Origin of the sequence: Dechloromonas hortensis (genome assembly GCF_009469765.1) — a bacterium.
Classification (GTDB): Bacteria; Pseudomonadota; Gammaproteobacteria; order Burkholderiales; family Rhodocyclaceae; genus Azonexus; species Azonexus hortensis.
Map to the genome: position 1 here is coordinate 1 of NZ_SSSQ01000011.1, position 55,897 is coordinate 55,897.

The window sequence follows — 55,897 nt, forward strand, 5'->3', positions numbered from 1 at the left end:
GTGTTCGGCGATGACGAGAATGGTCATGATCAGATCACCTTGGCTTCGTTCTTGAGTTTGTTGACGAGTTCGGCGACGTCGGCGACCTTGATGCCGGCCGAGCGCTTGGCCGGTTCGGCGACCTTGAGGGTGGTCAGGCGCGGGGTCACGTCAACGCCGAGGTCGGCCGGCTTGACGGTGTCGAGCGGCTTTTTCTTGGCTTTCATGATGTTGGGCAGCGTCGCGTAGCGCGGTTCGTTTAGGCGCAGGTCGGTGGACACCACGGCCGGCAGGCTGAGGGCCAGGGTTTCGAGGCCGCCGTCGATTTCGCGGGTGACCGTGGCCTTGCCGTCGGCGATGACGACTTTCGAGGCGAAGGTGGCTTGTGGCCAGTTCTGCAGGGCGGCGAGCATCTGGCCGGTCTGGTTGGCGTCGTCGTCAATGGCTTGTTTGCCGCAGATGACGAGTTGCGGTTGTTCCTTGTCGCACAGGGCCTTCAACAGCTTGGCGACGGCCAGCGGCTGCAGCTCGACGTCGGTCTCAACCAGGATGCCGCGGTCGGCACCGATGGCCATGGCGGTGCGCAGGGTTTCCTGACAGGCGGCGACGCCGCAGGAGACGGCGATGACTTCCGTGGCGATGCCGGCTTCTTTCAGACGCACGGCTTCTTCGACGGCGATTTCGTCAAACGGGTTCATGCTCATCTTGACGTTGGCCAGGTCGACGCCCGATCCGTCCGCCTTGACGCGAACCTTGACGTTGTAATCAACTACCCGTTTTACGGGGACGAGAATTTTCACTAGTCTCTCCTTAACCTTCAGTTAGTTATCCTGCCATTATCCACCTGTTTGACAGATGGCAAAGCAATCCGCACAATGACCATACTGTGTCGTATGGAAAAGCGTACGGTAGCGTATGGAAAATATAACTGTCAAGCCCCAACCTCGAGCCGCGCGCCGCAAGCCCGTCTCATCACGCACGCAACTCGACCGCAATGACTGGGTCGAGGCGGCTATTGACGTGCTCGCCACGGAAGGCGTTACCGGCCTGCGCGTCGAAGTGCTGGCCAAGCGCTGCGGCGTCACCAAGGGAAGTTTCTACTGGCACTTCAAGGATCGTCAAGACCTGCTGGCTGCCGTCCTCGAACGCTGGAAAGAAGGACGCATTCGCGACATCGAAAAAATAACGACGGTAGCTCCCGGTCAGGAGCGCGATCAGCTGCACTACGCCATCGAGGTTTATGGCGCCAGCCGCAATCGCAAGGGGATGTCGATCGAGCTGGCCGTCCGTGATTGGGCCAGACATGACAGCCTGGCGGGCAAGATCGTCGAAGCGGTTGACCTGTATCGACTGGAATGCACGCGCAAGCTGTTTGTGGCGGCCGGAATGTCCGACGCCGAAGCCAAAAGTCGCAGCCTGCTGCTTTACGCCTGCGTATTCGGACTATCCCTGATGCATTACAGTCCGTTTGACGACAATCTCAGCGACCTCAAGCAACGTATCGCTGAACGGATTGTCTCCGGTTAAAGCTGGCAGCTACGTAGTTGGCCGGCAGCGGCCGACTCTTTTTCCCAATCATTGATTGCTGCGGTCAACTGCCCGACCAGGGCCGTTAACGCCCTGACGCCACCCTGAGCATCGGCACTGGCAGCTACCCGCTCAAAGTGAATGGGCTGTTCGGCCAGCCGAGTTCGTGACTTGTCCAGCCACTGGACGCGTCCATGAATCTGCGCCCGGCTCACTGAAGGCGTCTCGAAAACCTGGCTGAATTCATCAATTTCCAGACGCACAACGCAATTGCTTCGCCCTTGCCCGGCCGATACCAGCCCCAGATCGCGCATCAGGCCCAACTGGATCATCTGGGCGGGTGGTCCAGCCCAGCGCGCCCGCGCATATTCGCGCAATCTGGCGGGATCGCTGTAGGCCAGGCGATAGTTGATCCCCAGCGTATCGAACCAGAGTGGCGCCCTGACCTCAACGGCCATCGGCGACAGGCGTTGCGATCGATCGATCTTGCGCTCAAGACCGGGGCCCAGATCGTAAATAGCCACGGGCGCATCGCCGCCCCGCTTGCCAGCGGTAAAACAGGCGCTCAAGGACAAACTCAGCATGATGATGGCGAAGCGACGCATATTATTTCGCCCCTTCCACCGAAAAACCAGCCTCACCCGGCCCCGGCGGCATGGCCGGGGCGCCGAAGACCAAGCCTTGCGGCGAATCTTCAAGAATGCGCAGGACCCGGCTCAACTGGCGCGAGGTTAGCGAAAAATCACTGGCCAACTCGTTCAGGCGGGGCATCAGGGCGGATGCCCCGCCGGCCGAAGCATCGCCAATCGCCACATCGAGCTTGTCGGTCGCCTGCTGCATCTTGCCGATCAGTTGCCGGGTATCCGACAACAACGGACCCACCTCACCGGCGGCCTGACTCAAACTTTTGACATTCTTGTCATCGAGCAGTTTCTTGACCTGCACCAGGGTGCCGTTCAGGTTATCCAGCGCCGGCTTCATGCTCGCCGAAGCGGCCTCCAGGTTGACCAGGGTTGCCGTCAGATGCTGGCGATTTTCCTCGCTGAGCATGGCATTCGCGCTGGCCATCAGTTGCCGGGCCTGACGCAGCGTGGCGGTGCCGGTCTCGCCCAGCTCGTCGAAAAGGGATGGAATCATCGTAATCCGCGGCGGCTTCTCGTCGTTCGGCTCGAGCGGTTCCAGATCCTTGCCGGTTTCCAGCAACAGAATGTGAGCCAGGCCGGTCACCCCCTGGTAGTTCAGTTTGGCGATGGTGCCGCGGGTCAGTGGCACATCCTCGCTGACCGAAATGGTGACCAGGATATTGCTGTAATCGTCCGGATCGAGCCGGATATCGGTGACCTTGCCGACCCGGATACCGCGATAGCGCACTTGCGCCTGCGGATTGAGGCCGCCAATATTTTGTTTGGTGACGACGATGTAATCGTGCGTATCTTCCTTGCTACCGCCCAGCCAGTAGATGGCCAGAAAAGCAGCCACCCCGAGCAGGATGACGAAGAGACCGGCGGCAAAGGCGTGGGATTTGTTTTCCATGAAGGCTTATTAAAGCAGTTTCCGGCGGTCGGCGCCAAAAAAGCCGGTGACGAAGGGATGATCGACGGTCATCACCTCGTCTTTCGGGCCAAAGGCGATGATGTGCTGATCGGCCAACACGGCGACATGCGTTGCCAACCCGGCCAGGGTATTGAGATCGTGGGTGACCATGACGACGGTCAGCCCGAGCTCCTTTTGCAGCGAGCCAACCAGGTCGACGAAGTTCTGGCTGCGATCGGGGTCAAGACCCGACGTCGGCTCATCGAGCAGCAGCAGTTCCGGCTCCAGCGCCAGCGCCCGAGCCAGCGCAACGCGCTTGATCATGCCGCCGGAAAGCTCGGCCGGCATCAGCTTGCCATGGGCCGTTTCGAGTTCGACCATGGCCAGCTTGAGGTGCACCAGCCGGCGAATCCAATCTTCGTCGAGGCATTTTAGTTCGCGCAGCGGGAAGGCAATGTTGTCGAACACCGAGAGGGCCGAAAACAAGGCCCCTTGCTGGAACAACATGCCCAAACGGCGGCGCACCGCACGTTGCTTGAGCGGGTCGGCGTGATTCAGGTCGAAACCAAACAGGCGAACACTGCCCGCATTAGGGCGCAACAGACCGAGCATCTCGCGCAGTAGCGTGGTTTTCCCGCTACCCGAGCCGCCGAGCAAACCGACAATTTGCCCCGCCTCGACCCGCAAATTCAGATCGCGATGCACGTGACGGCCGGCAAACAGCGTATCGATGCCGCACAGTTCCACCACCGGTGCCTGGCTCATTGCTAGGGCACCCCGATGTGACGGGTAAAGACGGCGAAGATGGCATCGACGAGAATTACCGTGGTAATTGCCGTCACCACGGCACTGGTCGTATTGGCCGACAGACTCTCGGTGTTCGGCTTGACGCGCAGCCCGAAGTGGCAGGCAACCAGGGCAATGACAAAACCGAAGACGAGGCCCTTGCCAAGGCCGATCAGCAGATTGGAAACCGGCACGGCGAGCGGCAGGTTTTCCAGGAAATAGACCAGTGAAAGGTCCAGTTGCAGCATCGCCGCCAGCATGCCGCCAAACAGCGCGACACCGGAGGTCCACAGCACGATCAGCGGCATGGCTGCGGTCAACCCAAGAATTTTGGGCAAAACCACACGAATGCTGCGCGAAATGCCCATCGTCGACAGAGCATCGATTTCCTCGGTCACCCGCATGACGCCGATCTGCGCCGTCATCGCCGAACCGGAACGCCCGGCGACCAGCACGGCGACCAGCACCGGCCCGAGTTCGCGAATGATCGAGATACCGAGAATATTGATGATGAACAGATCGGCGCCAAAGCCTTTCAATTGCAGCGCCGAAAGGTAACTGATCGTCACGCCGATCAGAAAACCGACCAGCGCTGTTACCGGCAAAGCCTGGGCGCCTGCCTTGTAGACGTTGGCAGCGCATTCCTTCCACGGCATATCGGCCGGGTAGCGCACAAGGTGAATGAGGTCGAACAGCAACTGGCCGAACAGGGCGATCATGCCGCGCAGGTTGGCGACAGCCTTCAGTAGCAAGGCCCCGAGAAAGACCGGCAGAATGAACGGCCGGCTCGGTGGCGGCGGCATGTCGTGCGGCAGTTCGGCCACCCGGCCCAAGACTTGGCGATGCAAATCGGCGATCAGCAAGTTCTCCGGCCAGGCATTACCCCAGGTCCGCCAAAGGAGGACGGCGGCCGCGCTATCCAGCCGGGTCAAACCCGACAGATCCCACTGCTGGCTAGCCGCCGGCTGCGCCGTCAGCCGGCTCTGCAGATCAGCCAGTTCGGGCAGCATGGCGGCCAGCGTCCATTGCCCGGCCAGCACGACTTTCCCCGGCTCGACGTGCAAGCTGGGGATGCCGTTCACAAACTTTTCCCTGGCGCACGCGACTTGACGAGATATTCCCGCCCGACCTGCCGCCAGACGGCGGCCTCCTCGCCCAGCGCCGCGGCCGTCCATGGATTGGCGGCCAACCAGTCGGCCGGCAGTTCCAGCGCAAAGCCGGTACCGTTCATGCGCACCCGCCAGGCCGGCAGCGCCCGATCGTCGCGGGTGCGATGCAGCAACACCGCCAGCCGCAAACAGAAAACCAGCCGCCAGGCACTGTCTACCGCAGGAATCCCCCCCAGTTTCTCCAGCTTGCCGCGGTGGCCGAGTACCAGCATGGCCAGGCGCGCTTGGTCCTTCTTCGAAAAGCCGGGCATGTCGGCATAGGTCAGGATGTAGGCGCCGTGCTTGTGGTAGGCGTTGTGGGCGACCGAAATGCCGATCTCGTGCAGGCGCGTTGCCCAGGACAGGAACTGCACATCCGCCTCGGCCGGCGAACCGTCGGCCAATTGCGTCAAGGCCGAGAGAGCCGTCGCCTCGACCCGCTCGACCTGATCCGCCTCGGCCTGGTAACGGCGGCGAAACTGCGCCACCGTCGAGTCGCGCATGTCGTGATGATGAAAACGGCCGAGCAAGTCATAGAGCACGCCCAGGCGCAGCGCGCCGTCGGCATAGGTCATGCGCTCGATGCCCAGCTCCTCGAAAATCGCCGACATGATGGCGATGCCGCCCGGCAGCACCGGCAGGCGATCGCCCTTGACGCCCGGCAGATCGAGCGCCTCGGCCGACCCTGCCTTGACCAGCAGCAGACAGAGCTTGTCCAGCCCCTCGCGGGTGATGCCGCTCTCGCCGTTCGGGTTCATGTTGTTCATTTCCAGGATATCGGCGATCGCCCGCGCCGTCCCCGACGAGCCGACCGCTTCTTTCCAGCCCAGACGCTGGTAATCGTGGGCGATCAGTTCAATTTCCTTGGCCGCCGCAATCTGCGCCTCGCGCAAACGCTTCTTGTCAATTTTGCGATCCGGAAAAAAGCGCAGCGTGTAGCTGACGCAGCCCATGTAGAGCGACTCCATCAGCTGCGGATCGTGTCGCTTGCCGATGATGAACTCGGTCGAACCACCGCCGATATCGACGACCAGGCGCTTGTGGGCGACTGAAGGCAAGGAATGCGAAGCACCGATATAGATCAGTCGCGCCTCTTCGCGGCCGGCGATGATTTCGATCGGAAAACCGAGCGCCTCCTCGGCCAACGGCAAAAAATCCATCGCATTCTTGGCGACGCGCAAGGTGTTGGTCGCCACCGCCCGCACCGCCCCGCTATCCAGACCGCGCAAGCGCTCACCGAAGCGGCGCAGCCCCTCCAGTGCGCGCGCCTGCGACGGCGCGTCAAGACGCTTGTCGGGAGTCAGGCCGGAGGCGAGTCGCACCGGCTCCTTCATGGAGTCGAGGGTATAGATCTGGTCATCGACCACCCGTCCGACTTGTAGACGGAAGCTATTGGAACCTAAATCGACAGCGGCAACGGTTTCGTAAATCATCGGTTTGAAACAACGGGAAAGGTAGCTCTGGCGGCCATTCTAACACCCTGCCCCGGCCCGGATTCCGACAAGGCAGGCGCAAAAAAGCCCGCCGGTTTTGGCCGGCGGGCTTTTGACGAACGGCAAGGGCGTTTAGCTGGCCAGCGCGTTCTTGATCTGCTCCAGCGTGGACGGATCATCGATGGTCGTCAGATCGCCCGGGTCGCGGCCTTCAGCCAGCGCCTGCAGCGAGCGGCGCAGCATCTTGCCGGAACGGGTCTTGGGCAGGCCGGTGACAAAGTGCACGCGGGCCGGACGGCCGATCGCACCGAGAATGCCGTCAACCGTGCCGAACACTTCCTTCTCCAGCGCCTTGACCAACTCGGGAGTGGCGACCTTCGAAGCATCCTTGACCACGGCAAACGCCATCGGCACCTGGCCCTTCAGCTTGTCCTCGACGCCAACCACGGCCACTTCGGCAATCGCCGGATGGTTCTGGATCGCTTCCTCGATTTCACGGGTGCCCAGACGATGACCGGCGACGTTGATCACGTCGTCGGTGCGGCCGAGGATGGTGAAGTAACCGTCGTCGTCCTTGATCGCCCAATCGTAGGAGGAATAAACCAGCGGCTCCTTGAACAGGGTGAAGTAGGTGCTGACAAAGCGGTCATCCTGCCCCCAGACAGTACTCAGACAGCCCGGCGGCAGCGGCGGGATCACCGCGGCAATACCCTTTTCGTTGGCGTCGCAGACCGAACCGTCCTCGCGGAAAATCTGCAGGTTGTAGCCGTAGACCGGGAAGGACGGCGAACCGTACTTGATCGGGGTCTTTTCGACACCCGGCAAGGCGGCCAGCATCGGCCAACCGGTTTCGGTCTGCCAGTAGTTGTCGATGACCGGCTTGCCGAGTTCGGTCATGAACCACTCGTGGGTCGGCTGATCGAGCGGCTCGCCGGCCATAAAGACGTGCTTTAGCGACGACAGGTCGTACTTGTGCATGAAGGCCGGGTCCTGCTTCTTCAGCACCCGGGCGGCGGTCGGCGCCGAGAACATCACGGAGACCTTGTACTTCTCGACAATCTGCCACCAAATCCCGGCGTCCGGACGTAGCGGCGTGCCTTCGTACATCACGGTAGCCATGCCGGCAATCAGCGGGCCGTAGATGATGTAGGAGTGACCGACCACCCAGCCGATGTCCGAGGTCGAGAAGAAGGTTTCGCCCTCGCCACCGCAGTAGATATGCTTCATCGACGAAGCCAGTGCCACGGCATAACCGCCGGTGTCACGCTGGACGCCCTTTGGCTTGCCGGTGGTGCCTGAGGTGTACAGGATGTAGGACGGCTCGGAGGATTCCAGCCACTCGCACGGCACCTGGGCATCCATGAACTGGGTGCGCAGGGTAGCGTAGTCGACATCGCGGCCGGCCACCTTGTTGAATTCCTTGTCCAGACCACGGTCGACCATCAGCACCTTGGCCGGCTTGTGTTCGGCCAGCTCGATCGCTTCATCGAGCAGATGCTTGTAGGGCACAGCCTTGCCGCCGCGCATGCCGGCATCGGATGAAACGATCAGTACCGGCTTGGCATCGTCGATACGGGTCGCCAGCGAACCGGAAGCAAAACCGCCGAAGACCACCGAGTGGATGGCGCCGATGCGGGTTGCCGCCAGGATGGCGAAGGTTGCCTGGGCGATCATCGGCATGTAGATCAGGACGCGATCACCCTTCTTGACGCCGAGGCTCTGATAGATCGCTGCCATGCGCTCGATTTCGCGCTGCAGTTCGGCAAAGCTGTAGACCTTCTCTTCGTCCGTTTCCGTCGAAATGAAAATCAGCGCACGGTCGTTCGGACGCTTGGCCGCATGACGGTCAACCGCGTTGTGACAGAGATTGGTCTTGCCGCCGACGAACCACTTGGCAAACGGCGGACGCGAATAATCGCAAACCTGGGTGAACGGTTCCTTCCAGTCGACAAGCTGGGCCTGCTCGGTCCAGAACTCATTCGGCTTTTCGATGGAATACTGGTGAAACTCCTTGTACGTCGCCATAAAACTCCCTCTAAAAAGGTTTTCCTGCACAACAGAAATTCGAGCGGCCTAGTTATTTTTTCGTCGCACGCTCGTTCAAACGGCGTTCGATCTCCGCCAGAGGCAGAGCCAAACCCAATTCTTGGTCCATCAACTTCAATAGCGGCAGCAACTGTTTGCCCAAGGCATCCAGATGCGGCAAGACGGCCTGTGTCCGGTTGGCAGTCAGCAACTCGAGGGCATGGTGCAGCGAAATCGTCCGCGTTGCTGCAGCCGCCCCCCCGGACTCCGTCCGATTGCCCCCCGACTGCATGGCCTCGCGCATACGCTGCCCGGCCAGATCGAGCAAGGAAGCCGCCGAAGTGACTTGGTCCAGCGGTATGCCGGCAACTCCGATACTGACCGTCACACCAACGCTCTGTCCCTGAACGGAAAGACGCGCCACTTCAACCGCCTGCCGAACACGGTCGGCAAAAGTCACACAAAAGCTCAGGGCGGTGCCTGGTGAAACGACAGCGAACTGGCCGGCGCCAAAGTGCCCGAGGCTGTCTTCCTGACGCATCTTGCCGGCCAGCATCTTGGCGAAGCGATTGGCAATCTGCTCGGCGACGGCTTCGCCAAAGCGCTCGCCCAGTTCAGCAAAACCATCAAAACCCAGGACCATCACACTGGTTCCCACCCCGTGCCGCGCCGAATGCGAAAGCGCCTGCGCCGCCTGCAATTCGAGGTATTTCCTTGAATAGAGGCCGCTGGTCGGGTCCTGCACCATCGACTCGCGCCCGCTATCGAGGTTTTCCTGGGCACAGGTCAAGGTCAGCAAATTGTTCAGACGAACCAGAATTTCCGCACTGCCGACCCCTTTGGTGATGAAGTCGGAAACCCCCATGGCCTTGGCCTTGGCACGCTCCTCTTCGGTTTCCTCACCGGAAACGAGAATGAACGGCAACTGCTGCAAGCGGCGCAACTTGGAGGTGCGCACCCGCTCCAGCAACTCGTAACCGGTCAGCTTCGGCATTTGCAGATCGGAAATCACAGCCTGGATTGAATGATCCAGTACCAGCGTTTGCCACGCCGCCTCCCCGTCGGACTCCTCGCGCACTTCGTAATGCCCGCGCAGGTGCTGGGACAGCGAAGCCCGCACCACCCGGGAATCATCAACAATCAATACGTGCGGCAGGTCGGCCATTTCAGGCTCCGCCGATTTCCACGACGACTCGCCCCTTGGCCCGACCGGCGACAAACTCGGTGAAAGTCGCCGGCAATTCTTCAAAACCGATGCGCCGCGCCATTGCAGCCAGGTGCGGTGGTCGCAAATCCCCGGCCAGACGCTGCCAGACACCCTGTCGGTAGGGCTCCCGGATATACCCGGAATCGACGCCGAGCAAAGAGACGCCGCGCAGAATGAAGGGCGCAACCGTGGTGTTCAAGGACATGCTGGCCGCCAGGCCGATGCTGGCGATTGTGCCGCCCTGCTCCATGGTGCTGGCGATCCAGGCCAGAATATCGCCGCCCAGATTGTCGACCGCGCCAGCCCAGCGGGCTCGGTCGAGCGGGCGAATCTTCGTCAGGTCGAGGCTTTGCCGCAGCATGACCTCGGCCGCCCCCAGTTCGCGCAGGTAGTCGGCCTCGCTTTCCTTGCCAGTCAAGGCGACGACGTGATAGCCCAGCTTGGCCAGCATATCGACGGCCAGACTGCCGACGCCGCCGGTAGCGCCGGTGACGATGACCGGTCCCTTGTCGGGCCGCAGACCATTCTCTTCCATGCGGACGATACCCAGCGCCGCAGTAAAGCCAGCGGTACCGAGCGCCATCGCATCGAACAGCGACAGGCCGGCGGGCAATGGCACCACCCAGTCGCCGGGGACACGTGCGATTTCGGCATAGCCGCCATGATGCGCGACACCGATATCGAAACTGGTGGCGATAACCTGATCGCCCGGCTTGAAACGCGGATCAGCGCTGCTGATGACGACACCTGACAGGTCGATCCCGCCGACACACGGAAAGCGCCGGATGATCTTGCCGGCACCGGTCGCGGCCAGCGCGTCCTTGTAGTTGACGCTCGAATAGGCGACCCGGATGGTGACACCCCCGGCATCCAGCTGGCTTTCATCCATGCGGACAAAACCGCTGCTCACCTTTCCGTCACGTTCCTCAATCAGCAGTGCATTGAAGGACTCCATAGCGCTCCTCACTCCTCGGGAAATAAATTGTATTCATAATTACGGATTATGAACATAGTTGCAGTCGCTGATTTTTTCAGCATCTTTACAGGTCAGTGTTTTTGAAATACATTCGCGAGCTATGCATAAAGTTCTAGCTTCCATATCGCTTTCCGTCGCCCTTCTGGCCGGCGGTATCGGCGCGGTCTCCGCTGCCGAGCAGGTGCGCAAGGAAGAACAACTTTCCTTCCTTGAACGTTACACCAATGCTGCACAGGATGTCATTCTGCAAGGTCTGAAACTGGTCGGCGTCCGTTACCGCCTGGGCGGCAACGACGAGAGCAGCGGCCTCGACTGCAGCGGTTTCGTGCGCCTGGTCTTCAAGGACAGCATCGGCGCCTCCCTGCCGCGCACCGCCCAAGAGATGAGTGAAGTCGGCCAGCGCGTTGACACCAGCCAGCTCAAACCGGGCGATCTGGTGTTTTTCAACACCATGCGCCGCACCTTCTCGCATGTCGGCATCTATCTTGGCGACAATCATTTCATGCACGCCCCGCGCACTGGAGCCGAAGTTCGGGTCGAGAGCATGGAAAGCAGCTACTGGGTAAAGCGCTACAACGGCGCCCGGCGAATCATCGACGGCAACTGAGCGATGCGGCGATTACGCCGCATTTTTTTCGCCCACTTGCAAGAACGGTTCTCATTTGCATACACTGGCGACTTCATCAAATCTGCTGCATGCCACAGGAGTCTGCCCCATGAAGTTGAAGCTGTCCCTCGCCGCGCTCGCCATCATCGCCACCTCGGCCCAGGCAAGCGAACTGAATCTGTATTCGGCTCGCCACTACCAGACGGATGAAGCCCTTTACGCCAACTTCACCAAACAGACCGGCATCAAGATCAATCGCATCGAAGGCAAGGAAGACGAGCTGCTGGAACGTATCCGCAACGAAGGCAGCAACAGCCCGGCCGACATTTTCCTGACCGTCGATGCGGCGCGCCTGGCCAAGGCACATGAACTGGGCCTCTTTGCGCCGGTCGCCTCGAAGACGCTGGAAACGCGCATTCCGGCGCATCTGCGCACCGAAGACTGGTTTTCCTTCTCGACCCGGGCCCGGGTCATCGTGTACAACAAGAGCAGCGTCAAGGCCGAAGATGTCCAGAATTACGAAGACCTTGCCAACCCGAAACTGAAGGGCAAGTTCTGCTCGCGCTCCGGGTCGCATCCGTACAACCTGTCGCTGATGGCCTCGGTCATCGCCAACCAGGGTGAAGCCAAGGCCGAGGAATGGGCCAAGGGCATGGTGGCCAATTTTGCCCGTGCCCCGAAGGGTGGCGACACCGACCAGATCAAGGCGGTAGCGGCCGGCGAATGCGGCGTCGCTGTCTCCAATACCTACTATGTCGCCCGACTGCTGCGGTCGACCAAGCCGGAAGAGCAAAAAGCGATGGAAAAAGTCGGCATCATCTGGCCCAACCAGAAGACGACTGGCACCCACATCAACGTTTCCGGCGGCGGCATGCTGAAGACCGCCCCGAACAAGGCCGCTGCCGTGCAGTTCCTCGAATACCTGGCCTCCGACGAAGCCCAGCGTTATTTCGCCGATGGCAACAACGAATGGCCGGCCGTCGATAGTGTCAAGGTCGCCAACCCGGCCCTCGACGCACTGGGCAAATTCAAGGCGGACAAACTACCGGTCAAGAACCTCGCCATGTACCAGGCCAAGGCCCAGATCATCTATGACCGGGCCGGCTTCAAGTAAGCCGTGAGGACTCGCCAAAGGGCAAGCGATAGCCTAGACTCTTCCTGGTTTTCTCCATGAAAATCAGGAAATGTCAGGCAAGAATCTTTCCCCCAGCCAATTGATTGCCGCCATCCGCAGCGGCAATCTGCCGGCCGTCAGCAAGGCCCTGGACGACGGCGCCAACATCGAAGAAACGGACATGCACGGCCAGCCCGGCCTGCCTTTGCGGACCGCCTGTTTCAGCGGCAATCTGGAAATTGTCGGCGAACTTATCCGCCGCGGCGCCAACGTCAATGCGCCGGGCAGCGACGGCCCGGGCATGCCCTTGCGACTGGCCCGGCGCGCCGGCCACCCGGAAGTGATTGCCCTGCTCGTCAAGCACGGCGCGGAAGTTCCGCCCGATGTGCCAGTCGACCCGCAATTGCTGTTCAATACCGCGCACCTCGAACTGCTACCGCTCGATGCGCCGGACCCCGAACTCCCAGTCGCCAGTACCGTCGAAGCCGAAGCCGAAGCCGACACGGAGCACTTCAACATCATCGAAGACATCGACATCCCGGCCAGTTACGGTACCGATACCAATCTGCTGACCATGGAACTGCTGCGTTTCAACGAAAGCAACACAACAGCAAACGCGCCCCCCGGCCGCCAAAGGCCAGAGTCCTAGACCAACGACGGCGTCAGCCGCCGCGTCAGTTGGCGCTGCTGGAACTTGCCCGGCGCGACGCCGAAATCTGCCGCGACAAGGCGATCAGCGGCAACAGGCCGACCGCGACGATGGCCAGTGCGGCGGTGGAGGCCTCGGCCAGGCGCTCGTCCGAAGCCAGTGTATAGGCCTGCGTCGCCAGCGTATCGAAATTGAAGGGGCGCATGACCAGCGTGGCCGGCAACTCCTTCATGACATCGACGAAAACCAGCAGGCCGGCCGTAAGCAGGCTACCGCGCAACATCGGCGCATGCACCCGACGCAGCGTTTCGCTTTGGCCGAGTCCAAGGCTGCGCGCCGCGTCATCCATGCTCGGCGTGATCTTGGCCAGGCTCGATTCGACGGTGTGCAGCGCCACCGCCAGAAAACGCACCAGATAGGCGTAGATCAGCGCGGCAATACCACCAGTCAGCAGCAGGCCTGGGTTGTAGCCAAACCAGTGCAGCCATTGCCCGGACAGCCAGTTGTCGAGCCGGGTCACCGGGATCAGCACACCGACCGCGATCACCGCCCCCGGCACCGCGTAGCCGAGGCCGACCAGGCGATTCAGGCCGTTGGCGAAGCCGCTTTTGGCCAGGCGTGCGCCGTAGGCCATCAGCAAGGCAAGCAGGACGCCGATGATCGCCGTCATGCCGGCCAGCACGAAGCTGTTGCGCGACAGCATCAGGAAACGCTCGCCGAACTGGGCATCGCCTTCGGTCAACGCCATCTTGAGCAGCAAAACGGCCGGCAGGATGAAACCGAACAACAGCGGCAGCGCACAGGCCAGCGTCGCCAGTAGCGCCTTGATTCCATGCAGTTGCGCCCCGGCCATCGGGCGATTGCGGCCGGTCGTGTTGTTATAGCGGGCCCTACCGCGCGACACCCGTTCCGCCATCAACAGGAAGAGCACGAAGCCGAGCAGCATGGCGGCCAGCTGGGCGGCGGCGACGCGGTCGCCGAGCGAGAACCAGGCGCGGTAGATGCCGGTGGTGAAGGTGTTGACTGCGAAATAGGCGACTGTGCCGTAATCGGCCAGGGTTTCCATCAGCGCCAGCGCGACGCCGGCGACGATGGCCGGCCGGGCCAGCGGCAGCGAGATGGCGAAAAAGCCGCGCCACGAGCCCATACCGAGCGTCCGCGCCGCTTCCAGCATGCCGCTGGCGCGCTCGATAAAGGCGGTGCGGGCCAGCAGATAGACGTAGGGATAAAGGACGCAGACGAACATCATGATCGCCCCGGGCAAAGTGCGGATGTCCGGGAACCAGTAGTCGCCGTGTTCCCAGCCGAAGGTGTCGCGCAGCGCCGTCTGCACCGGGCCGACGAATTGCAGGAAATCGGTATAGACGTAAGCCATGACATAGGCCGGCATGGCCAGCGGCAGCACCATCGCCCATTCGAAGATGCGGCGGCCGGGAAATTCATGCATCGCCGTCAGCCAGGCGGTGGCAACGCCGATCAGCCCGACACCGCAGCCGACCCCGAGGCACAGCCACAGGGAATTCAGGATGTAGTCCGGCAACACGGTGTGGACCAGATGCGCCCAGGTGTCGCTGGTACCGCCAACAAAGAGATTGAGGCCGACGCTGGCGACTGGCAGTCCGGCCAGCAGGGCGACGACGAATCCGACAAGCAACAGGGGCGAATATTGGGCGGTACGCATACGTGTGAATGCGAATTATAATCGACCGCTATGGCACAACTTCAACTAAATGGCGTCATACAGCGCTACGGCAAGCACACCATCGTCGATGGCGTTAACTTTTCGCTGGAAGCGGGCCAGATCGCCTGCCTGCTCGGCCCGTCCGGCTGCGGCAAGACGACCTTGCTGCGCTGCATCGCCGGTTTCGAAGATGTCGCCGGCGGCGAGATCCTGCTGCACGGCCAGGTGGTCAGCCGGGCCGGCCAGCGGGTGGCTCCGGAAAAGCGGCGGATCGGCATGGTCTTCCAGGACTACGCGCTGTTTCCGCACCTGACCATCGAACAGAATGTCGCCTTCGGCCTGGGCCGCAAGCAAACCGAAGATGTCCACCTGCGCGTCCGCCAGTTGCTGGCCACGGTCGGCCTCTCCGGCCAAGGGGATAAATATCCGCACGAACTGTCCGGCGGCCAGCAGCAGCGCGTCGCCCTGGCCCGCGCCCTCGCCCCGCGGCCGGAACTGATCCTGCTCGACGAGCCCTTTTCCAACCTCGATGTCGGCCTGCGCGAGCGGCTCTCGGTCGAAGTCCGCGAAATCCTCAAACGCGAGGGGTCGACCGCCATCATGGTCACCCACGACCAGCACGAGGCCTTCGCGATGGCCGACGAGATCGGCATCATGTACGAGGGCCGCATCCAGCAATGGGACGTCCCCTACAACCTATACCACCGCCCGGCCAACCGCTTCGTCGCCGATTTCATCGGCCAGGGCGTGCTGGTGGCCGGCACGGTCGGCGACAATAACAGCGTGCGCATGGAACTGGGCACGCTGATCTCCGACACCCCGGTCGAATGCAGCGAAACCTGCACCGACTGCGACAACGGTTGCCGCGTCGACATCCTGCTCCGCCCGGACGACATCGTGCACGACGACAACAGCCCGGTGCAGGCCGAGGTGCTGCACAAGGCCTTTCGCGGCGCCGACATCCTGTACACGCTGCGCCTGGCCAGCGGCACCGAAGTGCTGTCGCTGGTCCCCTCGCACCACAATCATGCGCTGGGCGAAAAAATCGGCATCCGGCTCGATGCCGACCACGTCATCGCCTTCAAGAAGCATGAGGAGTGTGACGACCCGGCCTGCGAAATCAAGCTCGAACAGCAGGCTGCCAAGCCGATCACCTGGCTGGCCGAAGACAGCGCCCGCTAAGTCCCTGGCCGCAGCATGATTCCCTTTCTCGGTCCGCTCGACCTTTTTCCGCCGGTCGAGGCTGCCCGCCGGGACATGGGCGGCCTGCTCGCCGTCGGCGGCAATCTGGCGCCGGACCGCCTGCTCGACGCCTACCGGCAGGGCATCTTTCCGTGGGGCACGGTCGAGGGTCATCCGCTGTGGTACAGCCCGGACCCGCGCATGGTGCTCTTTCCCGACGAGTTCCGGCTGACCCGCTCGCTGCGCAAGACGCTGCGCAGCGGCCGTTTCGAAGTCCGCTTCGACAGCAATTTCGCCGGCGTCATCGGCGCCTGTGCCGCGACACCGCGCCCCGGCCAGGATGGCACCTGGATTTCGCCGGAGATGATGAACGCCTACTGCCGACTGCATGAACTTGGCTGGGCGCATTCGGTCGAAACCTACGACGAAGGTGATCTGATCGGCGGTCTATATGGCTTGGCCATCGGTCGCATGTTCTATGGAGAGTCGATGTTCTCTCGCCGGAGCGACGCCTCGAAGGTCGCCTTCGCTCACCTTATCCGTCACCTTGTGGCTCACCAGTTCGGCATGATCGACTGCCAGATGCGCACCGAACACCTCGCCTCGCTCGGCGGCCGGGAAATTCCCCGGGCCGCCTTTCTTGACCGTCTGCAGGCCTTGACCGGCAGCGGCAGCGAGCGCACGAACTGGGCGACCGCCCCTGCCGTTTTCGACTGGTAAGCCATGGCCCAGCCCGACGACGCCGCCCTGCCCTTCTCGCTGCTCCAGTTCTATGCGACCTCACCGTACCCGTGCAGTTACCTGCCCGACCGTCAGGCCCGTTCGCAAGTAGCAACGCCGGCTCACCTGATCGACGGCGAAATCTACAGTTCGCTGGTCCGCGCCGGTTTCCGGCGTAGCGGCATCTTCACCTACCGGCCGCATTGCGACGGTTGCCAGGCCTGCACGCCGGTCCGCCTGCCGGTCGCCGACTTCCAGCCGAACCGCAGCCAGCGCCGTGCCCTGAAAAAACACTGCCACCTGGTCGCCCGCGAACGGCCGCTGCTTTTCTGCGAAGAGCATTACGCCCTCTACGCCCGCTACCAGAACACGCGCCACGCCGGCGGCGGCATGGACGAGGACAGTCACGAGCAGTACGCCCAGTTCCTGCTGCAGAGCCGCGTCGATACCCGGCTGATCGAGTTTTCCGAAAACGACGTGGTACGCATGGTCAGCCTGATCGACGTTCTCGACGACGGCCTCTCCTCGGTTTATACCTTCTACGATCCCGACATTCCCGGCGCCAGCTTCGGCGCCTACAACATCCTCTGGCAAATGGCCCAGTGCCAGGCCAACGGCTTGCCTTATCTTTACCTTGGCTACTGGATTGCCGAGAGCCGAAAAATGGCCTACAAAGCCAACTTCCGCCCGCTCGAGGGCCTCATCGACGGCCGCTGGCAAGTTCTGCCAGCCAAGGCCCCCGACCTGGATAACGCATGAAACTGCACCACCTTCCGCTCCTCCTGCTGCCGCTGACCGCCCTTGCCGACAGCGAACGCCAGCCTTACGCCTGCGACAATGGCAGCCGCGTCGAGATTTCATTTTCGGCCGCCAGCGACGGTCGACCGCAGGCCACGCTGCATTTCGCCGACGAAGCGATCACACTGCCGCAAGTGCCGGCCGCCTCCGGTGCCCTCTATCGCAACGACACGCTGCGCCTGCACACCAAGGATGACGAAGCCCTGTTCGAAGACGGCAAGGGTAATGCCCGGCGCTGCCTGCGCGGCGCGACGCCCCCGGCCAGCCCGGTCGCGGCCCAACCGGCCGCGGCCAGCAGTTTCATCGACATTGCCGGCCAGGTCAGTTACCGTATCCGGATGGCTTTGCCGCCGGAAGCCGTGCTGATCATCCGCATTCAGGACACCGCCCGGGCCGGCGCCCCGGCCCGCGTACTGGCCGAGCAACGCATCCAGCTCGCCGGCCAGCAAGTGCCGATCGCCTTCCAGACCACCATCGACCGCGACCTGATCGGCAAGAAGGCCCGCGTCACCGTCGCCGCCCGCATCGAAAACAGGGGCAAGCTGCTCTTCATCAACGACAAGAGCTACCCGGCCCTCGCCAACGGCCAGCCGCTCCCCCTCGATATCCAGCTGAAACAGGTTGCCGGTGGCAAGGCGGGCTAGGCTTGGCCTCGGCCTGGTCGGCGCGCTACTGCTCGCTGCCGGCGCCCGGGCCGAAAGCGTCGCCTGCCATGTCACCTATGGCGGCGCGACCCAGGTCATCGAGGCCCGCCCGGTCGATTCGCCTTACGGCGTGACGCCGACCGCCATCGGCTCCTTCTTTCTGTTCCGCATCGTTTTCCGCCGCGAGCCGGCCGAGCTGGCCAGCATCAAGCTCTACGCCTATGCCGACCGCGACAGTGGGCCGACCCTGCTCCATCAGGCGAGCTACGCCTACCCGGCGAGCAATGGCGCGGTCGACGGCTTCAGCGGCCGGCATGCCGTTTATGAACCGATGCGTGACGGCGAACTGCAGTACTGGTGCGAGCTGAAAATGGCGGCCGGAAAATGAGCCGAAAACACCGGTTGACCTCAGGACTGCTGTTTTTGCTGGCCGGCCCGCTCCTGGCCGAGCCGGTGACGCTGATTTTCGCCGGCGATATCATGCTCGACGACGGCCCCGGCCGCCTGATCGGCCAGGGTGGCGACCCGCTGCAGCCCTTCTCGGCCATCCTGAAGGAAGCCGATTACCGGATCGCCAATCTCGAATGCCCGATTGCCGAAGGCGGCAGCCAGTTCGACAACAAGATCTACAGCTTCCGCGCCAAGCCGCGCGTCCTGCCCGTGCTGCAGGGCCGCTTCGATGCCGTGTCGCTGGCCAACAACCATTCCGGCGACTACGGCCAGAGCGCCTTCCTGGAAACCCTGGACCACCTCGACAATGCCGGCATCGCCCGCTTCGGCGGCGGCCGCAACCTGGCCGAAGCGCATCAGCCGCTATGGATCAACCGCAAGGGCCTGAAGATTGCCGTCCTCGGCTACAACGAGTTCAAGCCGCGCAGCTTCGAGGCTGGCGCCGAATGGCCGGGCGTTGCCTGGAGCGAGGACGATCAGGTGATCAGCGACATCCGCGCCGCCAAAACCGCTGGCGCAGACCTGATCATTCCCTTCATGCACTGGGGCTGGGAGAAGGAAACCCAGCCCAGCGAACGGCAGAAAACCCTGGCCCGCCGGATGATCGACGAAGGCGCCGCCCTCGTCGTCGGCGGCCACCCGCACGTGACGCAAGGGGCCGAGGTCTACAAGGGCAAGCCGATCATCTACAGCCTGGGCAATTTCGTCTTCGACGGTTTCGATTACGACAACGCCAAACGCGGCTGGCTGCTCCGCCTCCAGCTCGACCACTCCGGCGTCGTTTTCTGGGAAACGCTGGCCGCGCAGATGGACGACGACGGCACGCCCCACCCGGTTTCCGGCAGTTTCACACCCTGCGGCCGGGGTGGCGACACACTGATTTCGGAATGCATGACCCCCTGAACCAGGAGCAAACATGGACAGCCGCTACCTCGACGATCTCACCCCCGGCCAGCGTTTCACCTCGCCCGGCCTGACGCTGACTGAAGCCGAAATCATCGACTTCGCCTGGCGCTACGATCCGCAGCCCTTTCACCTCGACGCCAATGCCGCCGCCGAATCGCCCTACGGCGGGCTGATCGCCAGCGGTTTCCAGAGCCTCGCCATCTGCTTCCGGCTGTTCATCCAGTCCGGCCTGCTCGCTGACTCCAGCCTGGGTTCGCCGGGTATCGACGAACTGCGCTGGCTGGCCCCGGTCCGGCCGGGCGATACGCTGCACAGCGAGATCGAGGTGCTCGAGGCACGCCCCTCGAAGTCGAAGCCGGACCGCGGCATCGCCCGCCTCAGGTATCACGCGGTCAACCAGCGCGGCGAGGTGGTTTTGAGCTTTATCGTCAACCATTTGCTGCGGCGCAACACCCAGCCCTGAGTTCGCTTCCCCATCCCGGCTTCCGCCCCCCCGGCAGCCGGGCGAAGTGCTAAATTGCGCGCATCGCCCCCGGCTTCGTGCCTCGGCGAAAAAACACATATAGCACCGCAGGTGCACCAGGGAATACTCAGGGGAAATCATGCAGTCGGACGCGCACAAAAACCTGCCGGCAATCACCGTTGCCGCCATCGGTGTCGTTTTCGGGGACATCGGCACCAGCCCGCTGTACGCCTTGAAGGAAATCTTCAACGGCCACCACCCGATCCCGGTCACTCCCGAGAACATCCTCGGCATCCTGTCGATGGTCGTCTGGTCGATCGTCGCGCTGGTCTCGGTCAAGTACGTCGCCATCATCATGCGTGCCGACAACCGCGGCGAAGGCGGCTCGCTGGCCTTGCTGGCACTGGTCACCGAGCGCGCCAAGAACCCCCGCATGTCGTGGATCATCACCCTGCTCGGCATCTTCGCCGCCGCGCTGTTCTACGGCGACAGCATGATCACGCCGGCGATCTCGGTGCTTTCTGCCGTCGAGGGGCTGGAGATCATCACCCCGACCCTGAAGCCTTACGTGATCCCGATCACGCTGCTCATCATCACCGGCCTCTTCTTCATCCAGAAACGCGGCACCGGCACCGTCGGCCTCTTCTTTGGCCCGGTCATGGTCGCCTGGTTCGGCATCCTCGGCATCCTCGGCGCCCTTGAAATCATGCACAACCCGGGCGTACTGATGGCCCTGCTGCCCAGCTATGCCTTCCACTTCATCGCGAACCACCCGGGGCTGGCCTTCCTCGCCCTCGGCTCGGTGGTACTCGCCGTCACCGGTGGCGAAGCGCTGTACACCGACATGGGCCATTTCGGCCGGTTCCCGATTCGCCTCGCCTGGTTCGGTTTCGTCATGCCGGCGCTGGTTCTCAACTACTTCGGCCAGGGCGCGCTGCTGCTCGCCGAACCGGAAGCCATCGCCAGCCCCTTCTTCCACCTCGCCCCCGACTGGGCCCTGGTGCCGATGGTCGGCCTGGCCACGCTGGCCACCGTGATCGCCTCGCAGGCGGTCATCTCCGGCGCCTTTTCGGTAGCCCGCCAGTCGATCCAGATGGGCCTGCTGCCACGCATGCAGATCATCCACACCTCGGGCAAGGAAGAAGGCCAGATCTACGTGCCCTTCACCAACTGGACGCTCTACCTGGCGGTCGTCGCACTGGTCATCGGCTTCAAGAATTCCTCCAACCTGGCCGCCGCCTACGGCATTGCCGTCACCGGCACCATGCTGATCGACACCATCCTGGTCGCCTTCGTCATGGTGCTGCTCTGGCGCTGGAACCTGCTCACCGTCGCGCTGGTTGCCGGGGTCATGCTGGTCATCGACATTGCCTTCTTCGCGGCCAATGCGATCAAGATTCCCGAAGGCGGCTGGTTCCCGATTGCCATGGCCCTGGTGTCCTTCACCGTGCTCACCACCTGGCGGCGCGGCCGGCGCCTGGTCGCCGACGAGATGGCCAAGCAGAGCATCCCGATGGACGATTTCCTGCAGTCGATCGACGATGTGCACCGTATCAACGGCACCGCCATCTTCATGACCAGCGCCAAGGAAGGCGTGCCGCCCGCCCTGCTCCACAACCTCAAGCACAACCAGGTGTTGCATGAACGGGTCGTGCTGGTCACCGTGCAGACCATGCCGACGCCGCACGTCAACGACATGGACCGCATCTACCTGCACCCGATGCGGCAAGGCTTCCAGCGCCTGATCATCCGCTACGGCTTCATGGAAAGCCCGGACGTGCCGGGCGCGCTGGAGCAATGCAAGCGTTTCGGCGAATGTTTCGACATGATGGAAACCACCTTCTATCTGTCACGCGAAACCATCGTGCCGTCGCTGGCGCGCAAATTCAGCCCCTTGCGCGGCCGCCTGTTCGCTGTGATGTCGAAGAACGCAACCAGCGCCAGCGACTTCTTCCATATCCCCACCAACCGGGTGGTCGAACTGGGCACGCAGCTGGTGATCTGAGCCCGATTTTCACCATCAACCAAAAGCCGGGGAATTTCCCGGCTTTTTTCATGGTCGACCGCAGGGAAACACCAAGACTTCTCTGCTGGACTGAAAAGGAACAAATTCCAACCGCTACGGTCTATGCAATTCGTTCGACTCAGGACAAATTGGAGACTTGCTCCGATACCCCCGAAACAGGTGAATACGTCGCGTGATAAAAATAATTCAGGGGATCTTGAATGCATGCACCGGCCGAGCCCACAAAAAATGAAAACTGGCTACCCCCGGCATTCTTTTGTCTGGAACCCGTTATATGTAGCGACTGCCAGCATTTGGCACCCAATTTGCTCGCAGATGACCGGCGTCCAACCGGCGTCGCATGCTGAATTACATAAAACAACAAGTTGAACAGATGATTGATACCTTCGCCTCGGTACTCCCTGAATATCGAGCACTAAATTTGCTGACTACACCGGTCTGGGTTGTATCGAGCCACAGGCGGGAAATTATTTTTGCAAACCAAGCTGCTGAGCGGCTTTCCTCGACTTCCGACCTGGACAAACTGCGCCATGGCAGTCACTCAGCGCATGCAGAAGAAGTACTTGCCACCTATCTGCCAGCACTGCGTGCCCGAGAATCAATAATCGAAATCTGGACGCTATGTCGGAATGGAGTGTCCGTTCCCCTGAGTTGCAAATTGTCGCTACTTGAACAGGACTCGGAAAGTGAGCAAATCCTCGTCGAAGGGATATTGTCCAGCCTGCCGACCCCCGTCAGTCAATTTGACGCGCCCAGAGATCAGGTCCTCTACGACCAGCTCTTTCATTTGAATAGCGCGCCCATGCTTCTTATAGACCCTGCGGCAGATGGCCTGATCGTCGATGCCAATCTCGCAGCCTGTCGGTTTTATGGAGATAACCGAGAGAACATCCACCTCAAGCACACGTGGGAAATCAATGTACTCGGGCGGCAGGTACTGCCAATCATGAGCGAGGTCGCCAAATTACCTGGAGGGCACAAACCGCTCAATTTCGTTCATCGCCTTGCGGACGGCACGCTGAGGAATGTACAGACCTACGCCAGCCCTTTTGAAATGAACGGAAAGCGGCTCATGCTGTGCGTTGTTCATGACGTAACCGAGCAAATACGCCTGAAAAACGAACTCGAACACGCAGCATCACGCGACCCTTTGACTGGCCTGTGGAATCGACGCCACTTTCTGAATTTGCTGGAAAACGCCCATCATCAGAAGCGTCGCCATGACGTTGGCTATAGCATTCTGATTTTGGATGCTGACCACTTCAAAAACATTAACGACCAGTTTGGTCACGAAAAAGGTGACCAAGTTCTCACTTCTCTCGCAAAAACGCTTCAGAACCGGGTTCGGGAAACCGATTCGGTATGTCGTTGGGGTGGCGAGGAGTTCACAATCCTCTTGCCACAAACCGATGCCGCAAGCGCGGCTCGTCTCGCAGAATGCATCAGAACCTCTGCCGCAGAAATGCAGATTCCAAACCTGCCCCAAATTACGGTGAGTATCGGTGTCGCGCAACATGAGTCCGAAGAATCGACGGAAAGTCTGCTCAGACGAACAGACGCTGCGCTTTATCAAGCAAAGGCCCTCGGTCGAAACAGAGTGGTCATGTGCTGAGGCGGGTTATTGATGCGCTTTCAGGCTGATCGAATTCGACGTAACCGTATTCGACAATGGCAGCGCCACGGACGATATGCGCGCCAGGCTGGCCACATTGAATGAAGATGTCGAAAAACAATCAGCCACCATCTGTTTTCAACAAAAAGACCAGGCGACTCGCCTGGTCTTTTTTTTACTGGTAGCGCAGCGCCTCGATCGGGTCGAGCTGGGCGGCCTTGCGGGCCGGGTACCAGCCGAAGAAGATGCCGACCGTCGCCGCCACGGCGAAGGCGACCAGCGCGGCGCTGCCGGAGATGACGACGACCATGCCGGTGAAGGCGTTGATGCCGAGGGCAATGGCCAGGCCGAGCAGCAGTCCGAGCAGGCAGCCGGCGAAGGAAATCATCACCGCTTCGAGCAGGAACTGGGTCAGGATGTCTTTCTGCCGGGCACCGATCGCCATCCGGATGCCGATTTCGCGGGTCCGTTCGGTGACCGAGACGAGCATGATGTTCATGATGCCGATGCCGCCAACCAACAGCGAAATGGAGGCGATGGCGCCAAGCAGGATGGACATCGTGCGCGTCGTCTCGGCTTCGGATTCGGCGGCGGCCGACAGGTTGCGCATGAAGAAATCGTCCGGCATGCCCTCGCGCAGGCGGTGGCGCTGGCGGAGCAGACTGGTCACGCTCTCCATGACGCGCGGCATGTTCTCGGCCGAGTCGGCCTGCACCATGATCATTCGCACCGAGCCCAGGAATGGCGTGCCGAAGACCTTGCGCTGGGCGGTGCTCAGCGGAATGATCACGGTGTCGTCCTGGTCGCGGCCGTCGAGGTTCTGGCCCTTGCTACCCAGCACACCGATGACCATGAACGGGTTCTGCTGGATGCGCATCGTCTTGCCGACCGGGTCGTCGTCGCCGAACAGGTTTTGCGCCACCGTCTTGCCGATCAGCGCGACGCGGGTCGCCGAACGGACGTCGGAATCGCCGAAGCCGGCACCATTGACGATGTTCCAGGCCCGCGCATCGAGATACTCCGGGGTCGTGCCGATGACCTGCGAACTCCAGTTCTGCGAGCCATAGACCAGTTGCCGCGTGCCCTGATGGGTCGGCGCCACATTGGACACGCCATCCAGTTCGGCGATGGCAGCACCATCGGCGACGTTCAGGGTCGGCGCGCCGGCCGAGCCGCTGCGCACACCGGCCGTGGTGAAGGAACCGGAAAGGACGATGAACAGGTTCGAGCCCATGGTGCTGATCGTCTGCTGCACGGCGTACTGCGCGCCCTGACCGATCGCCATCATGATGACGACGGCACCGACGCCGATCACCATGCCAAGCATGGTCAGCGCCGTGCGCAGGCGGTTGGCGCCCATCGCCAGCCAGGCTTCGCTGAGCATGGCCTTCAACATGGCAGGCCCTCACGGCACTCGTTTTTGTGCCATTCCGGCGGTCGACCGTCGGAATCGGCCATTTTTCGCGGCAATAAAATCATGCTGCCTGCCCCGTCAGATGGTCGCTGACGATCTGGCCGTCGAGAAACTTGACCTGCCGCTTGGCGTGCGCCGCAATATCCGGCTCGTGGGTGACCAGGACGATGGTGATGCCCTCGGCGTTCAACTCGCCGAACAGGCGCATGATTTCCTCGCTGGTGTGGCTGTCGAGGTTGCCGGTCGGCTCGTCGGCGAGGATCAGGCGCGGCTTGTTGACCAGCGCCCGGGCAATCGCCACCCGTTGCTGCTGGCCACCGGAAATGCGGTTGGGCAACGATTCGGCATACTTGCCGAGGCCGACCTTGTCGAGCAGCTCGCGCGCCGCCGCCCGCCGGCTTTCCTTGTCGGCGCCAGCATAGACCAGCGGCAGCGCGACGTTGTCCTGCAGGCTCATCCGCGGCAGCAGGTTGAAGCCCTGAAAGACGAAGCCGAGCGTCCGGTTGCGCAGGATGGCCAGCGCATCCTTGGCCATGTGCGCGACGTTTTCGCCGGCCAGGTAGTAGTCGCCGATGCTCGGCGTATCGAGGCAGCCGAGCAGGTTCATGAAGGTGGACTTGCCGGAACCCGACGGCCCCATGATGGCGATGTACTCACCGGGGCGGACTTCCAGATCGACCCCCTTCAGCGCCGGGAACAGCCCGGCGGCGGTGGCGTAGGACTTGCCCAGCCCGACGACGCGAATTACCGGTTCGGCCATCAGAACATCCGCATGCCGACGCTGGACAGCGGCTTGACGCCGTTGGTGTTTTCGCCGGTGACGATGCGCGCGCCGACCGCCAGATCGCCGCTCAGCACCTCGGTATTGCGGTTGTCGGTAATGCCGAGCTGGACGCTGACCGGCTTCAATTCGCCATCGGCCAGGACATAGACCGTGCCGCTCTGGCCATCGCGCTTCTTGCCCTTGCCGGGGCCTTTCGGGCCGCCGCCCTCGCCGGCCGGCGGCATGCCTGCGGTCGACGCCGGTTTTTGGCCATTTTCCGCCTTCTTCTCGGCCGCCTCGGCCGGCTTGAAACGCAGCGCCGCATTCGGCACCAGCAGCACATCCTCGCGCTTCTGGACGCCGATATTGACGTAGGCGGTCATGCCCGGCAGCAGCACCTGCTCGGGATTGGCGACGTTGATGCGGACATTGTAGGTGACGACGTTCTGCTGGTTGGTCGGGTTCAGCCGGATCTGCTGCACCTCGCCGACGAAGTTGCGATTCGGGAAGGCATCGACGGTAAAGCGCGCCTTCTGCCCTTCGCGGATGCTGCCGATATCGGCTTCGGCGAAGCTGGTGTCGATGCGCATTTCGGAAAGATCCTGGGCGATCTTGATCAGCGTCGGCGTCTGGAAGCTGGCCGCCACCGTCTGGCCGAGATCGACGACGCGGTCGATGACGACGCCGTCGACCGGCGAGCGGATCACCGTGAAATTGAGGTTGGCCCGGTCGCGCTCGTTCTGCGCCTTGGCCAGCGCCACTTGCGCCTTGGCCGACTTCAGCGCTTGGCTGGCCTGGTCGTACTCCTGCTTCGACACGTACTCCTGGGCGAACAGCGATTTCATCCGCGCTTCGTTGGCCTGCGCCAGTTCCAGCGTCGCCTGGGCGTTGACCACGCTGGCCGCGCTCTGCCGCTCGGTGGCCGAAACCAGCGCATCGTCGAGTTCAAGCAAGGGCTGGCCGGCCTTCACCTTGTCGTTGAAATCGACATACAGCTTCCTGACGGTGCCGGAGACCTGGGTACCGACACTGACCAGCACCACCGGATTCAGCGTGCCGTTGGCCGAAACGGTCTGCGTCACCTCGCCTTTTTCGACGGTGGCCAGCTTGTAGCGCGTTTCCGGGTTCTGCGCCGCGCGCTGCTTGGCGTACCAGATGCCGCCGCCAACCAGGCCGGCCGCTACCGTAACGCCAATGAGAATCTTGCCTATCCGTTTCATGGTCTTCCTTCTGCTGCCCCTTGCAGCAGTGTGTAATCGAGCGCGCCGACGGCCTGGGCCAGCGTGGCGCGGAAAACATGCCAGTCGAGCGCCGCCTGGATGCGTTGCAGACGGGCACTGGCCAGCGCGCTCTGCGCCGCCAGCAAATCGAGCACGGTGCCGACGCCGGCCTTGTAGCGACCGAGCGCGACCCGCTCCGACTGCTCAGCGCTGGCCACCAGGTCGGCCGTCGTGAGCAGGCTTTGCGTCGCCGTGGTCAGGCTTTGATAGGCCTTCCAGACATCGAGCGCCACCTGGTTCTGCAAGCGGTCGCGCTGCGCTGCCTTGACCTCGGCCTGGGCCGCCGCCGAACGCACGCGATAGGTCGTGTCGAAACCGGAAAAAATGGGCACATTCAGGGTCAGGCCGACATTGCCGCCCTGCGTCACGACGCCGCCGACATCCTGCCAGGTCGGCCCGGTACCGAGCGAAACGGTCGGCCGGCCCTGGGCGCGGGCGAGATCGACCGAAGCCTCGGCCGCCTTCAACTGCGCTTCCGCCGCCTTGAGATCCGGCCGCCGGGCGCGCGCTTCCTCGATCAGGGCATCGACATCCTTCTGAAAACTCTGTCCCGGCGCGATGCTCGGAATCTCGGCCAGGGTAAATTTCTGCTGGGCCGAAAAACCCAGCGCGTTGGCCAGCACGCCCAAGGCATTACGCGCCTCACCCTCGGCCCGAATCCGGTTCAGCGTCGCCTGCGACAGCGCCGTCTGCGCCTGCAGGCGATCGGCCGGCGTCGCCGCACCGACGCTGTAGCGGCCTTCCGCCGCCTGGAAACTCTCGCGCGCGGCCCGCTCCGCCTCGGTCACCGAAATGACGGCGGCACGTGCCGCCTGCGCCGTGTAATAGCTTTGCAATGCCGCCAGGAAAAGCGTCTGCACCGTCGCGTTTTGCGTCGCCGCCGCGGCATCGAGCAATTGCCGGGCATTTTCGATATTGGCCGAGCGCTGGCCCGAATCGAAGACCAGCCAGGACAGCGTCAATGCGGCCGTGCTCTGGTTGTAGTTGCGTTGCTCGTTGGCGAACTGGCTGGCGCTTGCCCGGGCATCCAGACTCGGCAGCCAGGCCGCCTGCGCGACCCCGACCTGCGCCGCCTGGACGCGCGCCGCTGCCCAGACTTCGCGCGTTTGCGGATTGTTGCAGAGGGCAAGGTCGACCGCGTCGATCGCCGCCAGCGGCGTCGCCGGCAGATCGGTCGAGCATGGCGCCTCGCCAACCCGGGCCGCCAGGCGCGGCGACGGCTTGAGCGGTGCCATCGCCTCGACATCGAACGGATCATTCAGCCCGGCTGCCCAAGCGGGCATGGCCAGACAACAAAGTAAGGGGAGAAGACGGCGTGGCGAAATCGACATGGCCGGCAGTTTACCTCCCCTCGCCTTCGGCGAGATGTTAGTAATTGTTACGAATGGGCCATCCCGCCGCTCAACGCATCAGTCGACCGCTATTACCGACGATCGTGACCTCGACAAACCGCGAGCCGAGGCGCTCCTTGCCACTGTAGCTGACGGCAAAGCCGCCCATGTCATAAGCCCGCATGCTTTCCAGCGCCGCCTGCAATTTTTCGCGGCCGGCTTGCGGCCCGGCGCGATTCAGCGCCTCGACCATGACCCGCGCCGCGAGATAGCCTTCCAGCGTCGTATAGGTAATGCCCGATTTCGGCTGCATTTCCTTGGGCAGCGCGGCAAACTCACGCACCACAGCCGTCGTCCCGCTCCACGGGTAAGGTACGACTTGGGAAATGGCAATGCCAACCACCTCGTTGCCCAATTCGCTCTGCAAGGCCTTGTAGCCGACGACCGAGAGGGCGAAGAATTGCGGCATAAGGCCGGTTTGACGCATCTGTTTGACGAAGGCGGCGGTCGGCTTGTAGGTACTGACCATGACCACCGCCTGCGGGTTGGCCTTGGCAATCGCCTGCACCGCCGCGCCGACATCATTTGTCGTCTTGTCGTAACTGCCGGCACCGTGCAGTTTCAGGCCGCGCTTTTTCAAGGCCCCTTCAACCCCGGCCAGGCCGGCCTTGCCGAAGGCATCATTCTGGTAGAAGACGGCGATGCGGTCGATGCCGAGCGTGGTCAGTTGGGCGATGATCTTCTCGGTTTCATCGCCATAGCTGGCGCGCAGCCAGAAGGTGGTCGGCGAAGCCTGCGCCCGCAGTTCGTCGGAACCGGTATAGGGCGCCAGCGACGGCACCGCCCGCTCGTTGATCAGCGGCATCAGCGCCGCATAATTGGCGCTGCCGAACATGCCGAAGAGCGCCAGCATGTTGTCGTCGGCCAGCAGTTTCTTGGCATTGTCGACCGATTTTTCGACGACATAGCCGTCGTCCAGCGTCTGCAACTCGATCTTGCGGCCATGCACGCCGCCCTTGCTGTTTACCCAGTTGAAATAGGCCAGCGCACCGTCGCGATATTCGCTGCCCAGTTCGGCCAGCGGTCCGCTCAGCGGCGCCGATTGGCCGAGCAGGATCGGCGCCCCCGACAGCGCCTTGGCGGGCAGCGCCAGGCCAAGGCTGACGCAAAAAACAAGCGCCCCGAACAGGGCGCGTCGCAAATCATTCATTTCCGGTCTCCTCGGCTGGCAGGATTCTTGTCCAGCGAGCGGCCGGCCAGTGCCGGCGCTTCGCCTGTCGCGCCCCGTCCTGTGGCTGATGCGCCGGCGGACTCTAACCCCGCGCCACGGCGGAGATTGTCATTACAGCGACAATTGAGACAGAAGCAGCCACTGCCTGCAGACGCTCAACCGAAGCAGCCTGAAATCAGCCCTTGTTCATCGCGGCGCGCAGCATCTCGGCTTCGAGCACCTGGGTATCGACATTGCTCAGCCGACCGACCTGGATTTCTTCGACGACCGGCACCTGCTCGGCGGTCTGTCCGGATTCGTTGACGTGACCGTCACGGAACGCGATCCACTGCGCCACCGTCACCTCGCGCTCGCTGAGGCCGGTCTGCATGCCTTCGGGCAAGGTTGCCCCCAGTTCGAGCAAAGCCCTGACCACTTCGGTCCGCCCGCCGCGCACGGCCATGCTGAGCGGCGAGGTCGGCTGCGCGTTGTCCGGCAGATTGACCTTGGCGCCCCGGCCGACCAATTCGCGAACGATATCGACATGCCCGAGAAAGCAGGCAATGCCCATCGGCAGGCCCGGCTCGCCCTGCCCGGACTCGGTCTCCAGCGTCACCCCGGACTCGAAGACGGCGCGCACATCCTGCAGCCGACCGGAACGGATTGCCTTGAGAAGATCGAGCGGAGATGTCATGGAACGCGGGTTCGGAAGAAAGACCCTTGTATGGTACCAAGGGCATCGCGCCATGTCTTTCGAGTAAGCGCAAATCGAGCGGCAAATGACGTATTTACGGGCGCCAATGCGGTAAAATCGCGGGCTATGCTATATCCACTCATCCGCAAATTCTTCTTCGCGCTCGACGCCGAAACCGCCCACGGTATTGGCATGAGCGGTGTCTCCTTCCTCAATGCAACCGGTTTTGCCGGGCTGCTGGCCAAGCCGGTCGCGCCCTGCCCGGTCGAGGTCATGGGTCTGAAGTTCCCCAACCCGGTCGGCCTCGCCGCCGGCCTGGACAAGAACGGCGACTACATCGACGGCCTGGCCCGGCTCGGTTTCGGCTTTCTTGAAATCGGCACCATCACGCCCCGGCCGCAGGATGGCAACCCGAAACCCCGCCTGTTCCGCATTCCGGAAGCGCAGGGCATCATCAACCGGATGGGTTTCAACAATGCCGGCGTCGACAAGCTGCTGGAAAACGTGCGCGCCGCGCAGTTTCCGAAAAATGGCGGCATTCTCGGCATCAATATCGGCAAGAACGCGACGACCCCGATCGACAAGGCGGCCGACGACTACCTGATCTGCCTGGAGAAGGTTTACAACGACGCCAGCTATGTCGCGGTCAACATCTCCTCGCCGAACACCAAGAACCTGCGCGAGTTGCAGAAGGACGACGCACTCGACGACCTGCTGGCGCAACTGAAGGCGAAGCAGGAACAACTGGCCGACAACTACGGCAAGTACGTGCCGATGGCGCTGAAGATCGCCCCCGACCTCGACGACGCACAGATCCTGGCGATTGCCGATGCGCTGCGTCGTCACCGGATGGATGGCGTGATCGCCACCAACACCACGCTGTCGCGCGACGGCGTCGACAAGCTGCCGAACGGCAACGAAACCGGCGGCTTGTCCGGCAAGCCGGTCTTCGAGAAATCGACCGCGGTGCTCAAGAAACTGTCTACGGCGCTGGCCGGCGAACTGCCGATCATCGGCGTCGGCGGCATCATGGGCGGCGAAGATGCGGCCGAAAAGATCCGCGCCGGGGCAAGCCTGGTGCAGTTCTACAGCGGCTTCATCTACCGCGGCCCCGATCTCGTCAGCGAAGTGGCGGAAACACTGGCTAACATGTTGAAGAAATCCGTATAAGCCCATAACCGGCGCGCGGTTGTTTGCACACCCGCGAAGCCCGATAATACGGCCTTCGAGCCTCCCCAAAATATGAGCCACTACTTATTCATCCTCGTCGGCGCGGTGCTGGTCAACAACGTCGTGCTGGTGAAGATTCTCGGTCTTTGCCCGTTCATGGGCGTTTCCAAGAAACTGGAAACCGCCTACGGCATGGGAGCCGCGACGACCTTCGTGCTGACCATGGCGACCGGCGCCAGCTACATCATCGATCATTACCTGCTGATGCCGTTCGGCCTGGAGTATCTGCGCACGCTGTCCTTCATCGTCACCATCGCCGCCATCGTCCAGCTGACCGAAATGGTCATCGCCAAGACCTCGCCGACGCTGCAGCAGACGCTGGGCATCTACCTGCCGCTGATCACCACCAACTGCGCCGTGCTCGGCGTGCCGCTGCTCAACATCGCCAACGGTTACAACTTCGTCGAGTCGCTGTTGTTCGGTGCCGGTAGCGCGGTCGGTTTCTCGCTGGTGCTGATCCTCTTTGCCGGCATTCGCGAGCGCATCGAAGGCGCCGACGTGCCGGTTTATTTCCGCGGAGTGGCCATCGCCATGATTACCGCCGGCCTGATGGCGCTGGCCTTCATGGGCTTTGCCGGCCTGGACAAGTATCAGTAATGGATATCCTGCTCGCTATCGCCATCATGGCCCTCGGCGCCGTCGTCCTCGGTGCCGCCCTTGGCTTCGCCTCGATCAAGTTCAAGGTCGAGGGCGATCCGCTGGTCGAAAAGATCGAGGCCATCCTGCCGCAGACCCAGTGCGGCCAGTGCGGCTTCCCCGGCTGCAAGCCCTATGCCGAAGCCATCGCCAAGGGCGATGTCGACATCAACCTCTGCCCGCCGGGCGGCATGGAAGGCGTCGCCAAGCTGGCCGATCTGCTCGGCCGCGAGGTCAAGCCGCTCGATGCCGAGGAAAAGCCGAAGCAGATCGCCATCATCGACGAAAACACCTGCATCGGCTGCACGCTGTGCATCCAGGCCTGCCCGGTCGACGCCATCGTCGGCGCCGCCAAGCAGATGCACACCATCATCACTCCGCTGTGCACCGGCTGCGAGTTGTGCCTGCCGCCCTGCCCGGTTGAATGTATCCGCATGGAAGCAATTACCGAAAACATCGACAACTGGAAATGGAAGTATCCGGTCGTCGAAATCAAGGCGGCACCGCTGCAAAAGGCTGCCTGATGCTGATGAATCTGTTCAAATTCAAGGGTGGCGTCAAGCCGCCGACCAACAAGACGCAATCCCTCGGTTTGTCGATCGCCCAGGCGCCGCTGCCCTCGAAGCTAGTCGTGCCGCTGCACCAGAGCATCGGCGGTACGCCGCGGCCGGTCGTCCAGGCCGGCGACAAGGTGCTGAAAGGCCAGCTGATCGGCGAAGCCGATGGCTGGATTTCGGCCGCTGTCCATGCGCCGACCTCGGGGACCGTGCTCGAAGTGGCGATGCATGTGCAGCCGCACCCCTCCGGCCTCGACGCCATGTGCGTCGTCATCGAGCCGGATGGCAAGGATGAATGGATTGCGCGCCAACCCGTCGATTACCAAGCGCTGACTCCCGAGCAGGTGCGCGAAGGCCTGCAACAGGCCGGCGTCGTCGGCCTGGGCGGTGCCGTTTTCCCGACCCACGGCAAGCTGACCGCCTCGAAGACGGTGCCGATGGACGAACTGGTCATCAATGGCGCCGAGTGCGAACCCTTCATCACCTGCGACGACCTGCTGATGCGCGAACGGGCCGAGGAAGTCGTGCGCGGCATTGGCGTCTTCCGCGACCTGCTGCAGCCGAAGAAGGTGCTGATCGGCATCGAGGACAACAAGCCGGAAGCCGCCGCCGCCATGCGGGCTGCGGTCGACGCGCTGGGCGAGCCGTTTTTGGTCGTCCAGGTGCCGACGCTTTACCCGGCCGGCGGCGCCAAGCAGTTGATCCGCGTCCTGACCGGCAAGGAAGTGCCGGCCTCGAAACGCTCGACCGATCTCGGCGTCCAGTGTTTCAACGTCGCCACTGCCTACACCGCCTGGCGCGCCATCGCCCACGGCGAACCGGTCGTCTCGCGCCTGGTGACGGTGACCGGTAACGTCGGCGAACCGCGCAATTACGAAGTGCTGATCGGCACGCCGATGGGCGAACTGCTGCAATTGGCCCAGCCGCAGCCGGATACCGACGGTATCGTGATGGGCGGCCCGATGATGGGCTTCCTGGTCCCCGACGCCAAGGTGCCGGTGGTCAAGGCGACCAACTGCCTGATCGCCCACTCCGAGCGCCTGTTCCCGCCCAAGGCACCGGAAATGCCGTGCATCCGCTGCGGCGCCTGCGCCCAGGCCTGCCCGCACGAACTGCAGCCGTTCGAGATGTACTGGTTCTCGCGCGCCAAGAATTTCGGCAAGACGCAGGAATATCACATCTTCGACTGCATCGAATGCGGCTGCTGTTCCTTCGTCTGCCCGTCGCGCATTCCGCTGGTTCAGTATTTCCGTTTCGCGAAGAGCGAAATCTGGGCCCGTGAACGCGACAAAAATGCCGCCGAGGGCGCCAAGGCCCGCTTCGAATTCAAGCAATTGCGCGATGAGCGCGAGAAGGCCGAAAAGGCCGAGAAGCTGGCCAAGGCCGCCGCTGCGCAAGCCGCCAAGAAAGCCGCGGAAGCTGCTGCTGCGGCAGCCGCCGAAGCCAGCCCGACGGCGCCCGACAGCGCTGCCGCAGCAACGCAAGTCCAGGCCAGTGCGGCGACCGTCGAAGCAACAGCCACTCCTGCGGTCGACGCCGAAAAAGAGGCAAAAAAGGCCGCCATCGCCGCCGCTATGGCCCGGGCCAAGGCCCAGCGCGAAGCCGTGCAACCGAAAAACACCGAGCAACTGAGCGCCGTCCAGCAACGCGAACAGGCCGAGATCGAGGCCCGCCGCCAAGCCGCTCACCTGACCGACCCCGCCCAGGCGGAACCGGCCGCCCCGGCCAGCGAGAAAACCGACTGATGTTTGCCCCCGCCCCATTTCTACTGAAGGACGCCAGCGTCAGCCGGGTCATGACCCAGGTCTGCCTGGCCCTGGTTCCCGGCATCGCCGCCTATGCCTGGCTGGTTGGCCCGGCCATCCTGGTCCAACTGGTCATCGCCTCGCTCGCCGCGCTGCTCGCCGAAGCCGCCATGTTGCGCGTCCAAGGCAAGCCGCTCGGCATGTTCCTGGCCGATGGCTCGGCCGTCGTCACCGCCTGGCTGATCGCCCTCACCTTTCCGCCGCTCGCCCCGTGGTGGCTGGTCGTCACCGGCACGGTGTTCGCCATCGTCATCGCCAAGCAGTTGTACGGCGGACTCGGCCAGAACCCGTTCAATCCGGCGATGGTCGCCTTTGCCGTCTGCATCGTCGCCTTTCCGGCCCTGATGTCGCAGTGGCCGAGCGTCGGACTGCAACTGTCGCTGGCCGACCAGATCAACGTCATCCTCGGCTTGGCGCCGCGCGTCGATGCGCTGGCCGGCGCCACCCCGCTCGACGCGATGAAAACCGCGCTCAAGCTGGCCGACGGCAGTGTCAGCGTCACGCAATTGCTGGCCAATCAGGATATTTATGGCAACTTCGCCGGCCGCGGCTGGGAATGGGTGGCCGCCGGCTATCTGCTCGGTGGCCTCTGGATGTGGCAACGCAAGCTGATTACCTGGCATGTGCCGACCGCCTTCATCGGCGCCCTGGTCGTCGTTGCCGGCGGACTCTGGCTGTACAACCCGGCCCAGTTCGCCAATCCGCTCTTCCATCTGCTCTCCGGCGGCAGCATGCTCGGCGCCTTCTTCATCGCTACCGATCCGGTTTCTGGTTGCACGACGCCACGCGGCAAGCTGATCTTCGGCGCCGGCGCCGGCCTGCTCGCCTACATCATCCGCGTCTTTGGCGGCTACCCGGATGGCGTCGCCTTCGCGGTATTGCTGATGAACCTGTGCGCCCCGGTCATTGACCTGCTGACCCAGCCGCCGATCTTCGGCATGAAGGACAAGGCATGACGACGACTGCCAAGGAACTCTCCGCCCCCGGCATGGCGGCCCGCACGGCGGCCATCCTCTTTGTTTTCGTGATCATTTTCACCGGCCTGCTGTCCGCCGCCTACCTGTGGACCAAGCCGGCCATCGAGGCCTCGGCGACCGAAGAGAAGATGAAACTGGTCGACGAAGTGCTACCGCGCAGCGAGTACGACAACGCCCTGCTCGAAGACATGCTGACCCTGCCGGCGACGCCGGAACTCGGCCTGAATGAGCCGTCCACGCTGTATCGCGCCCGCCGCGGCGGCCAGCCGGCGGCGTTGATCTTCGAGTCGATCGCCCCGGATGGCTATGCCGGCAAGATCCGGCTGATCGTCGCCATTCGCGCCGACGGCCGGTTGGCCGGCGTCCGCGTCACGCAGCACAAGGAAACACCGGGCCTCGGCGATTACATCGAGGTCAAGAAGGACAAGAACAAGGCCCGGCCGTGGATCACCCAGTTTGTCGACATGTCCCTGGCCACGGTCAGCGACAAGGACTGGAAAGTCAAGAAGGACGGCGGCCACCTCGACTACTACGCCGGCGCCACCGTCACCCCGCGCGCCGTCACCAAGGCTGTCTTCAAGGCCGTGCACTGGGCCGAAGCCAATCGCAACCAGCTATTCGCCGAAGCGGCCGGCAAGGGAGGCTCCCAATGATTACCCGTGACGAATTCAAGACCATCGCCGGCAACGGCATCTGGAAGCAGAACACCTCGATCGCCCAGATCCTTGGCCTCTGCCCGCTGCTGGCGGTGACCACCAATGCGGTCAACGGCATCATGCTGTCGCTCGCCACCATCCTGGTCATGGCCCTCTCCAACGTTGCCGTGGCCGCCCTGCGCAACCTGATCCCGCACGAGATCCGCATCCCGGTCTTCATCCTGATCGTCGCCGCGCTGGTCACCGTCGTCGATCTGCTGTTCAACGCCAACCTGCACGAGCTTTACCTGGTCCTCGGCATTTTCATCCCGCTGATCGTCACCAACTGCATCGTGCTCGCCCGCGTCGAGGCCTTTGCCGCCAAGAACCCGCCGCTGCAATCGACGCTCGACGGCATCTTCATGGGCGTCGGCATGCTGTGGACGCTGGCCCTGCTCGGCGGCATGCGCGAACTGCTCGGTAGCGGTACGCTGTTCGGCGGCATCGACATGGTTTTCCCCAACCTGCAGCCGATCCAGCTACTGCCGGAAAGCTACCCCGGCTTCCTGCTCGCCTTGTTGCCGCCCGGCGCCTTCATCCTGCTCGGCTGCATGATTGCCTGGAAAAACTGGATGGATGCCCGGGCCGCCGCCCGCGCCCAGACCAAGCCGCCGGCCCCGGTAGCCACCGCCGGCTGCCACTGACAACACAGCAATCAGGTCTGGCGGCTCGCCGCCAGCACCGCGCCCATGGCTTCGGCAGCCTGCGGTCGACCGAACAAAAAGCCCTGAAACTGATCGCAGCCGTGTGCCCGCAGATAGTCGCGCTGGGTCTCGGTTTCCACCCCCTCGGCAATCACTGACAGATCGAGCTGGTGGGCCATGGCGATCATCGCTGAGGCCAGCTTGCCGCTCGCCCCTTCTTCGCCGATTTCGCAAACGAAGGCGCGATCGATCTTTAGTGCCTGCAGCGGAAACTGGTTCAGGTAGCTCAAGGACGAATAGCCGGTGCCGAAATCGTCGATCGCCACATCGATCTGCATCGCCCGCAATTCATGCAGCACCTCGACCGCTCGCCCGGCGTTGCGCATCAGCAGCGATTCGGTCAGTTCCAGCGTCAGCAGGTCGGGTGCCAGCCGATGGCGGGCCAGCGCCTCGGCGACCAGTTTCGGTACATCCTGCTGCGCAAACTGATGGGCCGAGATATTGACCGCCACCGGCACCACCGGAAGGCCGGCATCGAGCCAGGCCCGCTGCTGCCGGCAGACATCGTCAATCGCCCACTGACCGAGCCCGCCGATCAGGCCGCTTTCCTCGGCCAGCGGGATGAAGCGGGCAGGTGAAATCGGGCCATGCTCGGGGTGCAGCCAGCGCATCAGCGCCTCGGCCCCGATCAGGCGGCTCGTGGCGGCATCGACCTTGGGCTGGTAATGCATCGACAACTCGCCGCGCTCCAGCGCGCCGCGCAAGTCGTTTTCCAGCAGCAGTTCACCGAGCGAGGCGCTATTGACATCGGGCGCATAGAAACGGGCCGTATTGCGCCCTTCATCCTTGGCCCGGTACATCGCGGCGTCCGCCTTGCGCAGCAACTCGGAAACGGTGACGCCGTCGTCCGGGCAAAGCACGATCCCGGCGCTGCCGGTCACTGTCAGCGTATGGCCGGCCAGCAGGTAGGGCTGGCCCATCGCCGCCAGCAGCTTGCGGGTGACATGCATGGCGTCCTGGACCTGCTCCAGCTCGGGCAGGACGACGACGAATTCGTCGCCGCCGAGCCGCGACAGGGTGTCCGTTTCCCGCAGCACGGCCAAGCCGCGCTGGGCGGCCTGGATCAGCAGGTGGTCGCCGATTTCGTGGCCGAGCGTGTCGTTGATGTTCTTGAATCGGTCGAGATCGACAAAAACCACCGCCGCCGGCAACTTGCTGCGCCGCGCCTTGACGATGGCCTGGGCGATCCGGTCTTCGAGCAGCAGGCGATTCGGCAGGCCGGTCAGCGCATCGTGATGCGCCAGATGCTGGATGCGCGCCTCGTTCTGCTTGCGCTCCGAAATATCGGTGAAGACGCCGATGTAGTGACTGACCGCTTCGCCATCTTCGCGCACGGCCGCCAGCGACAGCCACTCCGGATAGATGCCGCCATCCTTGCGCCGGTTCCAGATTTCGCCGTGCCACTGGCCATACTCAAGCAGTTCGGCCCACATCTGGCGATAGAACTCCGGCCCCTGGCGCCCCGAATTCAGGATGGCCGGCGTTCGGCCAAGCACCTCCTCGACGGCGTAACCGGTTATTTCGCAAAAAGCGGGGTTGACCGCAAGAATGCGCGATTGCGCGTCGGTAATCGTCATCCCTTCGGTGGCGCTGGTGAACACCCGGGCATAGAGCCGGAGTTGGGCCTCGGCCTGGCGCTGAGCCTTGAGGCGCAGGGCCAGGTCGCTCCGGTTCTTGCCGATGCGCACCACGGCATAAATGGCATAGAGCACCAGAAGCAAGGCGACGGTGTACAGCAGGCGGCGATAATTCGCGGCGATGCTCAGCGATTCGGCATGCCCGGCCGTATAGAGCCGGGTCAGTTCCTCATGCAATTGCGTGGTCGGCGAATGGATGATGCGAAAAACCTGCTGATCGACTTCCTGCCGCCGTTCGATGATGGTGCGGGCGTGCACCAGCAGATGCGCCAGCCCGGCCGGCTCCTTGGCCAGGGACTCGGTCGGCAGCTTCTCCAGGCGTTCGAGCATGGCCATCAGCCCGACCACCGACTCGCGATCCGGCCCCTGGCCAAAACTCAGCACGGCCCGCAGGAAACGGCCGAGTTCCGGCGGCACCACTGCCCCGGCCTGCTGCAGATACAGTTCAGCGGCCTGCGGGAAATAATGCTGGGAGTTGCGCAGCACCGCATTGCTGCGCTGGAAGTGATCGATCTCGGCCTCCTTGGCCAGTTGCGCCGCCATCAGATCATTCAGTTTGGCGTTCAGCAGCGGCAGATGATCAACCGGCGTCCAGCCGGGAAAATTGAGTATCCTCGGCCGCTCTTCGCGAATTTCACGCAGATGGCGGACCAGCGCATCGTAGTTATGCACGAGATCGGAATAACTGCCCAGCACCGCCGCGTTCAGCTCGACATCCGCCTGTTCGATCCGGCGCAGTGACTGCATGTAGGAATAATGCACTTCCGGCGCCACCTCGCCGGCCCGTACGAACAGCCAGGTCAGCAATCCGAGCAGGGCCGCGCCGCCCAGACCAAGCAGCAGCCAGCGCCGGCCTCTTTCCCGTTGTGTCGTCATTGCAGCGGCGCTCCCCGCCATTCGCCGGTCAGGCTCTTGAGAAAGGCGGCAATCGCCTGTGCATCGAGTTCCGACAGTTCGCGCCCCAACTGGTAACGCCCCATCAGCAGCACCGCCTGCTCCAGGGTCGCTACCGACCCATCGTGAAAATAAGGTGCCGTCAGCGCGACATTGCGCAGGCTCGGCACCTTGAAGACATGCTTGTCCTCGTCGCGCAGGGTGACGTTGAAACGCCCGAGATCGGCTTTGGTGATCGCACGACCGGCAAAGTAATCGCCAAGGACGCCGAACTTCTGATACATGTTGCCGCCGACCAGCGCCCCCTGGTGGCAACTGCTGCAGCCCAGTTCGCGAAAGCGCCGGTAGCCCTCGACTTCGGCCGGGTTCAAGGCCGCCTTGTCCCCCTGCAAGTAACGGTCGAAGCGCGAATTCGGGGTCTGCAGCGAGCGCTCGAAAGTGGCAATGGCATTGCTCACGTTGTTTACCGTCAGGCCATCCGGATAGGCGCGCCGGAAAGCAGCCTGCAACTCCTCATCCTGCACCAGGCGAGCGAGCACCTGCGGCCAGTTGCTGCCCATTTCCAGGGGATTATGCACCGGCCCCGCCACCTGCTCTTCCAGCGTCAGCGCCCGACCATCCCAGAACAGGGCCATGCTCAGGCCGCTGTTGAAGACGCTGGGCGCGTTGATCTCGCCGACGGCACCGCCGATACCGATGGAAAACGGCCGGCCATCGGCACCACCGCGCTTCAGATCGTGACAGGAGACGCAAGCCAGCGTCTGGTCAGCGGAAAAGCGCTTGTCGCTGAATAGCCGCTCGCCCAGGGCGACCCGCTCGGCCGAGAGAACGGGCAAGTCCGGCAAGGGCAAGATGGGCTCAACGGCATCCGCCGTCGAGGCTGGAATGCTGCGTTCGACGCCTTCGCTGCTTTGATGGCTGTAAGGCACCAGCAGGGAGGCAAGACTTGAAGCAATAACGAGAACGGGAATGACGAGCAGCAAACGCCTGCTCAAGGGGGGTTTTGATTTTTCTGGCACCAGTGTCCTGCAATTCTCTGCCGGCGACAAAACTCGCCCGGCAACAACTCAAGCGGCCTCGATGACGCAATTCTTGCCGCGCCGCTTGGCTTCATAAGTGGCCTCGTCGGCCCGATGGATGAAGGAAGCCTCGCCTTCACCCCGTACATATTCGGCGACGCCGATACTGACCGTACAACCGGCCAGTTCGGCATCGTTGGCCAGCTCCGCCTGGCTGGCGACGCGCTCGCGCAAGCGCTCGGCAAACAAACGGGCGGCAACCGCATCGGCCTCCGGCAACAGGACGACGAACTCCTCGCCGCCATAGCGGAAAGCGCTGTCCGTGCTGCGCAGCGACTCGCCGATCAAATGAGCCAGCCCCTGCAGAACCTTGTCGCCTTCGAGATGGCCCCGCGTATCGTTGATCTGTTTGAAGTTATCGCAATCGATGACCAGCACCGACAACGGCCGGGCGTAGCGGTCGGCCCGATCCAGTTCGACGTGCAGGCATTGGTGCAGGTGGCGACGATTGAACAGCCCGGTCAGCGGATCGGTGACGCTGAGCACGCGGTAACGCTCCTCGCTCTCACGCAGCGCCTCCTCGGCCCGCCGGCGGTCCGTCACATCCTGCAAGGTTTCGATGGCGCCGATCACCCGACCGTCCGCGTCGCGCAGCGGAGCAGCCGTAAAGTACAACCAGCGGCCACCCTGGCCGAAGGCCGGGAAGAAATCCTCGGCTTCGAAGGCCCCTTCGATCAGCGCCGAGCGACTGTATTTACCGTGGTAGAACTGGTCAACCGCGCCTTCGAGGGCACCGCTGACGATCAAATCCGCCATGATCGGTCGCGGGTGATCGTAGAAGGCGCGCCACTGCTCGGAATGGCCGATCATCTCGGCCGCCGGCACCCCGGTCAGGACGGCGCAGGCACGGTTCCAGTGGGTGACCCGGTGCTGGTCGTCGATGACGAAACTGGCCACCGGATTGCCTTCGACAATCTGGGAGAGAACGAGATTATCCCCACGGGTTATCAGTGCCACAGAAGCGCAGCCTTCTCTGTCGGTTAGAATTTGTTTTCCTTGAATATCCATCATTCCGGCTTGCCTGACAATCCTGAAAAAGCCTTAAATCGTGAAAAAAGCCGCCATCGAAGCCTTTTACAGCCGCCTTGCCGAAAGCAATCCGGCGCCGACAACGGAACTGCATTACAGCAGCCCCTTCCAGTTGCTGATCGCCGTCATCCTGTCGGCCCAGGCGACTGACGTCGGCGTCAACAAGGCGACGGCCCGCCTTTTTCCACTCGCCCCGACGCCGGAGACGATGGCCGCCCTCGGCGAGGAAGGCCTGACCGAATACATCAAGACCATCGGCCTCTACCGCACCAAGGCCAAAAACGTCATCGCCACCTGCCGCATCCTGCTCGCCGAGCACGCCGGCCAAGTGCCGACCGAGCGCGCCGCATTGGAAGCCTTGCCCGGTGTCGGCCGCAAGACGGCCAACGTCGTTCTCAATACCGCCTTCGGCCAGCCGACCATCGCCGTCGATACACACATCTTCCGGCTCGGCAACCGAACCGGCCTGGCGCCGGGCAAGACCGTGCTCGAAGTCGAGCAGAAACTGCTCCGCGTCACGCCCGAGCAATACAAGAAAGACGCCCATCACTGGCTGATCCTGCATGGCCGTTACATCTGCAAGGCCCGCAAGCCGGAATGCGGGCGCTGCGTCGTCGCCGACCTCTGCACCTTCAAGGGCAAGGCCCTGTGAAAGCCGGCAGCGGCCTGGCCAGCGGCCCACACCCGGCGCCCGAACTGGCCAGCCAGGCCGTTCGCCAGGCCCTCGCCGCGGCCGGCCTGGAGCGTGCTGCGGCCGTCATCCTGTTCCTGAGCCGCGAGTTCAGCCGCCAGGCACAACCCGCCATCCTGGCCGCCGCCCGTACCGCCGGTTGCCTGCAGGTCTTTGGCGGTACGGCCAGCGGTTTGTTTACCGAATGCGGCTGGCTGCTCGACCAGCCCGGTGCCGCAGCCCTGGTTCTCGAAAATGCCGAGCCGGTGCTGCCCGCAGCGCCGATCGTCTCGTTCAGCGGCCACACCACCCTTCCCTTTGCCTGGCAGGTTGGCCCAGCGCGCCTCGGCCTGCTCGACACCGACGCCGCCGTCTGGGCGCACGGCCGGCTGGCTGCCGACGGCTGTGCCGAAGTCCGCCTGCCCGGCCAGACCCGCCTGGCGGTTTCGCCGGGCCTGCGTCGGCTCGGCGAGGCCCAGCGCATCGATGCAACGCGCGGCTACGACATTTGCCGCTGCGCCGGCCAGACGGCGCTGGCCAGCCTGCAGCGCAACCTGCCGGCCGAATTGCGCGACAGCATTCCGCTGCACCAGATCGTCGCCCTGCGCCGCCCCGACCTGCCGGGCATCCCCATCCTGTCGGCCAATGCCGATGGTTCGCTGAGTCTGGCCGAGGCGCTGAGCGAGGGCGAAACGATCACCTGGGCTATACGCCAGCCGCTGGCCGCCGAGCAGGACATGCGGCAGGCGCTTAGTGCTGCGACCATAGAGATAACGGCTGGCCCTGCAACCATAGAAACAACGGCTGGCCCTAGGGTCGACGTGCAAAAAGAGGGAATTTTCCAGCCGGATTGCGGCCTGATGTTCTCCTGCATCGGCCGCGGCCCGCTGTTCTACGGCGACGATGATCGCGACCTGCTCGCCTTCCGCCAGCAGTTTCCCGACACCCCGTTGCTTGGTGCCTACGGCAGCGGCCAGATTGCCCCGGCCGGCGCTCAAAACCGGCTGTTCCACAATTCCGTCATCACTCTACTTATTGAAGGCAAGCATGTTTAACCCGTCACGCGAGCAAGTTCGTCGTTTCTTCTGCGACGCCTGGAAGAAACACCTGGAGCGCCTGCCGCTGGTCGGCGCCGAAGTCACCGCCGCCGATCTCGCCGTCCGCCATCCGGAATACCACGCCCTGCTCGCCGACAGCGCCGGCGCCGTGGAGCAGGAATGGGCACCGGAAGCCGGCCAGATGAATCCCTTCCTGCACCTTTCGCTGCACCTTGCCATCCACGAACAGATCAGCATCGACCAGCCGCCGGGCATCCGCGCTGCCTTCGACAGCCTGCGCAGCCGGATGGACCCGCACGATGCCGAGCATGTGCTGCTCGAATGTCTCGGTGAAACCATCTGGCGCGCCCAGCGCGAGGGCGGCCCGATGGATGCGCTGGCCTATGTCGACGCGGTGCGCCGCAAGGCCAGCCTGCTCTAGGCGGCCGGCTTTATTGCGGCAGGCAGTAGTGGGCCTGGGTCATCAGATCGACGCCGCACTCGACGCCCTCGACCCAGCTGATGAAGTCGTTGACCGCAGCCTTGCCGGCAAAACGACTGCCGTGCTGCGGCACGATCTGCTCGATATCGAGCTGGCGGACCATGTTGGCCCAAAACCGGGCCACCTTGCGCGACACGATGTAGCGCCGATGAAAGCCTTCCATGAAACGGACATGGCTGGCGAAATCGCTGACCGGCTCGGCGGCCAGTTCGTGCGGCACCATTGAGGCGCCGAGGTCGCCGGAAAAGAGGATCTTGGCGATCGGGTCGTAAAACTGGAAATTCCCTTCGGAGTGCAGGAAGTGGGCCGGCAAGGCGATGATCTTGCACTGGCCGAGGGCAATCTGCGCGCCCTGGTCGGGAATGCCGACGATGCGACCGGAAATGTCCTTGCCGTTGGTGAAATGCGGCACGAAGCGGGTCCACAGATTCGAAATCAGCACCTTGCAGTGCGAGGCGATGAACCACTTGTTGACCGAGGCGATGATGTCCGGGTCGGGATGCGAGGCCAGGATGTAGTCGAGATCACGCGACGGGAAATACTGCTGCATGTCCATCAGCAGCCCCGAGTAGGTCATGTTGCCGCCGGGGTCGATCAGCGCGCCGTGACCATGATCGGCGATCAGGAACTGGTTGGACTGAACAGCGCCGGCCGGCGAGTCATCAACCAGATCGTAAAACGCATGAACGATGTGTTTTCCATCGTTGAAAAGCTCGACAGCCATAATGACCCCTTTGCGAAGAGGGTGACATTATCTACACACTACGGCGTTTTACCTAATCAAAAAGAACTATTTTCCCTAACTATATGTCATCGGCCGGCGGTGCCACCTTGATGATTTCCTCGAGCGAAGTCGCCCCCTGCGCCACCTTCAGCGCCCCGGAAATGCGCAAGGGCCGCATGCCTTCGCGGTAGGCCTGCTCGCGCAGCTTGGCCACTTCCATCGCCGGCTTGATCATCCGGCGTACCTCGGGCGAGTTGAGCAGGATTTCGTAGATGCCGACCCGGCCGACATAGCCGGTCATCCGGCATTCCAGGCAACCGACCGGCTCCCAGATCTGGGCCGGCTCGCCGGATTTCCACGGGGCGACCAGCGAACGCCAGGCGCTGCGCTGATCCTCCGTCGTCGGCGTCGGTTTCTTGCAATGCGGGCACAGGGTCCGGACCAGACGCTGCGCCATGACGCCAAGCAGCGTCGAATTGATCAGGTAGGGGGGCACGCCGAGGTCGAGCAGGCGGGTGATCGCCGACGGCGCATCGTTGGTGTGCAGCGTGGAGAGCACGAGGTGGCCGGTCAACGCTGCCTGGATGGCCATTTCCGCCGTTTCCAGGTCACGGATTTCGCCGATCATCACGATGTCCGGATCCTGCCGCATCAGCGCCCGCACGCCGTCGGCAAAGCCGAGGTCGATACTGTGCTGGACCTGCATCTGGTTGAAGGCGGACTCGACCATTTCGATCGGATCCTCGATGGTGCACACATTCACTTCCGGCGTCGCCAGCTGTTTCAGCGTCGTGTACAGCGTCGTCGTCTTGCCCGAGCCGGTCGGGCCGGTGACCAGGATGATGCCGTTCGGCGACGCGGTCATCTGCTTCCAGCGCGTCTGGTCGTCCTCGGAAAAACCGAGCGAGCGGAAATCGCGGACCAGCACTTCCGGGTCGAAAATCCGCATCACCAGCTTTTCGCCGAAGGCGGTGGGCAGCGTCGACAGGCGCAGCTCCACCTCCTGCCCCGACGGCGTCCGCGTCTTGACCCGGCCATCCTGCGGCCGCCGTTTCTCGATCACGTCCATCCGGCCGAGCAGCTTGATGCGGCTGGTCATCGCGTTCATCACCGTCATCGGAATCTGGTAGACCTGATGCAGCACGCCGTCGATGCGGAAACGGACGATGCCGATATCGCGCCGCGGCTCGATGTGAATGTCCGAGGCGCGCTGGTCAAAGGCGTACTGCCACAGCCAGTCGACGATATGGACGATGTGCTGGTCGTTGGCATCGAACTGCTTGTTGCCCTTGCCGAGTTCGACCAGCTGCTCAAAGCTGGACAGCCCCGAAGTGATCTCGCCCTTGGCCGCCGCTTTCTTGACCGACTTGGCGAGCGCGAAGAATTCAACCAGATAGCGCGAAATATCGTCCGGATTCGCCATCACCCGGCGGATTTCCTTGCGCAGGATGGGCTTCAGCTCCTCTTCCCATTCCCGGACGAAAGGCTCGGCGGTGGCGATGACGATTTCGCGCGTCGTCACCTGCACCGGCAGAATGCCGAAGCGCGCCGCGTAGGCGCTCGACATGACATCGGCGACCCCGGTGAAATCGATCTTGAGCGGGTCGATATGCAGGTAGTCGAGGCCGCTGCAGCCGGCCAGCCACTCGGTCAGCACCTCCAGCGTCAGCAGTCTCTGCGGCGGTTTCGGCGCCCGCCACTTCTGGTCGGCAATCACGATCAGCGGATGGATGCGCCCGCCATGCAGGCGACGCTCGTTTTTCAGGGCCTCGGCCAGTTCCGGTTCGACCAGGCCATCCGCCACCATCAGCGCCAGCACCTCGGAAAGCGCCAGACGGTGCTCGTGTGAATTCGCATTCTTGTTCATGCGCAGGAATATAGCGTGAGTCGTAACGCTTTGTAAGCGAGCCCACTTCTGTTTGCAGTCATTTACAACTTGTCGGCATATCTTTTCAGCATCGTCCTACAATCAAATTGAACCCACCAACAACAAGGAGCACAAAATGAAATCCCGCCTGATGATGATCGGTAGCGCCTTGATCGCCGCGCTGTTCTGCTTGCCAGCCATCGCCCAACCCGGCCCCGGCATGGGCGGCATGGGTGGCCCCGACCAGATGATGGGTCAAGGCAGAGGCCCCGGCATGATGCAAGGGAGTGGGCCGGGCGCCCGCGGTCCGCGTGATTGCAGCCAGTCGGCCAACCCGGCTGCCTGCAATGCGCATCGCGAGGCCCACGCCAAGGCGGTCGAAGCCTGCAAGGACAAGACCGGCCCGCAGCGCAAGCAATGCATGGGCGAGCAGATGCAGAATTTCGACTGCACCAAGTCCGCCAATCCGCAGCAATGCGAAGCCCGCAAGGCGGTGTACAAAGAATGCCAGAGCCAGACCGGCCCTGCCTTCCGCCAGTGCGTGCAGCAGCAGATGCCGCCGCGTGACTGCAGCCAGTCGGCCAACCCGGCCGCTTGTAATGCGCATCGTGAAGCCCGCGCCCAGGCAGCCGAAGCCTGCAAGGGCATGGCCGGCCCGCAGCGCAAGCATTGCATGGGCGAGCAAATGCAGAAATTCGACTGCAGCAAGGCCGTTAATCCGCAGCAATGCGAAGCCCGCAAGGCGGTGTACAAGGAATGCCAGAGCCAGACCGGCCCTGCCTTCCGCCAGTGCGTGCAGCAGAAGATGCCGCCGGTCGATTGCAGCAAGACGCCGAACCAGGCCAATTGCGACCTCCACCAGAAGGCCCGCGAAGCCTGCAAGGACAAGCTGGGCGACGAGCACAAGGCCTGCCTGCACGAACAGTTCAACGTCAAGTAAGCCTCAGGGGCGCCTGATAACGGGCGCCCCGTTTTTGCCCCAAAAACCCGGTTGACCGCAGGCGTCGCCCTTTTATCGCCTCAGGGCTGGCGCAGCGGTTTCAGCAGGTCGGACAAGCCGTTGTGGTCGATTTCCTGCATCAGCGCCAGCAAACGGCCGATTTCGCCGGGCGGAAAACCTTCGCGGAAAAACCAGTTCAGGTAATTCCCCGGCAAGTCGGCAATCAGCCGCCCCTTGTACTTCCCGAAGGGCATGGTGCGGGTGACGAGGAGCAGCAGGTCGTCGGGATTCATCAATGCCCTCCACTCACTTGCCGGCCCGCCATAGCGGAAACAGGGCAAGCAGCCCGAGCAGCGGACCGGGCAACAGCAACCAGGCGATATTCGCGCCCCACTCGCCGATCCACGCCGTGCCGAGGTGGATCGAGAACATCGTGATCGCAAAGCCGAGCGAGTTCTGGAAAGCCAGGGCACTGCCAACGATTTCAGGCGGACAGGCACGCGCCGACAGGGCCGAGAAATGCGGCGAATCGGCGACCACCGCCGCCCCCCAGAGCAGCAGCAATGTCAGCCGCGCCCAGTCCGGCCAGTTCCCCGTCAGCGGGAAAACCGCGCAACTGATCGCCGACAACGTCAAGGCGACCGCCGCCACCCGGGCACTACCGATGCGCTGGCTCCACCAGCCGCCGGCCAGGCAACCGAGCGCGCCGACGCCGATAATGGCAAAGGCCAGTCCGGAGACGCTCCGCGTCGCCGGCGCGGCGAGGCCGCTCAGAACGACCAACGCCGGGACCAGCGTCCAGAAGGCATAAAGCTCCCACTGATGGCCGAAATAGCCGAAGGCGGAGGCGCGGAAATCGCGCTCGGCAAAGGCCATCAGGACCCGGCCCAGACGTAGCGGCGGCGCATCGTGCCGGCGCTTCAGGTGCGGCCCGTCGCCGAGGCGGAAAATCAACACCGCCGCCAGCGTGGCCAGCAGCGAGGAAAGCAGGATCGTCACCTGCCACGACCACCCTGCCCCGGCAAGGCGCAAGCCATGCGGCAAGGCGGTACCCAGCGTCAGCATGCCGACCAACTGGGCCAGTGCCGCCCCAGCTCGCTCCGGCACCCAGCTGACGACCAGCTTCATGCCGAGCGGGTAGACGCCGGCCAGCGCGAAACCAACGGCAAAGCGCAGCGGCAGTCCGCTGGCCAAGCCGCTGGCGAACAGCGCGAAAGCCGCATTGCTGAGCGCGCCGAGCACGGCGCAGACGGCGAAGATCCGGCTGGCGGCGAAGCGGTCGGCCAGCCCGGTCAGCGCGAAAGTCAGCGTGCCGATAATGAAGCCGAGCTGGACGGCGTTGGTCAGCGTGCCAATGGCGGCCGGCGCAAGCCCCCAGCTGGCGATCAGGTCATCCGCCGCGCTATTGACGGAGAACCACAGCGAAGTGCCGAACAACTGGGCAACGACAATAATGAAGACAGGATTTTTCATCTGGGCAGAATGCTTAGAGAACAGCTAGCATACAAGAAGCCGGCAGCAGTTTTCGGCCGTGATGGAACCACCGGTTCTGCGCCGACTCACACAAGCCCTTACCCAGTATTCAGGAGACCCCGATGAGCCCTCTCAAATTCCTCGGCATCGCTGGCAGCCTGCGTCGCCAATCCACCAACGCCGGCCTGCTGCGCGCCGCTCTGGCCGAACTGCCGGAAGGCGTCAGCATGGATATCGCCGATCTTTCGGACATCCCGTTCTACAACGCCGACATCACCGAGAAACCGGCCAGCGTCCTGCGCGTGCTGGCCCAGATCGGCGCCGCCGATGCGCTGGTGCTGGCCTGCCCGGAATACAACTATTCCATCGCCCCGGCCCTGAAGAACATTCTCGACTGGGCCTCGCGCGAGCCGAACAACACCCTGCTCGCCGGCAAGGCAGTTGCCATCATGGGCGCCGCCGGCGGCATGGGCTCCTCGCGCTCGCAATACCATCTACGCCAGGTCTGCGTCACCCTCGACCTGCACCCGCTGAACAAGCCGGAGGTTTTCTCCAACGCATTCAGCGCATCCTTCGACGCCGACGGCAATTTGACCGATCCGAAAATCATCCAGTTGATCGGCGAGCAGATGCGAGCGTTGGCGGCCTGGAGCCGGAAACTCCGCGGCTGATCGGGTTGGCGATGGCGAGGGCTGCGGTCGACGGCCGGAAAACGGCAATTTTGCCCCCCCTCGCCAGGCAGAGAACGAAACCGCCCGGCGGAAGCGCCGGGGTTCAGTCCTTGGCCAGGGCCAGCAGCTTGGTACCGAGCGGGTAATGAACGACGCCGAAGTCGTCGTAACGGACGGTGACGATTTCCTTGCCCTCCCGGCTCTCCAGCGTCACCTGCTTGACCAGGCCGTAAACATCGTCGGCATAGTCGTGGTCGCGCAGGAAGGGACAGGACTTGAGATCGACCATTTCGCCGGGTTCGAGGTCCTGCACCAGAACATTGACCAGCACCTGGTCAACCTCGGGCTCGGCAATCACCTCCTTGTTGCTGGCGAGAAAACCGATCTGCTCGGTGATCTCGGAGACGGTCGCTTTGCCGCCTTCCTCCATCAACTCCAGCACCCCGCGCAGTATCATCTCGACCCGCTGGATGGCGTCGATCTCGAAAGCCGTCAGGGTAACGGCGCCCTCCCGGGCGCGTTGCACCAGGCTGGTCAGCGACTGGCAAATCTGTTCTGCCGACGGGTCGCCCTCATCGGCCAGCACAAACGGGATCGACTCCGTTTTGGTGATCAGATCAATAACGTCTTGACGGCTTTTATCGAAGGCCTGCATCGTCCCTGGCGGCTCACTGGATGTTTCATCGAATTAGCCTTCATTATCACCTCGGAAAAAAGCGGCGTCCAAGTGATTTAATGCGCCAAAAGAAAACGGAACGCCGCAGCGTTCCGTTTTTGCCCGTTTCAGCCGGTCGCCCCTAGGGCCACAGCCTTTGCCTTAATGGTCGCAGGGGTCGGGCCAGCTGGCGTTAGATCGGCTTACTTGCCGCTCAGCGCCATCATCAGTTCGTTGATGCGCTTGACGAAGCCGGCCGGATCGTCGAGCTGACCGCCTTCCGACAGCGTGGCCTGTTCGAAAAGCAGCGCCGCCCAGTCGTCGAAACGGGTTTCCTCGTACTTCAGGCGCTGCACGACGACGTGGTTCGGGTTGATTTCGAGGATCGGCTTGACGTTCGGTGCGGCCTGGCCGGCTGCCTTCAGCAAGCGGGCCAGGTTGCCAGACGGGTCGTGCTCGTCGGACACCAGGCAGGACGGCGAATCGGTCAGGCGGTAGGTAACGCGGACATCCTTGACCTTGTCGCCGAGCGAAGTCTTCACCTTGTCGATCAGCTCCTTGTACTCGTCGGCTGCCTTCTCGGCTTCCTTCTTTTCCGCTTCGTCTTCGAGCGAACCAAGATCGAGGCCGCCCTTGGCGACGGACTGCAGGTGCTTGCCCTCGAACTCGGTCAGGTGACCGACCACCCACTCGTCAACGCGGTCGGAGAGGAGCAGCACTTCGATGCCCTTCTTGCGGAAAATTTCGAGGTGCGGGCTGTTCTTGGCGGCGTTGAAGGTATCGGCGGTGACGAAGTAGATCTTCTCCTGGCCTTCCTTCATGCGACCGATGTAATCGGCCAGCGACACGGTCTGCTCCGGCGTGTCGTTGTGCGTCGAAGCAAAACGGATCAGGCCGGCGATCTTTTCCTTGTTGGCAAAGTCTTCGCCGACGCCTTCCTTCAACACGGCACCGAAGGCGGTCCAGAACTGGGCGTACTTTTCCTTGTCGTTCTCGGCCAGGTCTTCCAGCATGCCGAGCACCTTGCGCGTGCAACCGCTGCGGATGCCGTCGATGTCCTTGCTCTGCTGCAGGATTTCACGCGAGACGTTGAGCGGCAAGTCGGAGGAGTCGACCACACCGCGTACAAAGCGCATGTAGAGCGGCATCAGCTGTTCGGCATCGTCCATGATGAAGACGCGGCGGACGTAGAGCTTGATGCCGTGGCGGGCATTGCGGTCCCACAGGTCGAACGGGGCGCGGGCCGGGATGTAGAGCAGCTGCGTGTATTCCTGCTTGCCTTCGACGCGGGCGTGGGTCCAGGCCAGCGGATCTTCGAAATCGTGGGCGACGTGCTTGTAGAACTCCTTGTACTGCTCGTCGCTGATGTCGGACTTGCTACGCACCCACAGCGCATTGGCCTGGTTGACCGTCTCGTCTTCGTCGGTGATGACCTGCTCGCCCTTTTCCTGGTTCCATTCTTCCTTCTTCATCACGATGGGCAGGGTGATGTGGTCGGAATACTTGCGGATGATCGACTTCAGCTTCCAGCCACCGAGGAATTCGTCCTCGCCTTCGCGCAGGTGCAGCGTGACGTCGGTACCGCGGCTGGCCTTTTCGACCATCTCGACGGTGTAGTCGCCTTCGCCGCCGGATTCCCAGCACACGGCCTGGTTGGCTTCGACGCCGGCACGGCGCGAAACAACGGTAACCTTGTCGGCAATAATGAAGGAAGAGTAGAAACCGACGCCGAACTGGCCGATCAGGTGCGCATCCTTGGCCTGGTCACCGGTCAGCGCCGAGAAGAATTCCTTGGTGCCGGACTTGGCGATGGTGCCGAGATGCTCGACCGCCTCGTCGCGGCTCAACCCGATACCGTTGTCGGAAATGGTGATCGTGCGGGCATCCTTGTTGAAGGAAATGCGGATCTTCAGATCGCTGTCGTCGCCGTACAGGGCGCTGTTGTTGAGCGCTTCGAAGCGCAGCTTGTCGCAGGCGTCGGAGGCGTTGGAAACCAGCTCGCGCAGGAAAATCTCCTTGTTGCTGTACAAGGAGTGAATCATCAGTTGCAGCAGTTGTTTGACTTCAGCCTGGAATCCCAGGGTTTCGCGGTTTTGCGTGTTGTTCGCGGTTGCAGACTCGGACATGCTTGAAACTCCCAATCAAACCAAATAGGTGAATCGGGAGATGGGGGCGACGCCAGGGATTTCAAGCCCCGGGCAAGGCTTTTTGCTGCCGGACGGTTTTGGCCCTTTTTATGCGGTCGACCGCAGCCGTTACAGACTGATACAAATCGCCTTGCTGCAGCGCAGCATTGTTCTGGCAAAATTCAGTCTGTCTCCTCCATTTCTCCTCCAAGAATGGATTTATGCCCGCCGCGTGCGGGCATTTTTTTGTCCTCTTTCCGGGGCTGGCCGGCCAGCAATCCGTAAAGGACTTGCCGAACCAGGCGGCAAATCTCGCAGGCAAAAAAGAAGCCCGTCGTTGCGGGCTTGTTTATATTTAGTTTGTCTCCTCCACCCAACTCAATGATCAGGTAGGGCACTGCCAGTTCCAATGTTTTCACATTGTCACATATTAAATTAGTTTCGTATAGTTAAATTTGCAGATGCGGCGATATCTCGTTCCGCACCATTGCCGTTGAGCAGGCCCCGGGATTTCGGCAAGCACTGCCTGGCAAAAAAATGGCGGCCGGTTGCACCATGAAGCAACCATCAAGTTAGGTCAGCCGATTGGCGCTTCGTGGTCGGGCCAGGATCGGTAAAATGGCGGCCATGACGCAAGCCGCCCGCCAAAGCAAGCCCGCCGCCCTCTTTGAAATGCCCAGCCCGTTCGAGACCGAAAGCGGCAAGATCCTGCTCCACGAACCAGCCTGGGCCCGCGAAGGCGAGTTGCGCGCCCAGTTGCTCGACGAAAGCTACCCGAAGCCTTTCGTCGTCGACGACGGCGAGCGCCGTTACCTGTACTTCAACACCCGGCTGATGCAGAGCGCCATGCGCCTGAAGGCGCCGAACGACCTCGATCTGCGCTACACCCAGAAAATGATGAGCTTCCTGCTCTTCAACCCCCACCCCAAGCGCATCGTGCTGATCGGCCTGGGCGGCGGTTCGCTGGTCAAGTTCTGCTACACGCGGATGCCCTCGGTGCAATTCACCGCGGTAGACATCGACCCGGACGTGATCGCCTTTCGCGAGGTTTTCATGCTGCCGCCGGACGGACCGCGACTGCAGGTCATCGAAGGCGATGGCGCCGAATACATCGCCGGCGCCGACAAAGGTATCGATGTCGTGATGGTCGATGCCTTCGACGAAACCGGCTTCGCGCCGGCGCTGGCCAACCGGGAATTCCTCGAAAGCATCTACGGCAAGCTCTCCGGCAATGGCGTACTGGTCGTCAATCTGGCCGGCGAGAAGGACAGCTACGTCGGCCTGATCAGCGATGCGATGCAGGTTTTCGACGAACAGGTGATCGTCTTCGGCGTCCCGGAAGATGGCAACCACGTGCTGCTCGCCTTCAAGGTCCGCTATTTCGAACCACGCTGGCGCTGGTTGCACAACCACGCCAAAGAATTGCGCGCCAAGTTCGGCCTGGACTTTCCGACTTTCGCACAAAAGATCGAACGTGCCGCCAAGCTCGGCGTTGCCCGCCGCGAAGCGGTGCGCGGGTTGAGATGAAGCGTCTCTACCTCGCTGCAGCCGGCATCGCGCTGCTCACCGCCTGTGCCACGGTCAACCCGCAATATGACCCAAAAAAGCCGCACCACCGCCCGCAGGGCTTTGCCAACAGCGACCCGACGCTGCATATCGGGGAACTGCCCTGGTACGACGTGCTGCGACGCAACCTGCGCGGCGACTTCCGGCCGCTCAAGGAACCCGCAGGCGGCTACGCCCGCTTTGCCCGCGACTGGAGCGTCGCGCTCGACCCGCAAGCCCTGCAGCAACGCCAAGAGACACCGCGCCTCACCTGGCTCGGCCACGCTTCACTGCTCCTGCAGGTGGCCGGCAAGAACATCCTGATCGACCCGCAGCTATCCGATTACGCCGGGCCTCATCCCTGGCTCTCAGCCAAGCGCCGCGTACCGGCCCCGATCGAGCCGGAAGCGCTGCCGCCGATCGACTTCGTGCTGATTTCGCACAATCACTACGATCATCTCGACCAAGCGACCATCGAACGCCTGCTTGCCGCCGGCCAGAAACCGCAGTTCATCGTCAGCCTCGGCGTCAAGGCCTGGTTCGACGAACGCGGCATCGGGCGGGTGAGCGAACTGGACTGATGGGAGACGCTGGAATTCGGCCCGCTCAAGCTGCATTACACGCCAGCCCAGCATTGGAGCAAGCGCACCCTGTTCGATGCCAACGCAACACTGTGGGGTGGCTTCGCCATCGAATGGTCGGCCGGACAGGCGGCGCCGTGGCGCTTTCTGTACACCGGCGACACCGGCTACTCGAAGGATTTCCAGGAAATCCGCCGCCGCCTCGGGCCGGTCGATTTTCTCGCCATTCCAGTCGGCGCCTACCTGCCGCGCGACTTCATGGCGCCGCAGCACATCAACCCGGACGATGCGCTCAGGATCATGCTCGACCTGGAGGCGAAACAGGCGCTCGGCGTGCATTGGGGCACTTTCGAGCTAACCCAGGAAAGTTTCGACCAGCCGCCGCAGGATCTGGCGGCCGCGCTAGAGCAACGCGGCCTGCCACCGCAACGCTTCTGGCTGTTCAAACACGGCGAGATGCGCCGCCTGCTGCCCTGATCAGTCGATCGCGGCGTAGACGACTTCGATGATATCGATTTCGCGGATGCCGAGCGGGCTCTGGAAGCGCACGCTGTCGCCTTCGCGCGACTTGATCAGTGCCCGGGCCAGCGGCGAGATCCAGCTGATACGACCGCGCGCGACGTCGGCTTCATCGACACCGACAATGGTGTAGGTGTTTTCTGCCCCATCGACATCGGCAACGGTGACCCGGGCACCGAAAAAGACCTGGTCGTTGTCGCCCTGGCGCAGTGGATCGACGATTTCGGCAATATCGAGGCGCTTGGTCAGGAAGCGGATGCGCCGGTCGATTTCGCGCAGGCGCCGCTTGCCATAGATGTAATCGCCGTTTTCCGAACGGTCGCCGTTTGAGGCGGCCCAGGCGACGATTTCCACCACATGCGGCCGCTCGCGCTTGACCAGGTGCTCCAGTTCGGACTTCAACCGGGCATGACCGCCCGGCGTAATGTAGTTGCGTGTGCCGCTGGGCAGCTTCAGCGATGCTTCGAGTTCTTCTTCGTCATCGCCGTCGCTCTCCCGTACGAACGCCTTGTTCATCAATAACCGATGCTGTAGTGCTCGACGTCGACGCGGATCAACTCGCGACCGAGAATCGCCGCCGTGTATTTGGCAAACTGTTCGGCCCAGGTGCGCTGGTCGCGGAAACGCCCTTCGCCGGCGTATTTGGCGACGCTGAGAATACGGTCGACGGCCAGGATCTTGCCGGTCGGCGTCGCCACATCGCATTCAAGCACGGTAAATTCATGATCGAACCATTGACGGGCTTCGTCGGCTGCCGCGCCACCGAAAACCTTGAAATCGAATTCCTTGTCGCGGCCGAAAGACACGATCACATGATGTTGCATTTCTCTCTCCTCCATTGAATTGTTCGGGTTATTCTAGCAATAACATCGCATGCAGTCAGGAACAGTCCATGGCCACCCAAACATTGACCGACGAGGAACTGGATGGCATCCGCCACCAGCTACAGGAGTTGCAGGTCGAACATCGCGACCTCGATCAGGTGATTTCCCACCTGATCGAAAACCCGCCGCCCGATGATCTGCTGGTCCGCCGGATCAAAAAACGGAAACTGGCCCTGAAAGACCGCATCCTGCTGCTGGAAGCTATGCTGGTGCCGGATATTCCGGCTTAGTCGGCGGCCGGCGGAATCCGGAAAAAGATCCAGTAAGCGCCGCCGAGCGCTGCCGCCACAGCCAGCTCCCAA

General features: G+C 62.7%; 56 protein-coding genes and 1 pseudogene (1 of these 57 cut by a window edge). 28 read left to right on the forward strand and 29 right to left on the reverse strand.

The genetic code is table 11. The features are described 5' to 3' along the window. Positions 1-29 precede the first annotated feature (29 nt). On the reverse strand, positions 30-779 hold the full coding sequence (locus tag GH663_RS15780; protein ID WP_153132659.1) for an electron transfer flavoprotein subunit beta/FixA family protein: 750 nt from the start codon (positions 777-779) through the stop codon (positions 30-32). A 115-nt stretch (positions 780-894) separates the two neighbouring features. Between GH663_RS15780 and GH663_RS15785 the strand changes: the two genes are divergently transcribed. Continuing rightward, positions 895-1,506, forward strand: a complete 612-nt coding sequence (locus GH663_RS15785; protein WP_153132660.1) for a TetR/AcrR family transcriptional regulator — start codon at positions 895-897, stop codon at positions 1,504-1,506. On the opposite strand, the gene GH663_RS15790 is transcribed toward GH663_RS15785, so the two are convergent. The 8 genes from GH663_RS15790 to GH663_RS15825 form a co-directional block, all read right to left on the reverse strand. Beyond that, the gene (locus tag GH663_RS15790) at positions 1,503-2,111 is read right to left on the reverse strand and encodes an ABC-type transport auxiliary lipoprotein family protein (RefSeq protein WP_153132661.1); all 609 of its coding nucleotides are present in this window, start codon (positions 2,109-2,111) and stop codon (positions 1,503-1,505) included. The genes GH663_RS15785 and GH663_RS15790 overlap by 4 nt on opposite strands. 1 nt (position 2,112) lies before the next feature. Beyond that, positions 2,113-3,039: an MlaD family protein gene (locus GH663_RS15795; protein ID WP_153132662.1), complete on the reverse strand. Its 927-nt coding sequence runs from the start codon at positions 3,037-3,039 to the stop codon at positions 2,113-2,115. A 9-nt stretch (positions 3,040-3,048) separates the two neighbouring features. Beyond that, a complete protein-coding gene (locus tag GH663_RS15800) occupies positions 3,049-3,804 on the reverse strand; it encodes an ABC transporter ATP-binding protein (RefSeq protein ID WP_153132663.1) in 756 nt (251 codons plus the stop codon). 2 nt (positions 3,805-3,806) lie between these two features. Next, positions 3,807-4,907, reverse strand: coding sequence for an ABC transporter permease (locus GH663_RS15805; RefSeq protein WP_246181610.1), 1,101 nt, complete (start codon positions 4,905-4,907; stop codon positions 3,807-3,809). Further along, positions 4,904-6,406, reverse strand: a complete 1,503-nt coding sequence (gene ppx, locus GH663_RS15810) for an exopolyphosphatase (RefSeq protein ID WP_153132665.1) — start codon at positions 6,404-6,406, stop codon at positions 4,904-4,906. The genes GH663_RS15805 and ppx overlap by 4 nt, the downstream gene beginning before the upstream one ends. Before the next feature lie 132 nt (positions 6,407-6,538). Then, entirely contained in the window at positions 6,539-8,431 is a 1,893-nt protein-coding gene (locus GH663_RS15815; RefSeq protein ID WP_153132666.1) for a propionate--CoA ligase, read from the reverse strand. A 52-nt stretch (positions 8,432-8,483) separates the two neighbouring features. Continuing rightward, complete coding sequence (locus GH663_RS15820) at positions 8,484-9,596, reverse strand: GGDEF domain-containing response regulator (RefSeq protein ID WP_153132667.1); 1,113 nt, start codon at positions 9,594-9,596, stop codon at positions 8,484-8,486. Between the two features lies 1 nt (position 9,597). Then, complete coding sequence (locus tag GH663_RS15825) at positions 9,598-10,593, reverse strand: oxidoreductase (RefSeq protein ID WP_153132668.1); 996 nt, start codon at positions 10,591-10,593, stop codon at positions 9,598-9,600. Between the two features lie 121 nt (positions 10,594-10,714). Here GH663_RS15825 and GH663_RS15830 point away from each other — a divergent pair, with 121 nt between their 5' ends. The 3 genes from GH663_RS15830 to GH663_RS15840 all read left to right on the forward strand — a co-directional run bounded on the left by GH663_RS15830 (position 10,715) and on the right by GH663_RS15840 (position 12,984). Continuing rightward, entirely contained in the window at positions 10,715-11,221 is a 507-nt protein-coding gene (locus GH663_RS15830) for a C40 family peptidase (protein ID WP_153132669.1), read from the forward strand. Between the two features lie 109 nt (positions 11,222-11,330). Next, positions 11,331-12,335 (forward strand): Fe(3+) ABC transporter substrate-binding protein, encoded by a 1,005-nt coding sequence (locus GH663_RS15835; protein WP_153132670.1) that lies wholly within the window; start codon positions 11,331-11,333, stop codon positions 12,333-12,335. Positions 12,336-12,405: 70 nt separating this feature from the next. Further along, positions 12,406-12,984 (forward strand): ankyrin repeat domain-containing protein, encoded by a 579-nt coding sequence (locus GH663_RS15840; protein WP_153132671.1) that lies wholly within the window; start codon positions 12,406-12,408, stop codon positions 12,982-12,984. Positions 12,985-13,009: 25 nt separating this feature from the next. Here the strand turns inward: GH663_RS15840 and GH663_RS15845 are convergent, their stop codons facing one another. Continuing rightward, on the reverse strand, positions 13,010-14,665 hold the full coding sequence (locus tag GH663_RS15845) for an ABC transporter permease (RefSeq protein ID WP_153132672.1): 1,656 nt from the start codon (positions 14,663-14,665) through the stop codon (positions 13,010-13,012). 30 nt (positions 14,666-14,695) lie between these two features. Here GH663_RS15845 and GH663_RS15850 point away from each other — a divergent pair, with 30 nt between their 5' ends. From GH663_RS15850 to GH663_RS15890, 9 genes are all read left to right on the forward strand, one after another. Beyond that, positions 14,696-15,847 (forward strand): ABC transporter ATP-binding protein, encoded by a 1,152-nt coding sequence (locus GH663_RS15850; protein WP_153132673.1) that lies wholly within the window; start codon positions 14,696-14,698, stop codon positions 15,845-15,847. Positions 15,848-15,862: 15 nt separating this feature from the next. Then, on the forward strand, positions 15,863-16,567 hold the full coding sequence (gene aat / locus GH663_RS15855; protein ID WP_153132674.1) for a leucyl/phenylalanyl-tRNA--protein transferase: 705 nt from the start codon (positions 15,863-15,865) through the stop codon (positions 16,565-16,567). 3 nt (positions 16,568-16,570) lie between these two features. Then, positions 16,571-17,326, forward strand: coding sequence for an arginyltransferase (locus tag GH663_RS15860; protein ID WP_153132675.1), 756 nt, complete (start codon positions 16,571-16,573; stop codon positions 17,324-17,326). Further along, complete coding sequence (locus GH663_RS15865; RefSeq protein ID WP_153132676.1) at positions 17,323-18,009, forward strand: YbaY family lipoprotein; 687 nt, start codon at positions 17,323-17,325, stop codon at positions 18,007-18,009. The genes GH663_RS15860 and GH663_RS15865 overlap by 4 nt, the downstream gene beginning before the upstream one ends. Continuing rightward, complete coding sequence (locus GH663_RS15870) at positions 17,993-18,397, forward strand: hypothetical protein (protein WP_153132677.1); 405 nt, start codon at positions 17,993-17,995, stop codon at positions 18,395-18,397. Before GH663_RS15865 ends, GH663_RS15870 begins: the two co-directional genes overlap by 17 nt. Then, complete coding sequence (locus GH663_RS15875; RefSeq protein ID WP_153132678.1) at positions 18,394-19,362, forward strand: CapA family protein; 969 nt, start codon at positions 18,394-18,396, stop codon at positions 19,360-19,362. Before GH663_RS15870 ends, GH663_RS15875 begins: the two co-directional genes overlap by 4 nt. 13 nt (positions 19,363-19,375) lie before the next feature. After that, positions 19,376-19,828, forward strand: a complete 453-nt coding sequence (locus GH663_RS15880) for a MaoC family dehydratase (RefSeq protein ID WP_066886862.1) — start codon at positions 19,376-19,378, stop codon at positions 19,826-19,828. Positions 19,829-19,967: 139 nt separating this feature from the next. Beyond that, positions 19,968-21,833 (forward strand): potassium transporter Kup, encoded by a 1,866-nt coding sequence (locus GH663_RS15885; protein WP_153132679.1) that lies wholly within the window; start codon positions 19,968-19,970, stop codon positions 21,831-21,833. A gap of 361 nt (positions 21,834-22,194) precedes the next feature. Next, positions 22,195-23,466, forward strand: a complete 1,272-nt coding sequence (locus tag GH663_RS15890) for a sensor domain-containing diguanylate cyclase (protein WP_246181611.1) — start codon at positions 22,195-22,197, stop codon at positions 23,464-23,466. A gap of 175 nt (positions 23,467-23,641) precedes the next feature. On the opposite strand, the gene GH663_RS15895 is transcribed toward GH663_RS15890, so the two are convergent. From GH663_RS15895 to GH663_RS15920, 6 genes are all read right to left on the reverse strand, one after another. After that, entirely contained in the window at positions 23,642-24,862 is a 1,221-nt protein-coding gene (locus GH663_RS15895) for an ABC transporter permease (protein ID WP_153132680.1), read from the reverse strand. A 79-nt stretch (positions 24,863-24,941) separates the two neighbouring features. Then, complete coding sequence (locus GH663_RS15900) at positions 24,942-25,640, reverse strand: ABC transporter ATP-binding protein (protein ID WP_153132681.1); 699 nt, start codon at positions 25,638-25,640, stop codon at positions 24,942-24,944. After that, positions 25,640-26,863 (reverse strand): efflux RND transporter periplasmic adaptor subunit, encoded by a 1,224-nt coding sequence (locus GH663_RS15905; RefSeq protein WP_153132682.1) that lies wholly within the window; start codon positions 26,861-26,863, stop codon positions 25,640-25,642. The genes GH663_RS15900 and GH663_RS15905 overlap by 1 nt, the downstream gene beginning before the upstream one ends. Continuing rightward, complete coding sequence (locus GH663_RS15910) at positions 26,860-28,206, reverse strand: TolC family protein (RefSeq protein WP_246181612.1); 1,347 nt, start codon at positions 28,204-28,206, stop codon at positions 26,860-26,862. The genes GH663_RS15905 and GH663_RS15910 overlap by 4 nt, the downstream gene beginning before the upstream one ends. Before the next feature lie 118 nt (positions 28,207-28,324). Beyond that, positions 28,325-29,464 (reverse strand): ABC transporter substrate-binding protein, encoded by a 1,140-nt coding sequence (locus tag GH663_RS15915; RefSeq protein WP_153132684.1) that lies wholly within the window; start codon positions 29,462-29,464, stop codon positions 28,325-28,327. Between the two features lie 196 nt (positions 29,465-29,660). Then, positions 29,661-30,158, reverse strand: a complete 498-nt coding sequence (locus GH663_RS15920; RefSeq protein WP_066886913.1) for an ankyrin repeat domain-containing protein — start codon at positions 30,156-30,158, stop codon at positions 29,661-29,663. A 126-nt stretch (positions 30,159-30,284) separates the two neighbouring features. On the opposite strand from GH663_RS15920, the gene GH663_RS15925 reads away from it, so the two are divergent. From GH663_RS15925 to GH663_RS15955, 7 genes are all read left to right on the forward strand, one after another. Beyond that, positions 30,285-31,328 (forward strand): quinone-dependent dihydroorotate dehydrogenase, encoded by a 1,044-nt coding sequence (locus tag GH663_RS15925; protein WP_066886916.1) that lies wholly within the window; start codon positions 30,285-30,287, stop codon positions 31,326-31,328. Positions 31,329-31,400: 72 nt separating this feature from the next. Then, entirely contained in the window at positions 31,401-31,985 is a 585-nt protein-coding gene (rsxA, locus tag GH663_RS15930; RefSeq protein ID WP_066886919.1) for an electron transport complex subunit RsxA, read from the forward strand. Next, positions 31,985-32,548: an electron transport complex subunit RsxB gene (rsxB, locus tag GH663_RS15935; RefSeq protein ID WP_420806649.1), complete on the forward strand. Its 564-nt coding sequence runs from the start codon at positions 31,985-31,987 to the stop codon at positions 32,546-32,548. The genes rsxA and rsxB overlap by 1 nt, the downstream gene beginning before the upstream one ends. Next, positions 32,548-34,326, forward strand: a complete 1,779-nt coding sequence (gene rsxC / locus GH663_RS15940; RefSeq protein ID WP_153132685.1) for an electron transport complex subunit RsxC — start codon at positions 32,548-32,550, stop codon at positions 34,324-34,326. The genes rsxB and rsxC overlap by 1 nt, the downstream gene beginning before the upstream one ends. After that, positions 34,326-35,342 (forward strand): RnfABCDGE type electron transport complex subunit D, encoded by a 1,017-nt coding sequence (locus GH663_RS15945; protein WP_066886924.1) that lies wholly within the window; start codon positions 34,326-34,328, stop codon positions 35,340-35,342. The genes rsxC and GH663_RS15945 overlap by 1 nt, the downstream gene beginning before the upstream one ends. After that, positions 35,339-36,016, forward strand: coding sequence for an electron transport complex subunit RsxG (gene rsxG / locus GH663_RS15950; protein WP_153132686.1), 678 nt, complete (start codon positions 35,339-35,341; stop codon positions 36,014-36,016). Before GH663_RS15945 ends, rsxG begins: the two co-directional genes overlap by 4 nt. Beyond that, a complete protein-coding gene (locus GH663_RS15955) occupies positions 36,013-36,702 on the forward strand; it encodes an electron transport complex subunit E (RefSeq protein WP_153132687.1) in 690 nt (229 codons plus the stop codon). The genes rsxG and GH663_RS15955 overlap by 4 nt, the downstream gene beginning before the upstream one ends. A gap of 11 nt (positions 36,703-36,713) precedes the next feature. On the opposite strand, the gene GH663_RS15960 is transcribed toward GH663_RS15955, so the two are convergent. From GH663_RS15960 to GH663_RS15970, 3 genes are all read right to left on the reverse strand, one after another. After that, complete coding sequence (locus GH663_RS15960; RefSeq protein WP_246181613.1) at positions 36,714-39,275, reverse strand: EAL domain-containing protein; 2,562 nt, start codon at positions 39,273-39,275, stop codon at positions 36,714-36,716. Then, positions 39,272-40,288, reverse strand: a complete 1,017-nt coding sequence (locus tag GH663_RS15965; RefSeq protein ID WP_246181614.1) for a cytochrome-c peroxidase — start codon at positions 40,286-40,288, stop codon at positions 39,272-39,274. The genes GH663_RS15960 and GH663_RS15965 overlap by 4 nt, the downstream gene beginning before the upstream one ends. A gap of 72 nt (positions 40,289-40,360) precedes the next feature. Continuing rightward, on the reverse strand, positions 40,361-41,329 hold the full coding sequence (locus GH663_RS15970; RefSeq protein ID WP_246181615.1) for a sensor domain-containing diguanylate cyclase: 969 nt from the start codon (positions 41,327-41,329) through the stop codon (positions 40,361-40,363). A gap of 91 nt (positions 41,330-41,420) precedes the next feature. Between GH663_RS15970 and nth the strand changes: the two genes are divergently transcribed. The 3 genes from nth to GH663_RS15985 are packed head-to-tail and all read left to right on the forward strand — an operon-like array spanning position 41,421 to position 43,550. Then, entirely contained in the window at positions 41,421-42,053 is a 633-nt protein-coding gene (gene nth, locus GH663_RS15975; RefSeq protein ID WP_211371178.1) for an endonuclease III, read from the forward strand. After that, positions 42,050-43,126: an FIST C-terminal domain-containing protein gene (locus GH663_RS15980; RefSeq protein ID WP_170291441.1), complete on the forward strand. Its 1,077-nt coding sequence runs from the start codon at positions 42,050-42,052 to the stop codon at positions 43,124-43,126. The genes nth and GH663_RS15980 overlap by 4 nt, the downstream gene beginning before the upstream one ends. After that, a complete protein-coding gene (locus tag GH663_RS15985) occupies positions 43,119-43,550 on the forward strand; it encodes a DUF1841 family protein (protein WP_153132691.1) in 432 nt (143 codons plus the stop codon). The genes GH663_RS15980 and GH663_RS15985 overlap by 8 nt, the downstream gene beginning before the upstream one ends. A gap of 10 nt (positions 43,551-43,560) precedes the next feature. Here the strand turns inward: GH663_RS15985 and GH663_RS15990 are convergent, their stop codons facing one another. Together GH663_RS15990 and tfpB are read right to left on the reverse strand one after the other, a co-directional pair. Beyond that, positions 43,561-44,334 (reverse strand): oxygen-binding di-iron domain-containing protein, encoded by a 774-nt coding sequence (locus tag GH663_RS15990; protein ID WP_153132692.1) that lies wholly within the window; start codon positions 44,332-44,334, stop codon positions 43,561-43,563. A 79-nt stretch (positions 44,335-44,413) separates the two neighbouring features. Further along, positions 44,414-46,201: a type IV pilus assembly ATPase TfpB gene (tfpB, locus tag GH663_RS15995; RefSeq protein WP_153132693.1), complete on the reverse strand. Its 1,788-nt coding sequence runs from the start codon at positions 46,199-46,201 to the stop codon at positions 44,414-44,416. A gap of 136 nt (positions 46,202-46,337) precedes the next feature. Here tfpB and GH663_RS16000 point away from each other — a divergent pair, with 136 nt between their 5' ends. Further along, on the forward strand, positions 46,338-47,141 hold the full coding sequence (locus GH663_RS16000; RefSeq protein ID WP_211371179.1) for a hypothetical protein: 804 nt from the start codon (positions 46,338-46,340) through the stop codon (positions 47,139-47,141). Positions 47,142-47,221: 80 nt separating this feature from the next. Here GH663_RS16000 and GH663_RS16005 read toward each other — a convergent pair whose 3' ends face one another. Further along, positions 47,222-47,434: a DUF3820 family protein gene (locus tag GH663_RS16005; RefSeq protein WP_153132694.1), complete on the reverse strand. Its 213-nt coding sequence runs from the start codon at positions 47,432-47,434 to the stop codon at positions 47,222-47,224. 13 nt (positions 47,435-47,447) lie between these two features. Then, positions 47,448-48,614: an MFS transporter gene (locus tag GH663_RS16010; protein WP_153132695.1), complete on the reverse strand. Its 1,167-nt coding sequence runs from the start codon at positions 48,612-48,614 to the stop codon at positions 47,448-47,450. 122 nt (positions 48,615-48,736) lie between these two features. Here GH663_RS16010 and GH663_RS16015 point away from each other — a divergent pair, with 122 nt between their 5' ends. Then, positions 48,737-49,285, forward strand: coding sequence for an NADPH-dependent FMN reductase (locus tag GH663_RS16015; protein WP_153132696.1), 549 nt, complete (start codon positions 48,737-48,739; stop codon positions 49,283-49,285). Between the two features lie 103 nt (positions 49,286-49,388). Here GH663_RS16015 and GH663_RS16020 read toward each other — a convergent pair whose 3' ends face one another. The 3 genes from GH663_RS16020 to GH663_RS16030 form a co-directional block, all read right to left on the reverse strand. After that, complete coding sequence (locus GH663_RS16020; protein WP_153132697.1) at positions 49,389-49,940, reverse strand: hypothetical protein; 552 nt, start codon at positions 49,938-49,940, stop codon at positions 49,389-49,391. A 203-nt stretch (positions 49,941-50,143) separates the two neighbouring features. Beyond that, positions 50,144-52,066, reverse strand: coding sequence for a molecular chaperone HtpG (gene htpG / locus GH663_RS16025; protein WP_153132698.1), 1,923 nt, complete (start codon positions 52,064-52,066; stop codon positions 50,144-50,146). A gap of 182 nt (positions 52,067-52,248) precedes the next feature. Beyond that, positions 52,249-52,464 carry a hypothetical protein gene (locus tag GH663_RS16030; protein WP_153132699.1) on the reverse strand — a complete coding sequence of 72 codons (216 nt, stop codon included), beginning with the start codon at positions 52,462-52,464 and terminating at the stop codon, positions 52,249-52,251. Between the two features lie 220 nt (positions 52,465-52,684). On the opposite strand from GH663_RS16030, the gene GH663_RS16035 reads away from it, so the two are divergent. Then, complete coding sequence (locus GH663_RS16035; protein ID WP_153132700.1) at positions 52,685-53,593, forward strand: spermine/spermidine synthase domain-containing protein; 909 nt, start codon at positions 52,685-52,687, stop codon at positions 53,591-53,593. Continuing rightward, positions 53,590-54,669: pseudogene (locus GH663_RS21255) on the forward strand (MBL fold metallo-hydrolase). The gene GH663_RS16035 and the pseudogene GH663_RS21255 overlap by 4 nt, the downstream one beginning before the upstream one ends. Here the strand turns inward: GH663_RS21255 and greB are convergent. Both greB and GH663_RS16050 read right to left on the reverse strand, forming a co-directional pair. After that, a complete protein-coding gene (greB, locus tag GH663_RS16045; RefSeq protein WP_153132701.1) occupies positions 54,670-55,227 on the reverse strand; it encodes a transcription elongation factor GreB in 558 nt (185 codons plus the stop codon). Then, the gene (locus tag GH663_RS16050) at positions 55,227-55,535 is read right to left on the reverse strand and encodes a hypothetical protein (RefSeq protein WP_066883215.1); all 309 of its coding nucleotides are present in this window, start codon (positions 55,533-55,535) and stop codon (positions 55,227-55,229) included. The genes greB and GH663_RS16050 overlap by 1 nt, the downstream gene beginning before the upstream one ends. A gap of 68 nt (positions 55,536-55,603) precedes the next feature. Here GH663_RS16050 and GH663_RS16055 point away from each other — a divergent pair, with 68 nt between their 5' ends. Continuing rightward, on the forward strand, positions 55,604-55,825 hold the full coding sequence (locus GH663_RS16055; protein ID WP_205629901.1) for a YdcH family protein: 222 nt from the start codon (positions 55,604-55,606) through the stop codon (positions 55,823-55,825). Here GH663_RS16055 and GH663_RS16060 read toward each other — a convergent pair. Beyond that, on the reverse strand, positions 55,822-55,897 hold the 3' portion of the coding sequence (locus GH663_RS16060; protein WP_153132702.1) for a hypothetical protein. 68 nt of this gene lie beyond the right edge of the window; only the last 76 of its 144 coding nucleotides appear in the window; the start codon falls outside the window, past its right edge — the gene reads right to left on this strand; it ends in the stop codon at positions 55,822-55,824. The two genes, GH663_RS16055 and GH663_RS16060, sit on opposite strands and share 4 nt — an antisense overlap.

Coding starts and splice junctions, on each gene's coding strand:
- GH663_RS15785 (WP_153132660.1), top strand. CDS start 895: ATGGAAAATATAACTGTCAAGCCCCAACCTCGAGCCGCGCGCCGCAAG.
- GH663_RS15790 (WP_153132661.1), bottom strand. CDS start 2,111: ATGCGTCGCTTCGCCATCATCATGCTGAGTTTGTCCTTGAGCGCCTGT.
- GH663_RS15795 (WP_153132662.1), bottom strand. CDS start 3,039: ATGGAAAACAAATCCCACGCCTTTGCCGCCGGTCTCTTCGTCATCCTG.
- GH663_RS15800 (WP_153132663.1), bottom strand. CDS start 3,804: ATGAGCCAGGCACCGGTGGTGGAACTGTGCGGCATCGATACGCTGTTT.
- ppx (WP_153132665.1), bottom strand. CDS start 6,406: ATGATTTACGAAACCGTTGCCGCTGTCGATTTAGGTTCCAATAGCTTC.
- GH663_RS15815 (WP_153132666.1), bottom strand. CDS start 8,431: ATGGCGACGTACAAGGAGTTTCACCAGTATTCCATCGAAAAGCCGAAT.
- GH663_RS15820 (WP_153132667.1), bottom strand. CDS start 9,596: ATGGCCGACCTGCCGCACGTATTGATTGTTGATGATTCCCGGGTGGTG.
- GH663_RS15825 (WP_153132668.1), bottom strand. CDS start 10,593: ATGGAGTCCTTCAATGCACTGCTGATTGAGGAACGTGACGGAAAGGTG.
- GH663_RS15830 (WP_153132669.1), top strand. CDS start 10,715: ATGCATAAAGTTCTAGCTTCCATATCGCTTTCCGTCGCCCTTCTGGCC.
- GH663_RS15835 (WP_153132670.1), top strand. CDS start 11,331: ATGAAGTTGAAGCTGTCCCTCGCCGCGCTCGCCATCATCGCCACCTCG.
- GH663_RS15840 (WP_153132671.1), top strand. CDS start 12,406: ATGTCAGGCAAGAATCTTTCCCCCAGCCAATTGATTGCCGCCATCCGC.
- GH663_RS15845 (WP_153132672.1), bottom strand. CDS start 14,665: ATGCGTACCGCCCAATATTCGCCCCTGTTGCTTGTCGGATTCGTCGTC.
- GH663_RS15850 (WP_153132673.1), top strand. CDS start 14,696: ATGGCACAACTTCAACTAAATGGCGTCATACAGCGCTACGGCAAGCAC.
- aat (WP_153132674.1), top strand. CDS start 15,863: ATGATTCCCTTTCTCGGTCCGCTCGACCTTTTTCCGCCGGTCGAGGCT.
- GH663_RS15860 (WP_153132675.1), top strand. CDS start 16,571: ATGGCCCAGCCCGACGACGCCGCCCTGCCCTTCTCGCTGCTCCAGTTC.
- GH663_RS15865 (WP_153132676.1), top strand. CDS start 17,323: ATGAAACTGCACCACCTTCCGCTCCTCCTGCTGCCGCTGACCGCCCTT.
- GH663_RS15875 (WP_153132678.1), top strand. CDS start 18,394: ATGAGCCGAAAACACCGGTTGACCTCAGGACTGCTGTTTTTGCTGGCC.
- GH663_RS15880 (WP_066886862.1), top strand. CDS start 19,376: ATGGACAGCCGCTACCTCGACGATCTCACCCCCGGCCAGCGTTTCACC.
- GH663_RS15885 (WP_153132679.1), top strand. CDS start 19,968: ATGCAGTCGGACGCGCACAAAAACCTGCCGGCAATCACCGTTGCCGCC.
- GH663_RS15890 (WP_246181611.1), top strand. CDS start 22,195: ATGCTGAATTACATAAAACAACAAGTTGAACAGATGATTGATACCTTC.
- GH663_RS15895 (WP_153132680.1), bottom strand. CDS start 24,862: ATGTTGAAGGCCATGCTCAGCGAAGCCTGGCTGGCGATGGGCGCCAAC.
- GH663_RS15900 (WP_153132681.1), bottom strand. CDS start 25,640: ATGGCCGAACCGGTAATTCGCGTCGTCGGGCTGGGCAAGTCCTACGCC.
- GH663_RS15905 (WP_153132682.1), bottom strand. CDS start 26,863: ATGAAACGGATAGGCAAGATTCTCATTGGCGTTACGGTAGCGGCCGGC.
- GH663_RS15910 (WP_246181612.1), bottom strand. CDS start 28,206: ATGCCCGCTTGGGCAGCCGGGCTGAATGATCCGTTCGATGTCGAGGCG.
- GH663_RS15915 (WP_153132684.1), bottom strand. CDS start 29,464: ATGAATGATTTGCGACGCGCCCTGTTCGGGGCGCTTGTTTTTTGCGTC.
- GH663_RS15920 (WP_066886913.1), bottom strand. CDS start 30,158: ATGACATCTCCGCTCGATCTTCTCAAGGCAATCCGTTCCGGTCGGCTG.
- GH663_RS15925 (WP_066886916.1), top strand. CDS start 30,285: ATGCTATATCCACTCATCCGCAAATTCTTCTTCGCGCTCGACGCCGAA.
- rsxA (WP_066886919.1), top strand. CDS start 31,401: ATGAGCCACTACTTATTCATCCTCGTCGGCGCGGTGCTGGTCAACAAC.
- rsxB (WP_420806649.1), top strand. CDS start 31,985: ATGGATATCCTGCTCGCTATCGCCATCATGGCCCTCGGCGCCGTCGTC.
- rsxC (WP_153132685.1), top strand. CDS start 32,548: ATGCTGATGAATCTGTTCAAATTCAAGGGTGGCGTCAAGCCGCCGACC.
- GH663_RS15945 (WP_066886924.1), top strand. CDS start 34,326: ATGTTTGCCCCCGCCCCATTTCTACTGAAGGACGCCAGCGTCAGCCGG.
- rsxG (WP_153132686.1), top strand. CDS start 35,339: ATGACGACGACTGCCAAGGAACTCTCCGCCCCCGGCATGGCGGCCCGC.
- GH663_RS15955 (WP_153132687.1), top strand. CDS start 36,013: ATGATTACCCGTGACGAATTCAAGACCATCGCCGGCAACGGCATCTGG.
- GH663_RS15960 (WP_246181613.1), bottom strand. CDS start 39,275: ATGACGACACAACGGGAAAGAGGCCGGCGCTGGCTGCTGCTTGGTCTG.
- GH663_RS15985 (WP_153132691.1), top strand. CDS start 43,119: ATGTTTAACCCGTCACGCGAGCAAGTTCGTCGTTTCTTCTGCGACGCC.
- GH663_RS15990 (WP_153132692.1), bottom strand. CDS start 44,334: ATGGCTGTCGAGCTTTTCAACGATGGAAAACACATCGTTCATGCGTTT.
- tfpB (WP_153132693.1), bottom strand. CDS start 46,201: ATGAACAAGAATGCGAATTCACACGAGCACCGTCTGGCGCTTTCCGAG.
- GH663_RS16000 (WP_211371179.1), top strand. CDS start 46,338: ATGAAATCCCGCCTGATGATGATCGGTAGCGCCTTGATCGCCGCGCTG.
- GH663_RS16005 (WP_153132694.1), bottom strand. CDS start 47,434: ATGAATCCCGACGACCTGCTGCTCCTCGTCACCCGCACCATGCCCTTC.
- GH663_RS16010 (WP_153132695.1), bottom strand. CDS start 48,614: ATGAAAAATCCTGTCTTCATTATTGTCGTTGCCCAGTTGTTCGGCACT.
- GH663_RS16015 (WP_153132696.1), top strand. CDS start 48,737: ATGAGCCCTCTCAAATTCCTCGGCATCGCTGGCAGCCTGCGTCGCCAA.
- GH663_RS16020 (WP_153132697.1), bottom strand. CDS start 49,940: ATGCAGGCCTTCGATAAAAGCCGTCAAGACGTTATTGATCTGATCACC.
- htpG (WP_153132698.1), bottom strand. CDS start 52,066: ATGTCCGAGTCTGCAACCGCGAACAACACGCAAAACCGCGAAACCCTG.
- GH663_RS16035 (WP_153132700.1), top strand. CDS start 52,685: ATGGCGGCCATGACGCAAGCCGCCCGCCAAAGCAAGCCCGCCGCCCTC.
- greB (WP_153132701.1), bottom strand. CDS start 55,227: ATGAACAAGGCGTTCGTACGGGAGAGCGACGGCGATGACGAAGAAGAA.
- GH663_RS16050 (WP_066883215.1), bottom strand. CDS start 55,535: ATGCAACATCATGTGATCGTGTCTTTCGGCCGCGACAAGGAATTCGAT.
- GH663_RS16055 (WP_205629901.1), top strand. CDS start 55,604: ATGGCCACCCAAACATTGACCGACGAGGAACTGGATGGCATCCGCCAC.